Source organism: Rhizobium sp. 01N48, from assembly GCF_056399145.1.
The window spans coordinates 165202-221137 of record NZ_JBFTQT010000004.1; the positions used below are offsets into that span (position 1 = coordinate 165202).

Below are 55936 nucleotides of genomic sequence, written 5' to 3' on the forward strand. Positions count from 1 at the left end.
CGGTCAGGCCCTGGGTCTCGGGGCCGACGGGCGTGGTCGGATAAAGCTCGGCGGTGTCGAAGAAGTTGACGCCCTTTTCGAAGGCGTAGTCCATCTGCGCGTGCGCTTCCGCCTCGGTGTTCTGCGTGCCCCAGGTCATGGTGCCAAGGCAGATTTCGGACACCGAAATATCGGTGCGGCCAAGTTTCTTATGCTTCATTGGGGAGCCTTAATCGTGATCTTAAAAGAAAGAGGTCTTGGAAGGACGGCGCGAATTTAGGCCGGAATTGAGCAAGCGCAAGAGCAAAAGTGCTGCTTTGTTGCAGTCGCGAAAGCCTTGGAACGCAGGCCTTCGGCACTTGACTCTCGGGGAAAGAATGTCAATTGGAGGCGAAATGACCGCGGGTCCATATAAAAAGGACATAGGATGACCATCGCTTTCACGTTCCCTGGCCAGGGCAGTCAGGCCGTCGGCATGGGCAAGGATCTTGCCGACAATTTCGCCGAAGCGCGCGCCGTTTTTGCAGAGGTCGATGACGCTCTCGGCGAGAAGCTGTCCGAGACCATCTTCAACGGTCCGGAAGAGACGCTGACGCTGACCGCCAATGCGCAGCCGGCGCTGATGGCCGTGTCGATGGCCGTCATCCGCGTGCTTGAAGCCAAGGGCGTCGATCTCAAGGCCAAGGTCTCCTACGTCGCCGGCCACTCGCTCGGCGAATACTCCGCCCTCTGTGCCGCCGGCATGTTCTCGATCGCCGATACGGCGCGCCTCCTGCGCATTCGCGGCAACGCGATGCAGGCTGCCGTTCCCGTCGGCGTCGGCGCCATGGCCGCCATCATCGGCCTTGAACATGCTGACGTGATCGCCGTCTGCGAGGAAGCCTCGGCTCTTGGCGCTTGCCAGATCGCCAACGACAATGGCGGCGGCCAGATCGTGATTTCGGGTGAGAAGGCGCCGGTCGAGAAGGCTGCTGCCATCGCCACCGAAAAGGGCGCAAAGCGCGCTATCCTGCTGCCGGTCTCCGCACCTTTCCATTCCGCGCTGATGGCGCCGGCAGCCGACGCGATGCGCGAAGCGCTGGCAGGTGTGGCGAAGTCGAACCCGGTCGTGCCCGTCATCGCCAACGTGCGCGCCGCGCCCGTTACCGACGCCGAGGAAATCGCCAAGCTGCTGGTCGAGCAGGTCACCGGCCAGGTTCGCTGGCGCGAAACGGTCGAGTGGTTCGCGGCAAACGGCGTGACCACGCTTTACGAACTCGGCGCCGGCAAGGTGCTGACCGGCCTCGCGCGCCGCATCGACAAGAACGTGACCGGCATCTCGGTCAATTCGCCGGCTGATATCGACGCGGCCGTTGCCGCTCTTCTGGCCTGATTGATTTAACGATTACAAGGAATTCTTCCATGCTCGATCTCTCCGGCCGCAAGGCTCTGGTAACTGGTGCCTCTGGCGGCATCGGCGAAGAAATCGCCCGCATCCTGCACAAGCAGGGCGCCATCGTCGGCCTGCACGGCACCCGCGTCGAAAAGCTCGAGGCGCTGGCGAATGAACTCGGCGACCGCGTCAAGATCTTCCCGGCGAACCTTGCCGATCGCGACGAAGTCAAGGCGCTCGGCGTCAAGGCGGAAGCCGAACTCGACGGCGTCGACATTCTCGTCAACAACGCCGGCATCACCAAGGACGGCCTCTTCGTGCGCATGTCGGACGAGGACTGGGACAGCGTCATCGAAGTCAACCTGACCTCGATGTTCCGCCTGACACGCGAGCTGACGCATCCGATGATGCGCCGCCGCTATGGCCGCATCATCAACATCACTTCGATCGTCGGCGTCACCGGCAATCCCGGCCAGGCCAACTACTGCGCCTCCAAGGCCGGCATGATCGGCTTCACCAAGTCGCTGGCGCAGGAGATCGCGACCCGCAACGTGACGGTCAATTGCGTGGCTCCGGGCTTCATCGAAAGCGCGATGACCGGCAAGCTGAACGACAAGCAGAAGGACGCGATCATGGGCGCGATCCCGATGAAGCGCATGGGCACCGGTGCCGAAGTGGCCTCCGCCGTTGCTTACCTGGCTTCGTCGGAAGCGGCCTACATGACGGGCCAGACTTTGCATGTAAATGGCGGCATGGCCATGATCTGAAACGGAAAACTGGCTTTCGGGCCGTTTTTCCCCGCAATAGCCTGTTCACCAACGCTATGGGGTTGATTTTCTGGCTTTGCGACAGACATAAACCGTGTTAATCGGGCCATGACTGTGAACAGTCTCCCGAGAAAGAAGACGGACCGGCGGGCTTTCCAAGCAAGCCTGGGACATCTCTGGTAGCCGGGTACAACGAGTTTGCCGAAGGTGGCTTTAGGGCGCCGCAGGCTGAAACAGGGTAGGGTGCCATAAAGGCTCTCTGATCAGGATTATAAGGTCGAGGAAACCGACATGAGCGATATCGCAGAACGCGTAAAGAAAATTGTTATTGATCATCTTGGCGTCGACGCCGACAAGGTTGTCGAAGGCGCAAGCTTCATCGACGATCTGGGCGCTGACTCGCTCGACACCGTCGAACTGGTCATGGCGTTCGAAGAAGAATTCGGCGTTGAAATTCCTGACGACGCTGCGGACTCGATCCTGACGGTCGGCGACGCCGTTAAGTTTATCGAAAAGGCCCAGGCTTAATCCTGAGCACTTTAGAAAGGGCGGACCCGGAGTCCGCCCTTTTTATTTCTGGCATGGTCTCCATAGAACACAAAAGGCGGGGGAATGCAGTCGATGAGACGGGTGGTTATTACGGGCACTGGCATGGTGTCTCCCTTGGGATGCGGCACGGAAGTGACCTGGGCTCGCCTGCTGGCGGGTGAAAACGGCGCACGCCTCGTGACCGAGTTCGAAGTCGATGACCTTCCGGCCAAGATCGCATGCCGTATCCCTGTCGGCGATGGCACCGGCGGCACCTTCAATCAGGATGATTGGATGGAGCCCAAGGAACAGCGCAAGGTCGATCCCTTCATCATCTATGGCATGGCCGCGGCCGACATGGCGCTCAACGATGCCAACTGGCATCCCGAGAGCGACGAAGACCAGATTGCCACCGGCGTCCTCATCGGCTCCGGCATTGGCGGCATCGAAGGCATCGTCGAGGCGGGCTATACGCTGCGCGACAAGGGCCCGCGCCGCATTTCTCCATTCTTCATTCCCGGCCGTCTGATCAACCTCGTATCCGGCCAGGTCTCGATCCGTCACAAGCTGCGCGGGCCGAACCATTCCGTCGTCACCGCCTGCTCGACCGGTGCGCACGCCATTGGCGATGCTGCCCGCCTGATCGCTTTCGGCGATGCTGATGTCATGGTCGCCGGCGGCACCGAATCGCCGGTCAGCCGCATCTCGCTCGCCGGTTTCGCGGCCTGCAAGGCGCTCTCCACGCAGCACAACGACGATCCCACCAAAGCCTCGCGCCCCTACGACAAGGACCGTGACGGCTTCGTCATGGGCGAAGGCGCCGGCATCGTCGTTCTCGAAGAGCTCGAGCATGCCCTGGCGCGCGGCGCGCGGATCTATGCCGAAGTCGTCGGCTATGGCCTGTCGGGCGACGCCTACCACATCACCGCGCCGTCGGAAGACGGCGAGGGCGCCGGCCGCTGCATGGCAATGGCGCTGAAGCGCGCTGGTCTGACGCCTGCCGATATCGACTACATCAACGCGCACGGCACATCGACCATGGCCGATACGATCGAACTCGGCGCCGTCGAGCGTCTGGTCGGCGACGCCGCGTCGAAGATCTCCATGTCCTCGACCAAGTCCGCCACCGGCCACCTCCTGGGCGCTGCCGGTGCGATCGAGGCGATCTTCGCGACGCTGTCGATCCGCGACAACGTCGTGCCGCCGACGCTCAATCTCGACAACCCCGAGCGTGAGACGATGATCGATCTCGTCCCGCACAAGGCGCGTCAACGGGAAGTGAACGTGGCGCTGTCGAATTCCTTCGGATTCGGCGGTACAAACGCATCGCTGGTGCTGCGCCGCTACGTCGCCTGAGACTGACCGTCGACGTCCGCAACGGGCAGGGCAGTCCAATCCGATGGCTGCCCACCCGCATTTCGCCGCATTGCTTCGCAAGAAGCAGCTTTTGGGGCCAAATTTAGAGGATTGCCGGTGAGCGATACGAACCAGAGCAACGACACGACCGGCCAGCAGGGCCAGCAGTCGCAGAGTGGCCCGATCATTCCGAAATCGCCAACCGAAGCGCTGCGCCCTGAGCGCGTGCCGGAGCCGCCGAAGCGCTCCAAGAAGGCCAGAAGCCAGGTCGTCATTTTCCTGAACTTCCTGATGACGCTGGTCGTGCTCGGCTGCGCCGCCGCCGTCGTCGTCTTCTACTATGCGATTTCCACCTACCAGAGCCCCGGTCCGCTGGAGGCCAACACCAATTTCATCGTGCGCAACGGCGCAGGGATCACCGAGATCGCGTTCAATCTGGAGCGCAACAACATCATCTCCGATGGCCGCGTCTTCCGCTATCTCACCGCCACCCATCTGAACGATGGCGAAAGCCTCAAGGCCGGTGAGTACGAGATCAAGGCGCATGCCTCGATGAACGAGATCATGGAACTGCTGAAATCCGGCAAGTCCATCCTCTATTCGATCTCCTTCCCCGAGGGCCTGAGCGTCCGCCAGATGTTCAACCGCATGAACGAGGATCAGGTGCTTGAGGGCGACCTCCCGACGGTCCTGCCGGCGGAGGGCAGCCTGCGCCCGGACACCTATAAGTTCTCGCGCGGCACCAAGCGCGCCGAGATCATCGAGCAGATGGCCGCCGCACAGCAGAAGCTCGTGGACCAGATCTGGGACAAGCGCGATCCGTCGCTGCCTTTCAAGTCGAAGGACGAGATGATCGTTCTCGCCTCCATTGTCGAAAAGGAAACCGGCGTTCCAGACGAGCGCGCCCATGTGGCCTCGGTCTTCCTGAACCGCCTGGGTAAGGGCATGCGCCTGCAGTCGGACCCGACGATCATCTATGGATTGTTCGGTGGCGACGGCAAGCCGGCGGATCGGCCGATCTACCAGTCGGACCTGAAGAAAGAGACGCCCTTCAACACCTATGTGATCAAGGGTCTCCCGCCGACGCCGATCGCCAATCCCGGCCGCGATGCGCTGGAAGCTGTCGCCAATCCGTGGAAGACGCAGGACCTCTACTTCGTGGCCGATGGCACGGGTGGCCATGTCTTCGCCGCCACGCTTGAGGACCACAATGCCAATGTCCGGCGCTGGCGCAAGCTGGAAGCAGACAAGGGCGCCGATCCGAATATCGCCGTCGATGGGCAGCCCGATGCGGCAACGCCCGCCGATGCGCCGGCAGCGCCTGCTCCGGCTCCGAAGAAAAAGAGAAACTAACACCATCGGAGGCTTCCATGGCTTTGCAGTCCATGACGGGTTTTGCGCGGCGCGAAGGCACGATTGATCGCTGGCGCTGGGCCTGGGAGCTGCGCTCGGTAAACGGCAAGGGCCTTGATATCCGCCTGCGCCTGCCGCCGGGCCTCGAGCGGCTGGAAAACGATGTCAAGCGACTGGCCGGCGAGCAGTTCAGCCGCGGCAATATGCAGGTGTCGCTGTCCGTCTCGTCGCCCGAAAGCCGCGTCGAAACCGTCCTCAACCAGGAAGCGCTTGCCGCCGTCCTGTCGCTGCGCGATCAGCTCGCTGATATCATCGATCCGGCACCGTTGAAGCTCGATACGCTTCTCGGCATTCGCGGCATCGTCGATTTCCGCGAGACCGAGGATAGCCCGGAAGCCATCGCCGTGCGCGATGCCGAGATCATGAATGGCCTTGCGCTGGCACTGACCGACCTCAGGCATATGCGCGAGCAGGAGGGGGCGGCGCTCTCCCGCGTGCTCCTAGACCAAGTAGCGATCATCGAGCGGCTGACCCAGGTCGTGGAAAGCGACCCGTCACGCTCGCCGCGCGAGATCGCGGCACGGCTCGCGGCCCAGGTCGCGATGCTCATGGATGCATCCGGCAAGTTCGATCAGGACAGGCTCCATGCCGAGGCGGCGATCCTGGCGACCAAGGCGGACCTACGCGAAGAGATCGACCGCCTGAAGGCACATGTCGCCGCCGCGCGCGACCTGCTCGCGAAGGGCGGCCCTATCGGCCGCAAGCTCGATTTCCTTGCACAGGAATTTAACCGGGAATCGAATACAATATGCTCGAAGTCCAATGCGGCTGCCGTGACAGCGGCCGGTATTGAGTTGAAAGTGGTCATCGACCAGTTCCGCGAGCAAGTTCAGAATTTGGAGTGAGCCATGAGCCCGACCCCGTCGAGCCCCCAGACGTCAGGCAGCACGACGTCGAGCACCCCCACCGTGATCCCCCGTCGCGGGCTGATGCTTGTCCTGTCTTCGCCCTCGGGCGCCGGCAAGTCGACCATCGCGCGCAATCTCCTGGAGCGCGATCGCAGCCTTGAAATCTCGGTGAGCGTCACGACGCGCCAGCGTCGCCCGAGCGAGATTGCCGGCACACACTATCATTTCATCACCATCCCCCAGTTCGAGCGCATGCGCGACAGCGGCGAGCTGCTCGAATGGGCGGAAGTGCATGGCAATTTCTACGGCACGCCGCGTGAGCCGGTGGAGGCCGCCATGGCTGATGGTCGCGACATGCTGTTCGATATCGACTGGCAGGGCGCGCTGCAGCTGCAGGAAAAGATGAAGGCCGATATCGTATCGATCTTCGTGCTGCCGCCGACCATGACCGAGCTCCAGTCGCGACTGCACCGCCGTGCGGAGGACTCCGAAGAGGTGATCGCCACGCGTCTCGCCAATTCCCGCGCCGAGATCGCCCACTGGCGCGAATATGATTATGTCATCGTCAACGACGACCTGAACACAGCCTTCGAGGCCGTGCAGTCGATCGTGCGCGCCGAACGCCTGCGCCGCGATCGCCGCCACGGCATGTTCGACTTCGTGACCGGCCTGATCGAAGAGACACCGGTGCTCTGATCCATCCGCCGGCGCCTACGCGCCGGCGTCATTCTCTCAAATGATCAGCCGTAGCGACCGGTGATGTAGTCCTCGGTCCGCTTGTTCTTCGGCGCCTCGAATATCTGCGATGTCGGGCCATGCTCGACAAGCTCGCCCAGATACATGAAGGCGGTATTGTCCGAGATGCGGCCCGCCTGCTGCATGTTGTGCGTCACGATCACGATCGTGAAGTTCGCCTTCAGCTGCGCGATCAGTTCCTCGACCTTGGCGGTCGAGATCGGATCGAGCGCCGATGTCGGCTCGTCAAGCAGCAGAACCTCTGGCCTGAGCGCCACGCCGCGCGCGATGCACAGACGCTGCTGCTGGCCGCCGGAGAGGCCGAGACCGCTCTGCTTGAGCTTGTCCTTGACCTCGTCCCACAGAGCCGCCTGCCGAAGCGCTTCCTCGACACGCCCATCCATCTCCGCCTTCGACAGCCGCTCATGATGGCGGATGCCGTAGGCGACGTTGTCGTAGATCGACATGGGGAACGGGACCGGCTTTTGGAACACCATGCCGACGCGGGCGCGCAGTTCGTTCATTGGATAGCGGGGGTCGAGAATGTTGTCGCCATCGAGCTTCACGGTACCCGTCGCCCGCATGCCGGGATAGAGCGCGTAGATGCGGTTGARRATGCGCAGCAGCGTGGACTTGCCGCAGCCGGACGGGCCGATCAGGGCCGAGACCTGCCGCTCCGGAAAGCTGATGCTGACATCGCGGATCGCCTGCGTCTTCCCGTAGAAGAAGTTGACGTTTTCGAGCGTGATCTTGTCGGTCTTCATTGTGGGTGCGGTCCTGCCGGTGTCGAGTGCGCTGGATGATTGCAGCATTATTTCCCCCGTCTGCTCAGGATGATTCGTGATCCGACACTGAGCAGCAGCACGATGGCGGTCATGACGAAGGCGCCTGCCCAGGCGAGCGTATGCCACTCGTCATAGGGGCTCATCGCGTACTGGAAGATGACGACCGGAATGTTGGCCATGGGCCCGGACATATCCGTGCTCCAGTACTGGTTGTTGAGGGCGGTGAAGAGCAGCGGCGCGGTCTCGCCCGAGATACGGGCGACAGCAAGCAGCACACCGGTCAGGATACCCGCCGACGCTGCGCGATAAAGCACATGCACCGTCACTTTCCACCGCGGAATGCCGAGCGACAGTGCGGCCTCGCGCATGACGTCGGGCACCAGCCGCAGCATCTCGTCCGTGGTGCGCACCACGACTGGAAGGAAGATGAAGCCAAGCGCAATACCGCCGGCATAGCCGGAGAAGCGCCCGGTCTGGCGCACCACCAGTTCGTAGATGAACAGGCCGATGATGATCGACGGCGCGCTGAGCAGGATGTCGTTCACAAAACGAACGAGATCGCCGATCTTCTTGCCGCGGCTGTATTCCGAAAGATATGTGCCGGCGAGGATTCCGATCGGCGTGCCGAGAACGACAGCCATCAGGACGATCAGAAGGCTGCCCATGAAGGCATTCGCCAGACCGCCGTCTTCGCCGGGTGGCGGGGTCATTTCAGTGAGCAGGCGAGGGCTTAGTGCCTCGATACCGTTGATCAACGTCGTCCACAGGATCCAGACGAGGAAGATGAGGCCGATGACCGTGGCGACGGTCGCGAGGGACAAGGCGATGGCGCTCTTGATCTGCCGATAGCGGTAAAGGGAGTTGGATGTCGTCATGATTATTCTCCCTTCTGTCTGGCGATCCGGAGCAGCATCAGCTTGGCGGCGGCCAGAACGATGAAGGTGACCACGAAGAGGATGAAGCCGAGACCGATCAGCGACGACAGATAGAGATCCGTGTCGGCCTCGGTGAACTCGTTGGCGATGGCCGCGGCGATTGAGTTGCCGGGCTCCATCAGCGAGATCGCGATATTGTGCGTATTCCCGAGCACGAAGGTGACGGCCATGGTCTCGCCGAGCGCGCGGCCAAGGCCGAGGAAGATGCCGCCGACGACGGCCGTGCGTGTGTGGGGAATGACGATATCGCGCACGACCTCCCATTTGGTCGAGCCGAGCGCGTAGGCAGATTCCTTCAACTGTGCCGGGACGACGAGGAAGACGTCGCGCATGACCGAAGCGATATAGGGAATGATCATGATGGCGAGCACGATGCCCGACGTCAGCATGCCGATCCCCATGGGGGCGCCAGAAAACAGCGCGCCGATAACAGGCAGCGGACCGAGCCAGTCGATCAGGACGGGCTGGACATAATCGGACATGAACGGCGCGAAGGTGAAGAGACCCCACATGCCGTAGATGATGCTTGGAATGCCGGCGAGCAGCTCGATGGCGCCGCCGATCGGTCCGCGCGCCCAGCGTGGCGCCACCTCGGTGACGAACACCGCGATACCGAGGCTGACTGGAACGCCGATGATCATCGCGAGCGCTGAGGTGACCAGCGTTCCGTAGATCGGCACGAGGCCGGCGAATTTCTGGGCGACGGGGTCCCATTCGGTGCCGTAGATGAACTCCAGGCCGAAGGTGCGGAAAGCCAGCAAGCCGCCCCAACCCATGGAGAAAGTCGCGGCCAGAAGTGCAATCAGTACGAACATGCCGCAGCACAGCACGATCGCGGAAAATACCATGTCGCCGGTCGCGCCATGGCGACGCTTCACGCCGACACTATCGGCGCGCTGCGATGCCAAAACTTGGCTCATTGTCTGTTCTCTAATCTTTGAGGGGCAATCAAAGTTAAGCCGGCCGGAAAGCAGAGCTCTCCGGCCGTTTCGACAGTGTGGGGATCAACCCTTGAACTGGGCGGTCCAGTAGGCTTCGATCTGCTTCACGAGGCTATCAGGAAGCGGAACGTAGTCGAGCGAGGAAGCCTGCTTCTGACCGTTCTCGAGCGCCCACTTGAAGAACTCGAAGGCAGCCTTGGAGCGAGCCTCGTCCTTGGCCTGCTTGTACATAATCGCCCAGGTCGTAGCCGTGACCGGCCAGGCCTTCTCACCAGGTGCGTTCGTCAGGATCAGGTTGAAGTCCTGGGCCTTGTCCCACTCGGCGCTTGCTGCGGCAGCTGCGAAGCTTTCCGCATTCGGCTTCGGATACTTGCCGGCGGCGTTCTCCATGAGCACGTAGGGCAGCTTGTTCTGAAGCGCGTAGGCGTATTCGACGTAACCGATCGAGTCCTTCACGCGCGTTACGTAGGCGGCGACGCCTTCGTTGCCCTTGCCACCGATGCCGACAGGCCAGTTGACGGCGGTGCCTTCACCAACCTTGGACTTCCAATCAGGATTGACCTTCGAGAAGTAGTTGGTCCAGTTGAAGCTGGTGCCCGAACCGTCCGAGCGGTGAACGACGGCGATCTGCGAATCCGGCAGTTTTACGCCCGGGTTCAGGTCAGCGATGGCCTTGTCGTTCCACTTGGTGACGTTGCCGAGGTAGATGTCGGCCAGAACCTTGCCGGTCAGCTTCAGTTCACCCGACTTGATGCCCTTGACGTTGATAACCGGAACGATGCCGCCGACAACCAGCGGAAACTGGCCGAAGCCTGCATCCGTCAATTCCTTGGATTCGAGCGGCTTGTCGGATGCGCCGAAATCGACCGTTGCGGCCTTGATCTGGGCGATACCGCCGCCGGAGCCGATCGACTGATAGTTCAGCTTGTCGCCGGTCTTCTTGTTGTAGTCAGCCGACCACTTGGAGAGAACCGGGTAAACGAAGGTGGAGCCGGCGCCGGTGATATCGGCGGCGGAAGCGGAGGTGGCCATGACGGCAGCAAGGCCGATGCCGAAACAGGTCGTCAAAAATCTGTTGGTACGCATAAGGGTTCGCTTTCCTGAAAGCTGAAAAGATGACGACGAGCCGTATGGGGGATACGGTTTTGCAGGTGCAAAGAAACCTCGTCGCGGAACGGGCTATTCCCCCTGGATAACAGTTTCATGACAGTTGCCAGCCGAATCGCCGCCGAGCGGCTCCGAGCCACAAAGGTGTCGGACTTCATGTCGGAGGAGCGCGAGAAAGAACGAAGATTTTCGCGCAGGCGGATGTCTCCACGCGCGGCGCGATAAGCAACACGGTAGTCGTTTGAGAAAAGCGCGTTGTTTGCCCGAAAGCAGGGCGTCAGAGGCTGTTTGCCAGACGGCAGAACTCTTCGACGGAAAGCGTCTCGGCGCGTCTCTGCGGATCGATGCCGGCCTTTTCGAGCAGCTTCTCGCCGCCGATCGGCTTCAGGCTCTGGCGCAGCATCTTGCGGCGCTGTCCGAATGCCGCCTGGGTCACTTTTTCGAGATTGGCGACGGAGCAGGGGATCGGGTTCTCGTTCGGCGTCAGATGCACCACCGTCGAGGTGACCTTCGGCGGAGGCGTGAAGGCCTGCGGCGGGATGTCGAACGCCATGTGCGCGTTCGTACGCCAACCGCAGAGCACACCGAGGCGCCCATAGTGATCGTCTTCCTGATCGGCGACGATACGCAAGCCCACTTCCTTCTGGAACATCAGCGTCAGCGATTGCCAGAACGGCGGCCACTGCTTCGGCAGCAACCAGTTCACCAGAAGCTGGGTTCCGACATTATAGGGAAGGTTGGCGATGATCTTCACCGGCCCCTCAGGCGCCAGCGCCTCGAAGTCAGTGGTCAAGGCGTCGCCTTCGATCACCTCGAGCCTGCCGGGATAGTGCGCGGCCACTTCGGCAAGCGCCGGTAGACAACGCGGATCGCGCTCGACGGCGATGACCTTCTTGGCCCCGAGCGCCAGGATCGCCCGCGTCAGGCCGCCGGGACCAGGGCCAACCTCGAACACCGTCGCGTCTTCGAGAGGGCCTGCGTTGCGTGCCACCTTCTGCGTGAGGTTGAGGTCGAGAATGAAGTTCTGCCCGAGCGCCTTGCGCGCATCGAGACCATACCGCCTGATCACGTCGCTCAGCGGCGGCAATCCGTCGAGTGCGGCCATCAGGAATTGCTCTTGGAGACGCGACCGAGATGCCCGGCGAGCTTCAAGGCGGCAACCAGGCTACTCTCGCGCGCCAGCCCCTTGCCGGCGATGCCGAAGGCGGTGCCATGGTCGGGCGATGTGCGGATGAAGGGCAGGCCGAGCGTCACGTTGACGGCATCGTCGAAGCCTAGCGCCTTGGCCGGGATCAAAGCCTGGTCATGATACATGCAGATCGCCACGTCGTAACGCGCACGCGCTTCGTCATGGAACATGGTGTCTGCGGGCAGGGGGCCGATCGCATCGATGCCTTCGGCGCGAAGGAACTGGATCGCGGGGTGGATGACGCTGGCGTCTTCCTTGCCGATGGCGCCATCTTCGCCGGCGTGCGGATTGAGCCCCGCAACGGCAAGGCGCGGGTTGGCGATGCCAAAACGCTCTACGAGATCGGCATGCGCGATCCGGCAGGTCTCAACGATGAGCTCCGCCGTCAGCGCCTGCGGCACATCCTTGATCGGAATGTGGATTGTAACGGGGATCGCCCGAAGCTTCGGTCCCGCGAGCATCATTACTGGCGTCACAGGCGTGCCAGTTGCACGTTTCGCAAGCTCGGCCAGAAACTCGGTATGGCCAGGAAAACGGAAACCGCTTTCGTAGAGAACGGACTTGGCGATCGGGTTGGTGACGACGCCGAGCGCTTCGCCGCTGATCGTCAGCGACACCGCCTGCTCGATCGCTGCAATCGTCCCTCGGGCAGTCGCGACATGGGCTTCGCCGGCGGTGACCTCGACGCCTGCGGGGATCGGCAGAACGGGAAGGGCATCGGCGAAGACGTCGATTGCGCCGGCGCAATCCGTCTCGCGGATGGCAACGATCAGATCCAGCATCCGTGCGCGGGTAGCAAGGACATCAGGATCACCGACGAAAATAAACGGCGGGAGGCCAAGTTCGCGACGGCGCAGCCAGGCCATCAATGTGACGTCAGGGCCGATCCCTGCAGGATCGCCCTGGCTCAGTGCAAGCGGGCGGGAGAATGCGAGCGTCATCGACATCAGCGGCGAACGATCTGCGCTTTCTTGCGCAGTTCGTCGAGATACTTGGTAGCGTTGGCGTTTTCCGGCGGAGCGTTCTTGTCCTTGGCCTTGTTCAGGTCTTCTTCGCGGAAGACCATTTCGGCGGCCTGGTCATCGGAAACCTGACGCTGGCTGCAGATCGCCAGATACTCGACGCCCTTTTCGGTGACGCGCGTCGCGGTCGTGTTGCCCTTGGCCTGTTCGACAAGCGGCTTCCACTCAGGCGGCAGTTCCGGCGCCAGCATGCGGCCGAGGTCGCGAACGGAAACGTCACGCATCGTGGCGGCGAAAACCTTGGCCTGCTCGCAGCCCGGATACTTCGAGCGCGAGGCTTCCGCTTCGCTCTTGCGCTTGCCGACGATACCCTTCTTGCTGGCGGGCACGACGAAGATCATCTGCTGCAGAATATACTCCGTGGTCTCCGGCTTCTGCTTGTTGTTTTCCATCATGCGCGCAACGAGGTCGGCGTTCGACATCTTGTTGCTGTTGCCATAACGGGCGTTCACGAGGCGCGGCCAGCTCATCTGCACGGCAATGAATGCCTTGAAGTGATCGACGCCGACGCCGGCCTGATTGAGGATCTGCGTCATCTGCGCAGGCGTCAGCTTGTTGCCGGTGGCGAAGCGCGCGAAGGAAGCGTCGACGTCGTCCTTGGACACCGACATGCGAACGCGCGAGATTTCCTGTTCCTTCAACGTCTGCTCGATAAGCTGGTCTTCAGCAGCCTTGGCATCCGCCTTTTGGTGCTGCAGGCGCAGGAAGGCCTGGCGCTTGGCCACGTCACCGCTGGTCAGAGCCGTACCGTTGACGACCACTCGGACTTCGCTCGCGGCATAGGCCGTGTTGGCCTTCGGCAGTGCCAAGCCAGCGACAGTGGCGAACGCCAAGCCTGCGATCATCGTTCTTACGGTGTTCTTCGCGCCAATCATCTGTCGACCCTTCCCATTAACGCCGCGCTTCGCGTCGCGGCGCGCCTATCTTACCGAGATAACGTCAGCGTTGCTGCCTTCGAGACGCAGCAGCATATGCCGCATATATCCAATGGCCACAATGTCCTGCATAGCGTTACGGCGAAAGAAAGGCCCCTTTCTTTCGCCGTGCTACAAAATCGATCAGTTGTTGTAGATGTTACCGTATCCGAGATCGCTGGCATCACCGAGATTGATGTCGCCAAGCGTACGGAATGTCAGCCTCGCGCCGATCGTCCAATCGCTTGCCGACTGGTCGCTGGTGTCGCGCTTGTCGGAGTAGGCGATCGTGAAGATCGTGCACTCGTCTTCGTAAGTCAGGCCGATGGTCTGACGCGTGAACGTGTTGTTGTTCAGATCGTATGCGATACCGCCGAAGATCGACCAGTAGTCCTTGAACTTGATCTGAGCGCGCGTCTGGAGTTCGTCATTATCCGTGTCGTAGCCATATTCCGGCTGCGCGGAGAGATGTGTGTAGAGAAGCTGGCTCTGGAACGTGTCGGTCTGGAAGCCGGCCGTCAGGTCGCCGCGGCGAAGCTCGAGGCTTTTCTCGTCGAGACGGTACGAAGCGGCAAAGGAAAAGCCCTGCGGCGTTTCGATGCCACCGAGACCGACATAGTCGGACCGCGTGTTTTCAAGGCCGGAATCGGCGCCGACGTTCACGAGATCGGCCGTGTCGAACGAATTCTGGCCGGCCAGCTGGAAGGACTGTCCGAAGATGCCATGCAGCTTGTAGCCGTTGTCGAACGTGCCGGTGTACTGGAAGCCGATATTGGCGCGCGTGCCGCCTTCGATACGGTCGTAACCGGAGAACTTGTCGCGTTCGAACAGATTGGTCGCGTCGAAGACCATGCTCTGCGCGTCTTCGTTCGGCAGTCTGCCGGCCAGCGATTCATTCGGACGGGCGTAGATCTGCATGATCGGCTCGAACACGTGCGTGCTGTTGTCGGTCGTTGCCAGGATCGGATAGCGCATTTCGAGGCCAGCCGTCACCATGCCGCGTGTTGCAGCGTCGCTCGTGTCGTAGTTGCCGCCGTAGCCGGCCGGGTCGTCCATGTTGAGCGACAGCGCGTCGCCGCGGGCCGAAAGCAGCGGCGTGATCAGAACGCCGGCAGGCGTCACGAACGTACGCTTCCACGTCAGTTCACCCGTCAGGCGCGACGTCTGGCCGCTAAGGCCACGATAGCGATCAAAGCCGGCGACGTCGTAGAAGTCTTCATGGCCGCGCGAGAGGTTGGTCAAGTTTACGTCAGCCGAGACTTCGCCGCCAGCAAGCGGCTGCGGCGCCACGTAGTGATAGTCCATCACCGGGTAGACGATGGCCTGTTTCTTCTCGGCGGTGTTCGAAGGATCGGCGTCCTGCACATCGAAATAGAAGGAACGCAGGTCGAAGTAGTTTCGCTTCCCCAGGCCGGTCAAATAGATCTGGTTGGCGCGCGTCGAATCATCGTAGCCCTTGAGTTTGTAGGTACGCGCAAAGTTGTTGTCGCTCTGCACCATCACATCCCAGCCGAAAGACCAGCGAGGATTGATTTTGAAGGCGCCGGTCGATGCGACCATGCCACGAGCATCGTTCTGCGCGTCGCTGGTTCCTTCAGTGAACGTGCTGGAACTCATCTGGCTGATGCCAGCCATGCGCAGGATGTGCGAGCCGTTTTCGAAGCGCTGGCGGAATTCGGCGTCCGCCAGGAAGCCCTGCGTCGTGTAGCCCGTACCCGTCACCGTCGCGTCCATGCTGGGCGAGATCACGTAGTAGTAGGGAACAGACAGGCCGAAGCCGAGATTCTGCGCGCTCACGAAGCTCGGGAACAGGAAGCCCGATTTGCGCTTGACGGTATTGTCGGGAACGACGAGCCACGGCACATAGGCGATGGGATGGCCGAGCAGCTCCATGCGGGCGTGCTCAAGGCGGATAGTGTGCTTCTCGCCGTTCTGGATGACGCGTTCAGCCTTAACCTGCCAGAAAGGCGGCTTCTCGGGCTTTTCCGCGCAGGGCAGACAGGCGGTGTAGACGCCCTTGTTGAGAATCATCTCCGTCCCACCGACCCGCTCGCCGGTTTCGGCGACGATGCGCGTGTTGTCGGGTGTCTCGATTCGGAGCGAATTGATGAAACCGTTCGCGAAGTCATCGGTGACGTCGAGCTTGTCGGAATACATGCGCGTGCCGTCGGGGCTGACGAGCTCGACATTGCCGAGCGCCATCATCCGGCCGGTCTTCTGATTGTACTCGACTCGCTGCGAGACCATCTTGTAGCCGGCGTAATTGATCTGCACGCCACCTACGGCCGAAACGACCTCAGCGTCTTTGTTATAGACGAGCTCATTGGCCGAAAGAAGCATCTTGGCTTCCTTCGAAACATTGGGCTTCATGTTTTGCAAAGCGTCTTGAGCGATGGCAACGGGAATGTTGCCGGTATAGCTGCACAGGGCTACGCCTGCGAACAGGGCAACCAACTGCTTACGAACACTTTTGCGGTTGCCTGCCGCCACTAGCCATCCTCCTGATGAAGCAGAATTGTTGCACCCAAAGCCAAGGCGACGATGACCGGAATCCACGTCGCCACGAAAGGCGGGACAACCCCACTGCTTCCGAATGCTTTCACAAGCACGGTGACCACATAAAGCACGAAGCCTGCCAGGATGCCACCCAGAATCACGGACCTCGATTGGTTGAACCGGCTAAATTTTAGGGACACTGTTGCAGCAATGAGAGTCATCGCCACGAGCAACAATGGTTGGGACAACAAAGAGTGGAATTGAGTCTCGAGAGCCTTGGTCGGAATCCCGAAGGATTTGGCAATGTTGATTCGGTTCGAGAGATCAAAAAATGCAATGGTTTCAGGGGCGGTAAGCCTCTGTTCCACGAAATCCCGTTTCAAATTGGTACGGACCTGTACCTCATCCTTACGCTGAGCGATTTCGCCGGGACGACGCTCGATAACGTTCTTAAGAAGCCAGTAACCATCTTCCAATTTTGCGGACGCCGCGTCCTGTCTGAGCGCGATGTGATTGCTCGAATCGAAGTGCACCAGCACCGCGTCGACGAGCAGCGTTCCGTCCTCGAGAACGCTTCGCGCACCGATGATGACATCGTCCTGGCCGCTGATCTGGCGGATCCACGGCACCTGAGGGCCGCCCTTCGAGGCGCCAGCATCGCCGCGCCAATTGCTTTCGACGCTGGCTGCCTGCCGCTGACCCCATGCCGCAAGCGGATTGAGGATCGTCATCACGCCGATGCCGAGCAGAAACGCACCAGCGATGAAAGGCGACATGAACTGCCAGGCCGAAATGCCGGCCGCGCGCGTCACGACCAGCTCGTATTTGCGATTAAGGCCGATCAGCACGGTCATGCCGACGAAAAGCGCGATGAAGGGAACCGTCTGCTGCAGGATGAGCGGCAGACGCACGGCCGTCATCAGCAATCCGCCCGTGACTGTATAGCCGGGCAGGCCGGACATGCGGCTCGCGGTTTCACTGAAATCGACGAGGTAGACGATGCCGATGACACCGAGGAAGAACCACATCGCCGTCGTTGCATAGCGGCGGAAGAAGTAGCGGCCAAGCGTACCGAAAATCATGCGTCACCTCCGGCCGAGCGGGGGAAGCGCTGCTGCAGCTTACGCCAACCGATGGCGATCCAGTTGCCGATGAAGCCAAGCAGCGAGATTCGTTTATGCGAAACCAGCGAAACGATCGCCAACGCACTGATTCCGAGCGGCAGGGCGTAGAGGATGCCGATGAATATCGGTTTCGTTTCGATCTGGTTGGCGGCGTAGAATGTCGCCCATCGAACCGCAAACGCGAGCACCAGTGCCGATACCATCGGGTGCAGCCGTGCCTCGCGATGCGAGCGCGCATCGCCGGCAATCGCAAGCGAAATCAACGAAAAGACAAGAGGAAGCATCCAGTCCGTCAGGCGCCTGTGAAGCTCTGCAGTGTAGCTGCCGGGTTTGGCGATATAATCCTTGTCCGCGGGATCGGGATTGAGCAGGAACGGCAGTTCGCGGTCTGACGCGCGCAGCGTCGACTGGCCGCGGTTCTGCGTGAGGTCTGAGAGGTCGAACGAATAGGAATCGAAGCGGATGATGGACACGTCACCGGTCGTGGTTTTCCGGTGCACCTCGCCATCATGCATGATCAGTGATGTGCCCTTTTCGTCCACAGCGCCTTCGCGAGCATAGTAGATCAGCTGAAAAGCCGGGTCGCGTTCGTCCACGACGAACAGGCCCTTTAGCACGCGTCCGGCGAGGCGCTCGGAGATCTGCACATAGAGGCCGGTATCGATCTGGCGGAAGTTCTTCTCTTCAATCACGGTTGAGAGCAGATCGGCGTAAGCCGCTGCAATCATTTGCCTTGCGCCGGTCTTCGCCTTCGGCTCGACGACGTTGTCGACCAGAAAGGAAAAGGCGCTGATGACGGCCGCGAGGATGATGATCGGGCGCCAGATGATGCTGCGGCGCGCGCCGGCGGCATCGATAACGGCAAGCTCCGAATCGTTGTTCATCGTCGTCAGCGTCTGGGTGACGCCGATAACCAGCGCGAAGGGCAGGACGACGGGAATGATCGAGGGCAGGATAAGCGTGGCGAGCTTGGCGAACGAGCCGACCGACTGGCCGCTATCCGTCACCAGATTGATGCGCTGAAGCACCTGCGTCGTCCAGATGATCGCGAGCACGGGCAACAGGGCGACGAGAAACATCTGGCCCACGCGCCGCAATATGTATGTTTCAAGCAGTTTCATGCATGCCCTTGAACGCTCTTCGCGAATTCTTGCCGCCACGCAGCGAAAACCATCTACGCTTTTTGGTTTGCTTTTGCGACAAGCTACCGTCGAAAATTCATTCAATTTTCAGTTTTTTTTCCCGCTGTGGCGAATCGGTCAGCGCCAGGATGCCGGCAAAAACAACGAAGGATGACAACCATCCAAGAATGACGTCGGACAGATAGTGCGCGCCGAAGGCCAGACGCAATGCCGGTGCCAGTAACGAAATCGTGGCCAGCGGCAGGAAGAGCGCGCGTCGCGACGCGCGCGGCATGATGAAGAGAAGACAGAGCAGCCAGCCGGCTCCAGCCGCTTCGCCTGACACGAAAGAACAGTTGGACAGGCATTTACCCGCCGTCGACCCCGCCGGAACGAAGTCGAGCGCGCCGCCGAAATCGGTTGTGGAAAATGGACGAGGGCGCCCCCAATGATCCTTCAGGATGAAGTTGACGAGAACGATCGGGCCAGCGATCAACGAGCCGAGGGCGATCTTCAGCCTGCGCGCACGCTCGGCGTCGAAGGTGGCGCCGAAATGGCCATAGCAATCGATGAGCTTCCAGAGCAGCACAAACGCGGCGATGTAGGGAAGACGCAGGAAAAGCGTGCGCAGGATTTGCAGGGTAAATTCCTGGCGGTAGGGAAAGTGCCCGCAGACCTCGCGAAGCGAAACGCCGACATTGCAGGCTTCACGGGTGAAGAAATGCGCTGAGATTTCTTGGTCGATCTGCGGAAACAGATTGAAAATGACCAGCAGCGCGAACCAGGCGATAAGCAGGAATTTGAAAATGTCGACGCTGCTGTAACCGGCTTGGCGTATGGCAATCGGATTGAAAGCCTTCAATATGGAGTTCAAGACCGATCCTCGACGCATCAACTTGTTCGGATGAATAGTCGTCATCCATGACGCTTTGTTGACGCAACTCCCGCGATCCTGAACGTGATGGCCGCGACAAAGACTTGTCTTCAGTGGTGAAAACCTGAATGATCGGGCAAGAGGATTTAAAACGATCCCACTGGAGAAGACATGTCAGCCAAATTCGATATCTCGTTTGAAAAATCTGCCGAAATTGCCGGTGGATACGCCATTCTGTTGCAGGCCAAGGGGCAGGATCTCGCCGCCGGTGCAAGTGTCGCCGACCCATCGGATGTGGTGGCCAAGGCCGCCAAGATCGCTGGCTTCTCGGCCAAGCTTGCCGGCGCGCTCGATATCGTGGCGCCCGAGGGATCGAAGGCTGAGCGCATCTTCGTCATCGGTCTCGGGAAGGCGGACGCTCTGGTTTCGTTCGATTGGCTGAAGGCGGGTGGTGCTGCCGCCTCGAAGATCAAGAACACGACGGATGTGACCATCTTTGTGGACGCGCCGGGCGTGGATGTCACCGCCACGCAGGCCGCTGATTTCGCGCTCGGCATGATGTTGCGCGCCTATGGCTTCGATACCTACAAGACGAAGAAGTCGGACGACGAGAACAGCGCCAAGGACGGCAGCGCGTCGGTCAAGGTGCGCATCGTCACGGCGAAGGCATCTGAGGCCGCCAAGGCCTTCGAGGTCTCGCAGGCCGTCGCTAACGGCGTCAATCTGGCGCGCGATCTCGTCAACGAGCCGGCCAACGTGCTCGGCCCGGTCGAATTCGCCGCCAAGGCCAGGGAGCTCGAGAAGCTCGGCGTCGAGGTCGAAATCCTGACGGAAAAGGAAATGGGCAAGCTCGGCATGGGCGCGCTTCTCGGCGTTGCTCAGGGCTCCGTGCGTCCGCCGCGCCTGGCTGTCATGCAGTGGAAGGGCGGCAAGAGCGGTGACGCGCCGCTCGCCTTCATCGGCAAGGGCGTTGTCTTCGATACCGGCGGCATCTCCATCAAGCCTGCCGGTGGCATGGAAGACATGAAGGGCGACATGGGCGGTGCTGCCGCCGTCACCGGCCTCATGCATGTGCTGGCCGCCCGCAAGGCCAAGGCGAACGTCGTCGGCATCATCGGCCTGGTCGAGAACATGCCCGATGGCAACGCGCAGCGGCCCGGCGATATCGTCACCTCCATGTCCGGCCAGACCATCGAGGTCATCAACACCGATGCCGAAGGCCGCCTCGTGCTCTGCGACGCCGTCTGGTATTGCAACGATCGCTTCAAGCCCAAGTTCATGATCGATCTCGCGACGCTCACGGGTGCGATTCTCGTGGCGCTGGGCAATATCCAGGCCGGCTTGTTTTCCAACGACGACAAGCTGTCGGAGCAGTTGATCGCGGCCGGAACCGAGACCCACGAGCGCCTCTGGCGCATGCCGCTGGGCAAGGAATACGACAAGATGATCGACAGCAAGTTTGCCGACATGAAAAACACCGGCGGTCGCCACGCCGGTTCGATCACGGCCGCCCACTTCATCGGCCGCTTCGTTGGCGACACGCCCTGGGCGCATCTCGATATCGCCGGCACAGCCATGGGCTCGCCGCTTGACGAGATCAACCAGTCCTGGGGTTCGGGCTACGGCGTGCGGCTGCTCGACCAGCTGGTGCGCGCCAACTACGAATCATGACCGAGGTCCTGTTCTACCATCTGACCGAATCCAAGCTGGAAGACGCGCTTCCGCCGTTGCTCGACAAAAGCGTCGAGCGCGGCTGGCGCGTCGCGGTTCAGATGAAGGAAGCGACTCACAGGGATGCGCTCGATGCGCATCTCTGGACCTTCCGCGAAGACAGCTTCCTGCCACATGGCACGGATGAGGGGGAACTCGCCGGCAATCAGCCTGTTCTCCTGACCGTCGCCGACGACAACATCAACGGCGCCACCGTTCGCTTTATCGTCGCCGGCGCCGAGCCGCCGCCGCTCGATCCCTACGAGCGGGTCGTTTTCATGTTCGATGGCTACGACCAAGAACAACTCGAAGGTGCGCGCGCGCAGTGGAAGAAGCTGAAAGGTGAGGGACACAGCCTCACATATTGGCAGCAGACACCCGAGGGGCGCTGGGAAAAGAAGGCCTAGCCCACGCAGAGCTGCTGGCGGGATCAAACGATCCCGGCATCCTTGACTACCTTTTCGATAAAATCGTGCTTGGCTCGGGTATACTCCGCCCGGCTTGCTGCATGCGTGCCGGCAAGGTCGATTTTCAGCTGTTCATAGGCGCGGGCGAGATCGGGATCGGCGCGGAGCGCATCGCGAAACGTCAGCATGCGGTTCCAGTTCTCGCCGCGATATTCCACGACATGCACCAGATGCGTCCTAGTCTCGCCCTTGATGCCGCGCCCGAAGATGTGATCGTCGGGCACGAGATCGGTGCCGGCATAGTCGTAGCCGATGCTCTCCATCGCGCCGACGCAGGCCGGGCCGTCGGCGAAGTATCGGATCCCGACCATGATGTCGATGATCGGCTTGGCCTTGATTGATGGGATCGATGTGCTGCCGACATGCTGGATGTCGATGACGGTGTCGCCGAGCGCCTGGCGGATCGCCTCGGCCTCTTCTTCATAGGCCTCATGCCATAAGGCATTTGCGTCGGAAAGCGATACCGTCAGGTTTTTCAGGCCTAGACCGAAAGCTTCATCGTCGCGCATGCCGAACCTCTGAGATACCGAAGATGACCTTACTGTATCACGAGGTTCGGCAATTTCGAATCAATCGTGGAAGGCTTCGACGAACTTGCGGCGGCCGAGCATGAAGGCATCGGCGACGTGGCGCAGCGGCGCGAGGTCGACGTCCGACTTGCCGGCTTTGACGATCTCCGCGAAGCGGCGATAGAGCGAAGGATATTCCTCTTCCGGTGCTTCGAATTTCAGCTCGCCGTTGATGGAAAGCTTCGAGCCGCCTTCGGCCAGAACCATCTTGCCAGCCGCCGTCTCGGCGAAGATATCCCAGCTCTGCTTGCCGGTCTGGCGCCAGTCGAATTCGACATGCGCGGGCACGTTATCGGCGTTCTTGAAGTGCAGGTCGGCCGCGATCGGCGCGTCGCGGTTCTCCGGGAATTCCAGCGTTGCGCTGGTCAGGAAGATCGCCTTCGGCAGGATGTGCGTGACGATCGACAGCGCGTTGATGCCGGGATCGAACACGCCAAGGCCGCCGGCCTGCCAGATCCAATCCTGATTCGGATGCCACTGGCGCACGTCTTCCTTCCAGACGACGTGAACGCTTTCGATGGTCGTGGACGCGAGGAAGGACTTGGCAGCCTCTACGGCCGCCGCATAGCGCGAATGCCAGCTGGCGAACAGCGACACGCCCTTGGAGGCTGCGAGCGCCTCGAGATCGGCTACTTCGCTCAGCGTCGCGCCCGGAGGCTTTTCGAGAAACACGTGCTTGCCGGCCGAAAGGGCTTTGTGGGCGGCCTCATAGCGATACTGCGGCGGCATGCACAGCGACACCGCGTCGATCTCGGGCACGGCGTCGAGCATGGCGTCGATCGCGGTGAAGCTCTGGACGCCATCGACGGTGCCGTGACGGCTCGCCGTGGCGATCAGGTTGAAATCCGGGTTCTTGGCGATGGAGGGAAGGTGCTGGTCGCGGACGATCTTGCCGACGCCGACGATGGCGAGGTTGATGGGTGACATGCTGTTGGCTCGCTTCGGTGTTTCGCTCAAAAGTATGATTATTGGGCGCCTGTTTTAACAGAAAGACGCCGGCGGGCAAGCGCCGGCGTCTGCCGTGAACCTCGAATTCCGCAGTCGAATTAGAGCGACGCCATGACAGTAGGCGCGGCAGGCTTCTTGAACTTCAGGGTCACTACCTTGTAGCCCTCGGCCTCCAGCTTGGAGAGCAGGGTGGGGAGCATGGTCGCCGTGCGATTGTGGATGTCGTGCATCAGGATGATGCCGCGTCCGCGCTTGTGGAGAAGGTCGAGCGTGCGTTTGGTCACTGCGACGGGCGTCGTGTTGAAATAGTCCTTGCTGTCGACATCGACGTCCATCACGACCATATCCCGCATGGCGATCGCGGCGCGCAGCTTGTGGCTGTCGGCGAGGTAGGGGAAGCGGAAGAAATTGACCTCGACACCCGTGGCCTTCGTCACCGCCGCTTCGCCGCGCATGACTTCCGCCATCGCCATATCGAAGGTCAGCGAGGCCAAGTTGTCGTGCTTGTATGTGTGGCTGCCGATCGCATTGCCGTCCATGGCAACCTTGCGGGCGAGTTCGGGATGCAGCGCCGCCATTTCACCGACCATCATGAAGGCGCCCTTGACGCCGAACTCGTCCAGCGTCGCCAGCACGCGGTCGGTGCGGCCCGGGATCGGGCCGTCGTCGAAGCTGAGAATGACTTCCTTGTCCTGCAGCCGGATATCGTGGATCGACGAAACGGTCATGGTGCGGCCGGCGAGGTGATGCTGCTTGCCGAAGCCACGTGCGCGGGGCTGCCCGGCCGCATCGCCGCCGATCGTGTCCTGCTTGCCTTCGGGCGCCACGATCGACGAGGTCTTGATCGTCTTGTCGGGCGCGGGCTGCTTTGTAGTCTGGCAGCCGGCGAGGGCGGCGGCGCACAGAAGAAGACCGGAGTAAAAAGCGAAACGATGCATGAAGAGTGTCTCAACAAATCAGTAATGAATGTTGAGACAACCTTGATGATTATGGTTAACGATCGGTTTCTTTCGACCGTTTGCGCGCTAACAAATGTTAATTTCGAAGCGCTCGCACGACGACTGTGGCTATCCCGCCATAGCCTCTTCGTATTCGGATGAAAGCTCCAGCCATTGTTCCTCGGCCGCGGCCAGCTTGGCGGCTGCTTCTCCACGCTGCTTTGCCTTCTCGGCTGCCTTCGCCGGCGCCTTCTCGTAGAGCACGGGATCCGCAAGTTCCGCATCAAGGCCCTGAATCAGTTTCTCCAGCTTCCCCGTCAAGGATTCGATTTCGTTGATCTTTTTCTTGAGAGGGGCAAGCGAGGCGCGACGTTCGGCGTTCAGCTTGCGCTGGTCCGCCTTGGTTGCCGCATCCTCAGTCACTTGCGGCTTTTCGTCTTTTTTTTTGCCCGAGGCGACGATCAGGTCGCGATATTCGTCCATATCGCCTTCGAACGCGGCGACCGTGCCGTTATTGACCAGCCAAAGCCGGTCGACCGTCGCTTCGATCAGGTAGCGATCGTGCGAGATCAGGATGACGGCGCCTTCGTAATCGTTCAGCGCCTCGATCAGCGCCCGGCGGCTGTCGATGTCGAGGTGGTTGGTCGGCTCGTCGAGAATGAGCAGGTTCGGCGCATGGAAGGCGGCAAGACCCATCAGCAGACGCGCCTTTTCGCCACCCGACAGATCCTTGGCGGCCGTCGACATCTTTTCCGTCGCCAGACCCATCTGCGCGACGCGGGCGCGCACCTTTGCCTCGGGCGCTTCCGGCATCAGCCGGCGCACGTGCTCGACCGGCGATTGGTCGGGGATAAGGTCGTCGAGTTGGTGCTGTGCGAAGAAGCCGATCTTCAGGCTCGGTGCCAGCTTCACTTCGCCGCTTTCGGCCGAAAGCCTGCCGGAAATGAACTTCGCGAAGGTCGACTTGCCGTTGCCGTTCGAGCCGAGAAGCGCGATGCGGTCGTCATTGTCGATGCGAAGGTTGAGCCCCTTGAGGATCGGCTTGCCCGGCTCGTAGCCCACAGCGCCGCCCGAGATGGCAACGATCGGGGAGGCGGGTTGCTTTTCCGGTTCGGGGAATGTGATCGGCTGCACGTGATCCTCGATGACCGAGGCCACCGTGCCCATGCGCTCCAGTGCCTTGACACGGCTCTGCGCCTGCCGGGCCTTGGAGGCCTTCGCCTTGAAGCGGTCGATAAAGCTCTGCAGATGCTTGCGCGCCGCGTCGTTCTTCGCCTTCGCCTTGGTCTGCAATTCGTCGGCTTCCGCCTTCTGCCGCTCGAACTGATCGTAGCCGCCGCGATAGAAGGTCAGCTTCTTCTGGTCGAGATGCACGATCGAGTTGACGGCATTGTTCAGGAGGTCGCGATCGTGGCTGATGATCAGGACGGTATGCGGATAGCGGCGGACATAATCCTCGAGCCAGAGCGTGCCTTCGAGATCGAGATAGTTGGTCGGCTCGTCGAGCAGGAGCAGATCGGGTTCGGTAAAGAGCACCGACGCCAGCGCCACGCGCATGCGCCATCCACCGGAGAAGGACGATGCCGGCCGCGCCTGCGCCTCCTGGCTGAAGCCGAGGCCGGACAGGATGCTGGCGGCGCGTGCTTCGGCCGAATGTGCGTCGATGTCGACCAGGCGCATCTGGATCTCGGCAATGCGGTGCGGATCGTTGGCCGTCTCCGCCTCCGCCATCAACGCGGCGCGCTCCTTGTCAGCGGAGAGCACGATCTCGATCAGCGAATCTTCCGTGCCCGGCGCCTCCTGGGCCACCTGGCCGATACGGGCGTTCTTGGGGATGGTGATCGAGCCGGTCTCAGCCCCGAGATCGCCGGTGATGATGCGAAAGAGGGTGGACTTGCCGGCGCCGTTGCGGCCAACGAGGCCAGCCTTCGTGCCCGCGGGCAGCGAAACGCTGGCATGGTCGAGGAGAAGGCGGCCGGCAATGCGGGCGGAGATATCGCTAATCGTGATCATGCCCGGCGTTTTGGCCGAAAGCCGCGATCAGCGCAAGAGCTTGAAGCGGCCTCTCAGCGCCCGAATGCCTGTACCGGCAGGCGCCGGTTCGATTGGGCGGCGTGAAGCGCGATGCGGGCATTGGCCTGCAGCTGCGAGGCGGTCGCGGCATCGGCACTCAGGGCAACGCCGAGCGACACCGTCAGCTTGGCGTTCTGTCCGGCATCCGAGGTCGCGAAGACCACGTTCTCTTCCACGGAATTGCGCAGGCGTTCGGCGATCGCCATCGCCTCCTGCATGCCGACATTGGCAAACAGGAAGGTAAACTCGTCGCCATCAGTGCGGGCCACGAAGTCGTGCTTCTTGATCGACTTGCGGAACAGGTCGGCAAGCTTCTTCAAAAGGCGGCTGCCGGTCTGCGTGCCGTAGCGGCTGTTCAGCGCCTTGAAGTCATCGATATCCATCATGATCAGCGCGCTTCCGGCCGAGCCTTCCTCGCGCTCATAGAGATCGAGTACGGTCTTGTTAAGCGCGGTGCGGTTGGGAAGGCCGGTGAGCCGGTCGGTCGAGGATGCCGTTTGAGCAGCGGCGACCCCCCGCTCGAGCGCTTCCATCCGATCAACGTCGTGGCGCAGCTTGGTCTCGAGATCGGTCTCGGCGGTCAGGAGACCGGCCAGAGAGGTCGACAGGAATTCCATCTCACTCATGAAGGAGGAGAGGCTCTGGTCCGGGCTGCCGGTGATCGATTTCAGCGCGGTTTCCGCCGCGCGCATGAAGCTCTGCTTCTGCTTTACGCCTGATGTCAGGCGTTCGACGGCATCGCGCATCATCTTGCTCATCTCGGCCTGCGAGGTCTCTCCGACCAGTCCGCAATGGCTGACGAGGCGATATTTGAGGCCGAGTTCGTCAAGCGATGGCTGGCGCGGTGCTGCGCCAAGCGAGGCGATATCCTGGGCAAGGGCAGCGTTCTGGCCGACGATCGCCTCATGAAACAGCTCGTAATTGCGCGGCAGGCCGGAAACGCCAAGGCGCGTCATATGCTGGCTGATCCGCTGAATATCCGTGACCGGTGCCGGACGAGATGTCTCGCGTTGCGCCTGCGGGCTTGATGCTGCATTTGCCATGTTGCACTCCTCGCTCGTCGGCCCTGTCCGGCCTCGTTCTCTCCCCTATGCACCGGACTATTTAAGATGGGCTGAATTTGCACCTTTGCCGAGTAAATCCCTTTCCGGGATTTCGCCAACGCGGTTAATGCCGCGTTTCCGTCATGCGCTCAGCCAGCGCTTGCCGTCGCTGTGCAGGAAATAGCTGAGATCGAGCGACAGGCTGGGCTTGCCGAGCGAGGTCAAGGTCATGTGGCACTGGCCGCGATGATGCGTCTGGTGGTTGAACAGATGCGACAGCGCCGGCCACAGCGGCTGGGTGATCGCGCCGGGGCGGGTGACCGGCGTGTAGGTGAACGTACCCGCAAGCGCATCTGCATCAAGCGTATCGACCCATTCGGCGATCCTGCTGTCCTCTCGCTCACGCGCGGCACCCAGGCCAGCGAGGTCTTCATAGAGGATGCTGTCGAGCGTCGTCGGTGCGTCGCCCGATCCGGTGAAGCGCTTCATCCAGATCCGATCGGCCGACAGGATGTGGTTGAGCGTTGCGTTGAGCGAGCCGAAGAAGGCGCCACGGTTTTCGCGGTATTCGGCATCCGTCAGTTCCGAGGCTGCCGCATAGACCTTCCCATTGGCCCAGCGGTTGTAATCCGCAAACATCGCATATTGCTTCTGCATTTTGCCCTCCATCTCTTGATCCGTTCTATCCTATGGAGCTTTGCCAGCAATGGCGCTGATGGCTTCATGAAATTCCGTCATCGCCTCGCACCAAACTGTCCCGCTCTGTGACGGACGCGTGAAATTCGCGCAGCCCCCTTGTTTTCAGCCTATCGGACGGGTAAACACCGCCCACTTTTCCCCGATGAATGAGGATTATTACAATGGCGATTGAACGCACCTTCTCGATGATCAAGCCGGACGCAACGAAGCGCAACCTGACCGGCGCCATCACCAAGGTATTCGAAGACAACGGCCTGCGCATCATCGCCTCCAAGCGCGTATGGATGTCCAAGCGCGAAGCTGAAGGCTTCTACGCCGTTCACAAGGAGCGCCCCTTCTTCGGCGAACTGGTTGAAGGCATGACCTCTGGCCCGACCATCGTTCAGGTCCTGGAAGGCGAGAACGCCATCCTGAAGAACCGCGAAATCATGGGCGCGACCAACCCTGCCAACGCTGACGAAGGCACGATCCGCAAGCAGTTCGCGCTGTCGATCGGCGAAAACTCGGTTCACGGTTCGGACGCTCCTGAGACCGCTGTCCAGGAAATCGCCTACTGGTTCGCAGAAACCGAAATCGTCGGCTGAATCAAAAGCTCAGCCCCAGGGCTGAACCTTTTGAAATGACTCGGAAAGCCCGGCCACCGCGCCGGGCTTTTTCACGTCTTGGGGCAGGTATCGGCGCTGTCGTAATCGACGGTCCCATCCGCTTTGAAGACCTCGGGATTCTTGGTGTAGAGCGGCCCGACAACGAGCGGCTTGCCCGGCATGATCGACTGATCGACATCCGATGTGACCGTCGTCTTCAGGCTCTGCAGCTCTTTTCCGGTGGCATCGACCAATCGGATGCTGACGGCGTAGGGCCTATCTTTCTTCACGCAATGGATAGGCGGGCTTTGCAGGCTGATCTTCTCCCAGGCCGGAAAGATCTTCTCGTTGATCACAAGCGGCGCTCCGCCGGCGGGGTTCTCGAACTCGGCGATCGCCACTGCGCCATCAGGCAACGGCGCCTTCTTGCTCAGCGTCACCAGATAGGTCGCGATCGCGACGCGGTAGTTGAACACGAAGATATGGCCGCTGACCTGCACCAGCGTGTCGCTCTCGCGCTGGCAACCGCTAAGCACCAGCATCGCCGACATCACGGCCGCTCCAAGCGCTTTCATGACCCGTTCTCCTCTTTCCGGCGCCGATAGTGCTTGATCGCCTTGGCGCGATTGCCGCAGACCGCCATGTCGCACCAGGTCCGGCTCCTGTTCTTGCTGCGATCGAGAAACAGCCAGCCGCAATTGCCGCAGATCTTCATCCGCTCCGGCTCCGGCGAGGCGATCAGCTTCAGCACCGAATGCGCCGTGGCGCGATCGATGCTGGCGGCATCTGAGCGGCCGCGCAGCACGACCGCGACTGCTTCCAACAGTTCCGCCAACAGTCCATCACTGCCGCGTGAAAGCACGCGCTCGCGGAAATAGCGATCGGTGGCCTCGCGCAAGGCGATGAACGCAGGCCTGCCATCAGGCTGAACCGGCGCGACGTCCCCGAAGATCGCCCGCTCGGCGCAGAAATTCGCAGCCGCCTGCGGGAAGGCCTGCAACTGCGCATCGACGGCAAAGCGATCGATACGGCGCGCCTTGTCATGCCGCAGCACGACGCTGTTGGCGACATCGAATGCGAGCGCGCCGCCGGAGAAGCGGTGAGGGGTCCACGAGAACGTCATTCCTAAAATATAACTGGTAAAAGCAATTTTGCCAGTTATGATTTCGACGAAATAGGATATGTCGATGGCCTATCTCTTGCAGCAATTGGCGAATGCGGCGCCGCTGGCGGCGCTATATGCGGCGCTGGCTTTCGGCTATGCGGTCGCCTTCGGCGTCACCAAGCGTCCCGACATCACCTATGGTGCGCTTTTCGCCTTCTCCGGCCAGATCTTGCTGCTCTTCACCGATTTCGGCTACAACAAGCTTTGGCTGGTCTTGCCCGCGGCACTCACGCTCGGCGCGGTGGCCTCGTTGGTTTATGCGATGGGGGCGGGGGTGTGGATCGGCCGCGCGGTCATGCTGCCGCTGGTGCGCCAATCCTCGAACACGGTCATCGTCGCCGCGCTCGGAGTCACCATCGTCCTGATGGAGACCGCGCGCCTGGCATCCGACACCCGCAGCTTGTGGCTGTCGCCGTTTTTGAACGATCATGTGGTCTTCTGGCAGAGCGCCGGCTTCGAGGTGGTCTTGACCGAGATACAGATGATCAACACGGCGCTGATGTGCAGCTTCGTGGCGATCGGCGCCGTTATCCTGAAGCGAACATCCTGGGGTCGCGCCTGGCGCGCCGTCACCGATGATCCGAAGGCCGCCGAACTCTGCGGCGTCAGCGCCACCAGCGTCTTTCTCACGGCCTACGCCGCCGCCATCCTGATGGCGGCGCTGTGCGGCATCCTGTCCACCGCTTATTACGGCACGATGGATTTCGGAGCCGGACTGATGTTCGGGCTGAAGGTTCTGATGGTGGCGGCTGTCGGCGGCTACTCGGACCCGCTGAAATCGGCGGGTGGTGCTGCCGGTCTCGGTCTGGTCGAGACGTTGTGGACCGCTTACGGTCCGTTCCTGTGGCGCGACTTCGTGGTCTTTTCGCTGCTCGTGCTGTTGCTGGTGCTCAGCCGGCGTGAACGGGTGATCCCGTAATCACTTCCATTTGTCGCGCGCGGCGTCGTCGTGGCCCTTGGCCTTGACCCATTGTCGCTCGACGCCGTCCTTGCCATGCTCCTTCTTCCAGAAGGGCGCCGACGTCTTCAGGAAATCCATCACGAAGTTCGCGCCATCGAAGGCGGCCTGGCGGTGGGGAGCGGCCGCGATGACGAGCACGATGTTCTCGCCCGCAGCGATCTTTCCGTAGCGATGAATGGCGGTCAGGCCGTTGAGCTTGAAGCGCTCGATCGCCATCTCCGCGATCCGCGTCATCTCCGCCTCGGCCATCCCGGGATAGTGCTCGAGCTCCAGCGCATCAAGCGTCCCGCCTTCATCGCGGCACAGGCCGGAGAAGGTGACCAAGGCGCCAATACCCGGCTTTCCCTTGCTCAACAGATCGACTTCGGCCTGCAGGTCGAAATCCTCGCGCTGGACGCGGATGGTGGGGGTAGAGCTCATAAGAAGGTGCCTTGCTTCGCAGGCAGGGTGTGTCGCGCCGGCCCCCCTCTGCCCTGCCGGGCATCTCCCCCACAGGTGGGGAGATCACAAGCCGCTTGCTCCTCCCGCCGCTCTATCCGTCCGTTTCGCAGAAGTGTTCTTTGTGTGCACGATCGGGCGAGCCCAGCCGATCTCCCCACCTGTGGGGGAGATGCCCGGCAGGGCAGAGGGGGGCTGACTGGCACGGCAGTCACGAATTTAGCCCCCCGTCATCGGTGGGAAGATACCGATCTCCCGGGCATCGCCGATCGGCTCGTCGTGCTCGACATGTTCCTGATCGAGCGCAACGCGGATCACGTCGGGAAACTGCAAGGCGGTCTCGTATTCCTCGCCAAGCGTCTTCAGGTGATCGAGAAGATCGGTGACGGTGATGACGGAAGCGGGGAGCGTGATGTCTTCCTCGGCCTTGCCGATCCGCTCGCGTACCCAGGCGAAATAGATGAGCTTGGTCATTCGTCGTTTTCCACGATGTGCTTGATGCCGGCGCGGAAGTAATCGTAGCCGGTATATATCGTCAGGATGGCGGCGAGCCAGAGAAGCCCGATGCCGGTCATCGTGGTGTAGGGGAAGATCTCGTCGCCGGCCGGGCCCGCCAGCAGGAAGGCGATAGCCACCAGCTGCACCGTGGTCTTCCACTTGGCAATGCGCGTCACGGGAACGCTGACCTTCAGCGCCGCGAGATATTCGCGCAGACCCGAGACCAGGATCTCGCGGCAAAGAATGGTGATGGCAGCCCAGATCGACCAGCCGGCAATGGTCTGGTCCGCGGCCACGAGCAGAAGGATCGAGGCGACCAGCAGCTTGTCGGCGATCGGGTCGAGCATGCGGCCGATATTCGACGTCTGGTTCCAGATACGGGCGAGATAACCGTCAAGAAAGTCGGTGATCGACGCGATGACGAAGATCCACAGCGCAACCCAGCGGGCCGTATTGCTAATCGATAGTTTTCCTTCGACGAAGAAGCACAGGACGATGAGCGGAACCGCGAGAATGCGGCCGTAGGTCAGCAGGTTGGGGATATTGTATGCGCGCGATGCCATGAAATCTGTCTCTGGTTTGATACGTCCGTAGATGACGGCTTTGACCGCAAAGCGTCAACATTGTTTCTGTTTTTTCGCTGCCTTTGCGTGGAATTTGCGACCGACGCCACCTATTTCGCGGCGTCGTCGTGAAAATGATTGTAAACCTGCTTGGCGACCGTCTCCGAAATGCCTTCGACGGCCATCAGATCCGACAATGCCGCCCGCGAAACCGCCTTAGCCGTCCCGAAATGCTGAAGCAGCGCACGTTTGCGTGATGGGCCGATGCCGCCGATCTCGTCGAGCGGGTTCTTGACCATCTCCTTCTTGCGCCGCGCCCGGTGCGAGCCGATGGCAAACCGGTGCGCCTCGTCGCGCATGCGCTGGGTGAAGTAGAGCACCGGATCGCGCGGCGGCAGCGTGAAGCTCTCGCCGCCGGGCAGGAAGAAGCGCTCGCGACCGGCATCGCGGTCGACACCCTTGGCGACGCCGATGGCGGTGACGCTGTCGGTGATCCCGAGTTCTTCCAGGATCGCGCGCACTGCCGTCATCTGCCCCTGGCCGCCGTCGATCAGGATCACGTCGGGCCAGGCAGGGAAGGGCATGTCGGCGGCATCCACTGCCGCGACCGGCTGGCTCCTGTCGGGGATGCCTTCTTCCTTGAGCAGTCGCGTAAAGCGCCGCGTCATCACCTCGCGCATCATGCCGAAGTCGTCGCCGGGCGTGATGTCGGTCGATTTGATGTTGAACTTGCGATACTGGTTCTTCACGAAGCCTTCCGGCCCCGCGACCACCATGCCGCCGACGGCATTCGTTCCCATGATATGCGAGTTGTCATAGATCTCGACGCGCTGCGGCACGTAGGAAAGCTTGAACGTATCCTTGAAGCCTTCCAGCAGCCGCGATTGCGACGCGGTCTCCGCGAGCTTGCGCCCATGCGCCTCGCGCGCATTGCCCATGACATGATCGACCAGATCGCGCTTTTCGCCGCGCTGCGGCACCAACACGGAAATCTTGTGGCCCGCCTTCTCGGCGAAGGCGGCGGCCAAAAGCTCCATCTCCTCCACCGTCTCCGAAAGCAGGATCTGCTTCGGCACCGGCTTGTCGTCGTAGAACTGCGCCAGAAAGGCGCTCAGCACCTCGGCGCCTGTCAGCTGCGGGTCCGCCTTCGGGAAATAGGCGCGGTTGCCCCAGTTCTGCCCGGTGCGGAAGAAGAACACCTGGATGCAGGAAATCCCGCCCTCGTGATAGATCGCAAAAACATCGGCTTCCTCGACACCTGCAGGGTTGATCCCCTGGTGGCTGGACACATGCGACAGCGAGGCAAGGCGGTCGCGATAGACGGCAGCCTGTTCGAAATCGAGATCCTCGGCCGCCTGGTTCATCGCGTCCGCCATATGCGCCTTCACCTTCTGGCTCTTGCCGGAAAGGAAGTCCTTCGCCTCCTGCACCAGCTCACCATACCCCGCATCGCTGATCTCATGCGTGCAGGGCGCCGAACAGCGCTTGATCTGGTAGAGCAGGCAGGGGCGGGTGCGCGTTTCGAACACGCTGTCCGTACAGGTGCGGATCAGGAAGGCGCGTTGCAGCGAGTTGATCGTGCGGCCAACAGCGCCCGCCGAAGCGAAGGGGCCGAAATAATCACCCTTGCGAGCGCGGGCGCCGCGATGTTTCAGGATTGCAGGCGCGCGGTGGTCGCCGCTGATGAGGATATAGGGGAACGACTTGTCGTCGCGCAGAAGCACGTTAAAGCGCGGCCGCAACCGCTTGATCAGATTCGCTTCGAGCAGAAGCGCCTCGATCTCGGTTCGGGTCGTCACGAACTCCATATGCGCGGTCTGGCGCACCATCTGAGCGATGCGGTTGGAGTGCACGCGACCGAGCGCATAGTTGCTCACGCGCTTCTTCAGGCTGCGCGCCTTGCCCACATAAAGGACGTCGCCGGCCTCGTTGAACATGCGGTAGACGCCGGGGCTGTTCGGCAGCCGCTTGACGAATTCCGCGATCAGGTCGGCACCGACAAGCCCCGTCTCGTTGCTGCCGCCTTCGTTCCAGTCGATGGCAGAGGCAACCGGCGCGCCAACGGGCGAGGCAGAGCTTTCGCTTTCCACCTCGATATCGTCGTCGGTCTCGTCATTTTCGTCGTAAAGAACGCCGCCATCCGGCAGCTTCCTTGAATTCATTCCGTAATCTCCGCCACATCGGGCGTCTGCCAGGCAAGATGCTGGCCGCCGTCGAGGGCAATCATTTGGCCGGTGATGGAGGGCGTATCATAGAGGAAGCGGATCGTCCGTCCGAACTCGCCGAATCCCGGCCCCGCCTTCATGATAAGGCCGTCGACCTGCTGCTGGAAGTCCTCTTCGCTCTGTCGCGCACTTCGAACGGTCGGCCCCGGGCCGAGCGCATTGACGCGAATGCGTGGCGCGAAGCTCTGCGCCATCGTCTGCGTCGCCGTCCACAGCGCCGCCTTTGAGAGCGTATAGGAATAGAAGCCCGGATTGAGCGCCCAGACCCGCTGGTCGATGATATTGACGATCAGCCCCACGGCACTCTTTGGCAGTTGTTCGGCAAAGGCGGCGGACAATATGGACGGCGCACGCACGTGCAGCGCGAAATGATCGTCCCAGGCCGCCGCGTCAAAGTGGTGCGCCGAATCATTGTGGAAGGCCGACGCGTTGTTGACGAGCAAATCGAGCGGTCCGAGCGCCTCAAACGCCTTTTTTATCAGTCCGTTGGTGTCCTCGACGTCCTTCAAATCGGCGTGAAGCGCAATCGCGGTTTTGCCGTTTCGCCGCAATTCCGCCGCAAAATTTTCCGCCTCGGCGATGGAACCATTCGCGTGGATCGCAACCGAGAAGCCGCTCGCTGCAAGATCTTCGACTATCGCACGGCCTATTCTCTTTGCCGACCCTGTCACCAACGCTGTTCGAAGTCTTGTCTCGCTCAAAATCCTGCCTCTTCATCCCGCAAATCTCTGCGGTGCTTATATAGGCGGCGGATCAGATCTTATAAATAGGCGTCTTGATTGCGCACAGAACTTGGATATTGTACGTATTATTTAAGAATATAATTCGATAAAATAAGTATTCATGATTTAACGCTTGGTTAGGGTTAATGAAGTCTTTGTTGCGATAAAGCAACATCGAATTTCAGCCACCCCTAAGCCACAATCAAATCACATTTTGGCTCTTCCAAATCCTCATTTGCGCATCAATTTCCCTCTCGATCCGAAAGGGACATGCGTAATTGCTCGCGAATGCTTCACGTTAACACAGTTGATGAAGGGCGCGGGTTCGATAAGGAGATGAGTATGCGTACGTTTATTGCTAGCCTGTTGGTTTCGACCGTTGCCCTCGGTGGCTTTTCCGCTGCTTACGCGGCCGATGCGATCGATCAGATCCCGGAAGCTCCGGTTGCCCAGAACGATGTAGCGCCTACCGGCAACTGGCAGGGCTTCTACCTCGGTGGCGCCGGCACCTACAACATGGGCGGCTTCGCTCACGACTATAACGCTCGCGCTTTCGGCGGCCAGATCTACAGCGGTTACAACTGGCAGCAGGGCCAGATCGTATACGGTGTCGAAGGTGACATCGGTTACTCCGGCGCTGACGGCGCTGTCGACGGCGGCACTGCCAAGAACGAAGTCAACGGCTCGATCCGCGGCCGTATCGGTTACGACCTGAACCCCTTCCTGCTCTATGGTACGGCTGGTCTGGCCGCCACCAAGAACAAGTTCAGCAACGCTGCTGGCTCTGACAGTGACAGCGCTCTGGGCTACACGGTCGGCGCCGGTGCCGAAGCCATGGTGACCAACAACATCACGGCTCGTATCGAATACCGCTACACCGACTACCAGAAGAACGACTTCAACGTCGGCGGCGCGAACATCTCGCGCGGCTATGACGAGCACAGCGTCAAGGTCGGTATCGGCATGAAGTTCTGATCAGCCGATCAGGGAAATGAAAAAAAGCCGGGGCATCGCTCCGGCTTTTTTGTTGCGTTTCGTTCGGTGGGGGGGCGGCGTCATTCCCCCTTGGGGAAGTCCGTCGACACCGCGAGTTCCCGCCATGCGGCCAGTTCCTCGGCAACGCTTGCGTTCTTCTTCTCGATCGCAGCCACCGTGTCGCTGCCGAAGGGCATGCGCAGCGGCGGATTGTCGGAATGCGCCAGCGTGATCATCGCCTTGGCGAAGCGGGCAGGGTCGCCTGGCTGCTGGTGGTTATGGCTGGCGGCAAAGTCGCGCATCGCTCCCACAGGTGTCTCGGCGTAATCGGCGATCGAGCTTGGGCTGACTGACAGCGAGGTTTCGTCGAGGAAGTCGGTGCGGAAGAAGCCGGGCTCGACGACCGTCGCCTTGATGCCGAGCGGCGCGACCTCTGCGGCAAGCGCTTCCGTCAGTCCTTCGACGGCGAACTTGGTCGAGCAATAGACGCCCCAGCCGGCATGTGAGACATAACCGCCGATCGACGAGATGTTGAGGATATGGCCGGAACGCTGGCGGCGCATATGCGGCAGCACCGCGCGCGTCACCTTCAGCAGGCCGAAGACATTGGCCGCGTAGAGCTTCTCGATCTCGTCGTTGGTCGCCTCTTCAACGGCACCCAGCAGGCCGAAGCCGGCATTGTTGAGCAGGATGTCGATCCGGCCGAAGCGCTTGACGGCCTGCTCGGCGGCGGCGTGCGCCGAGGCTTCATCCGTCACATCAAGCGCGACCGTCAACAGATTCGAATGATTCTGGAATTTTTCCTGCAGACCTTTCGGATTGCGCGCCGTGGCGACGACGGCATCGCCGGCATTGAGAGCTTCCTGGGTGATAAGGGCGCCGAAACCGCGCGACGCACCAGTGATGAACCAAACACGCATGACCTTTTCCTTTCGGGTTGTGATTTGCTGACACCCCGAAACTAGCCTATGCACATAGGTGAGAGAATTTACCTTCTTCTCCATGAGCTAGTGAGAAATACTCATCAATGAAGCGTGTACGCTCGACCGATCTCGCCATTTTTCTCGCCATCGCCAACCACCGAAGCTTTCGCAAGGCCGCCGTCGAACTCGCCGTCACGCCTTCGGCGCTGAGCCGCGCGCTGAGAGCGATCGAGGAGCGGCTGGAAGTCCGCCTCGTCAACCGCACCACTCGTGGCGTGGCGCTGACGGAGGCAGGCGAGCGCCTTTTCGATCGCATCCGCCCGGCCTTCCTCGATATCGATGCCGCACTTGATGATCTCGATACCTTCCGCGGCCAGCCCTACGGCAAGCTGCGCATTAACGCACCACGCGCCGCCGCCAAGCTCGTACTGCTGCCGATCGTCTCGCGTTTCCTGAAAGCTCATCCGTCCGTCGAGGTCGATATCGTCATCGACGATGCACTTATCGATATGGTCTCGTCAGGCTTCGATGCCGGCATACGCTTCGGCGAAAGCATCGCGGCGGATATGATCGCGATCCCGATCGGTCCGCGCCATAGCTTCGCCGTCGTCGGCACGCCGGGCTATTTCGAGGGCAGGGGCAGGCCGCAGACGCCGCATGATCTGAAAGACCACGTCTGCATCCGGTTCCGCTTTGCCGGCGGCGCCTTCTATCATTGGGAATTCGAGCGCGGCGGCATCGAGTTGGAGATCGAGGTGCGGGGCCCGCTGACGCTAGGCGATCAGGACATCATGCGCGACGCGGTGTTGCAGGGCGACGGGCTGGGCTATCTGTTCGAGGATCAGGTGCGTGACGAGATCGAGACCGGCAAATTGGTGCGGGTGCTTGAGGATTGGTGCCCCTATTATCCGGGCTTCTTCCTCTACTATCCGAGCCGCCGGCAACTGCCGACGGCGTTACGCGCCTTCATCGATTTCGTGAAAGCGGAGCGCGATCGTGCTCAGCCCTGAGGCTTGAGCTCCGCATAGGCAGGGAATTTCTTCTCGAAGGTCCGGAGCCAGCCGATCAGCTCCGAGTGCTCGGCCTCCCACTGGCCGTGGAAACGCAAATCGAGATAGCCGAGCGTTGCCGCCAGCGCGAAGTGGCCGCCATGCAGCTTCTTGCCGATCTTCGGCAGGTGGACACTCAGGTGATTGAGGCCGCTCACGACCTTCTTCCACTGCCGGTCGATCCAGGGCTGGTGGATCTTTTCCTCGTCGCGGAAGCGGCGCTCGTAGACGATGGCGAGCAGGCAGTCGCAGATGCCGTCGCAAAGCGCTTCCAACACTTCGGCTTCCGTCCGCTTGCCGTTCTTCGACGGATAGAGCTGCTTGCCCTTCAGTCGGCCGAAATAGTGCATGATCGCGACGCTGTCGAAGATGGAAACGCCGTCATCCGTGAGCACGGTCGGGATCTTTCCGAGCGGGTTGTTGTCGACGAGGATCGCCGGTCCGGCATTGGTATCGACGCGGATCTCGGTCGCATCCAGTTCGAGATAGCGCGCGGCCATCCGGACCTTGCTGGAATAGGGGGAGGCGGGCGCGCAAAGGATCTTCATCGTCGGTCTCTTTCAAAATGCCTGGCAACGGACTTGGAATGTGGCCAGACTATTTCGCGCCGGAAAGAGTCGGTCAATCCTCTTTCACGGCCTTGTTCTCGCCGCGCAGCCAGAACGCCCGGTGCGAGGCATAACGGTCCTGCGCCATGTGATCCCTGAGCGCCGGCAGCAGCTGGTGCAGCTCGTCCTTCAGCGTAAAGGGCGGGTTGACGATGATGAGCCCCGAGCCGGTCAGCCCGGTCACCATCCCGCGGTCGCTGCGCACGGTGAGCTCGGCGCAGAGCGTCTTCGGAATATCGAGCGCCTGCAGCGCCTCGTGAAATTCCTTGATCGGCGCACCCTTCTTGATCGGATACCAGAGGCAGTAGGTGCCGCCGGGAAAGCGGCGATAGGCCTTGGCGAGACCATCGACCAACCGCTCATACTCGCCGCCTTCCTCGAAGGGTGGATCGACAAGCACGATGCCGCGCTTTTCCTTCGGCGGCAGATGCGCGCCGAGCGACAGCCAGCCATCGAGCTCGGTGATGCGCGCGTGATGGTCGCCCTCGAACAGGCGATGCAGCCGCTGGAAATCCTCGGGATGCAGCTCCATCGCCGATAGCCGGTCTTGCGGACGGAACAGCATGCGCGAGAGCTTCGGCGAGCCGGGATAGTAGCGCATGCCGCCATCTGGATTGAGTTCGCGGATCGCGCTCAGATAGGGCTCGAGCAGTTCTGCCACCTGCGGCGAAAGCTCGGCCTCCATGATCTTGCCGATCCCTTCGCGCCATTCGCCGGTTTTCTGCGCCTCTTCCGAGGAGAGATCGTAGAGCCCGATGCCGGCATGCGTGTCGAGCACGCGGAAGCCCGCATCCTTCTTCTGCATGTAGCGGACGAGACGCGCGAGAACCGCGTGCTTCAGGACATCGGCAAAGTTGCCCGCATGGTAGATATGGCGGTAGTTCATTTTCGCTGATGCCTACATGAATTCGCGTGGGGGACGTCGTTTCCGGCTTTTGGCCGGTTTCCGGTTGGAATATAGAAACTCCATGAACATTGCGACCCCCATCGAAGCCAAATCCCCGAAGTCCTCAGTCCGGATCGGCCACACTGCCTGTCCGCATGACTGTCCCTCCACCTGCGCGCTGGAAGTGGAGGTCACGGACGATGGCAGGATCGGCCGCGTGCGCGGGGCAAACGACCACAGCTACACCTCGGGCGTCATCTGCGCCAAGGTCGCCCGATACGCCGAGCGTCTCTACCACCCCGACCGCCTGATGCACCCGCTGCGCCGCAAGGGCGCCAAGGGGGCAGGGCAGTGGCAGCAGATTTCCTGGGACGACGCGCTGGATGAAATCGCCGAAGCCTTCGTCAAAGCCGAGGCCAAGGATGGCAGCGAGGCGATCTGGCCCTATTACTACGCAGGCACCATGGGCTGGGTACAGCGCGACAGCATCGACCGCCTGCGTCACGCCAAGCGCTACTCCGGCTTCTTCTCATCGATCTGCACCAATCCGGCCTGGACCGGCTTCACCATGGCGACCGGCGTCCTCAGAGGCCCGGATCCACGCGAAATGGCGCGCACCGATTGCGTCGTCATCTGGGGCACCAATGCGGTCGCCACCCAGGTCAACGTCATGACCCACGCGATCAAGGCGCGCAAGGAACGCGGTGCCAAGATCGTCGTCATCGATATCTATGACAGCCCGACGATGAAGCAGGCCGATCTGGCGCTTATCCTCAAGCCGGGCACCGATGCGGCACTCGCCTGCGCCGCCATGCATATCGCCTTCCGCGACGGCTACGCCGATCGCCGCTATATGGCGAAATACGCAGACGATCCCACCGGCCTCGAAGCGCATCTGAAGACGAAGACGCCCGAGTGGGCTGCGGCCATCACCGGCCTTTCGGTCGATGAGATCGAAGCCTTCGGCAAGCTCGTCGGCACGACGAAAAAGACCTTCTTCCGCCTTGGCTACGGCTTCACGCGCCAGCGCAATGGCGCGGTCGCCATGCATGCGGCAGCCTCGGTCGCGACCGTTCTCGGCTCCTGGCAATATGAAGGCGGCGGCGCTTTCCATTCGAACAGCGACATCTTCCGCATGAACAACGCGGAACTGACCGGCAAGTCGATGAAGGATGCCGATATCCGCATGATCGACCAGTCCCAAATCGGTCGCGCGCTCACGGGCGATGCCGTGGCGCTCCGCCATCGCGGCCCCGTCACCGCCATGCTGATCCAGAACACCAACCCGGTGAACATTGCGCCCGAACAACGTTTGGTGAAGCGCGGTTTCGCCCGCGACGATCTCTTCGTCGCCGTCCACGAGCAGTTCATGACCGATACCGCCGAGATGGCCGATATCGTCATCCCCGCCACCATGTTCGTCGAGCATGACGATATCTATCGTGCCGGCGGCCAGAACCACATCCTGCTCGGCCCGAAGCTCGTCGAGCCGCCGGAGACGGTTCGCACCAATCTCTTCGTCATCGAGGAACTCGCCAAGCGCCTCGGCGTCGCCGATCGCCCGGGCTTCGGCTTCACGGCGCGCGAGATGATCGACCGCGTTCTCCAGTCGAGCGAGTTGCCGGGCTACGATCATTTCCTCGAGCACAAATGGTTCGATCGCCAGCCGGAATTCGACGACGCGCATTTCATCAACGGCTTCGCCCACCCCGACGGGCGTTTCCACTTCCGCCCCGACTGGCGCAACCAGCCGGCGCCGAACCGCCCGCCGGAAGCTGTCGGCCTGCTCGGCCCCTATCCGGAGCTGCCGCCGTTCCCGGATCAGGTCGACGTGATCGAAGTGGCCGATGCCGAGCACCCGTTCCGCCTCGCCACATCGCCCGCCCGCAACTTCCTCAATTCCAGCTTCGCCGAGACCAAGACCTCGCGGCAGAAGGAAGGGCGGCCGGAGCTGATGATCAATCCCGCCGATGCGGAAGCGCAGGATATCGCCCACGGCGATCTCGTCCAGGTCGGCAACGGCAGAGGCGAGGTGCGCCTGCACGCCAAGCTGACGACCGAGGTCAAGCCGGGCGTGCTGATTGCCGAGGGCCTGTGGCCGAACAAGGCGCATGTGGATGGCGAGGGCATCAACGTTTTGACCGGCGCCGACCCCGTCGCGCCTTATGGCGGCGCTGCCGTCCACGACAACAAGGTTTGGCTTCGCAAGGATGCAGCATGACGAAATTTGAAAAGGCGAAGGCTGAGATCATCCAGGAAAGGATGCTCTCGGATGGCTGGACGCGGCTCAGCACCTACGAGGTTGATTACACCAACTCCGACGGCGAAACGCACCGCATCCATCGCGAGATCTACCACCGCACCCCCGCCGCCACGATCCTGCTGCACGACCCCAAGCGCGACACCGTCGTCCTCGTCCGCCAGTTCCGTCTGCCCGTCTATCTCCACGGCGAGCCGGCCTGGATGCTGGAAACGCCGGCCGGCCTGCTCGACGGCGACGAGCCGGAAGCCGCCATCCGCCGCGAAGCCATCGAGGAAACCGGCTTCCGCGTCCGCGATGTCCGCTTCCTCTTCAAGGCCTACAGCTCCCCCGGCGCCAACGCCGAACTCGTCCACTTCTTCGCGGCCTCGATCGACACGGAAGATCGCGTCTCCGAAGGCGGTGGCTTGGCCGAGGAGCACGAGGATATCGAAGTCGTCGAAATCCCGCTCGACGAGGCGGTGCAGATGATCGCCAGCGGCGAGATCATCGACTTCAAGACGATCATTCTGCTGCAATGGGCGGCCCTGAACAGAGCTGCCTTGAATAAGCCCTGAGACGTTCATTCGCATGTCATGAATCGGGGCTATCGGCTCCGGCTTGTCATAATTGCCTGATATGAGGAGAAAGCCGATGTGGCTCAGCAATTTCACGATCGTTCTGCCGGATGAGGTCGTGAACAACGGCTCGGTTCGCATCGAGGATGGCGTCATCGCCGAGATCCGCCCTGAGACGGTCGCCAATGCCGCAATCGATGGCGAAGGCCGCCTGCTGATGCCAGGGTTCGTCGATCTCCACGGCGACATGATCGAGCGCGAGATCGCGCCGCGCCCCAACGCGATGATGCCGATCGGCTTTTCCATCCACGAACTCGACAAGAAGCTCGCCGCCCACGGCGTGACGACTGCTTACGCCGCCGTCTCCTTCGCGACCGAAAGCGTCTACGGCCATGTCCGCTCGCTGGAAACCACCTGCGCCGTCATCGAGGGTGTCAGCCGCTTCAAGGATAGCCTCCTGATCGACCACCGCGTCCACGCGCGCTATGAGATCACCAATGTCGGTGCGGCCCCTGCGCTCGAAAAGCTGCTGGATGCCGGCCATGTCGACATGGTCTCCCTGACTGACCATACGCCGGGGCAGGGCCAGTACAACGACATCCAGAGCTATATTCTGAGCATGGCCGAGCGCCGCGCCATCTCCGAGGAAATGGCTGCCGAGATGGTCGCCAAGCGCATCGCCATGCGCGACAATCCCGAGATCGAGACCAGGCTTCGCCACATCGTCGACCTGTCGCTGCGCCACAAGCTGTCGCTTGCCTCGCATGACGACGACAGCGCCGAGAAGGTGGCTGAAATGCATGCGATGGGCGTCACGATCAGCGAATTCCCGGTCACGCTGCCGGCCGCCGAGGAAGCGCGCCGTCGCGGCCTCTGGACGCTGATGGGCGCGCCGAATGCGCTGCGCGGCCAGTCGATGTCGGGCAATCTGAGCGCGCTCGATGCCGCCCGCGCCGGCGTCCTCTCCGTCATCGCCGCCGATTATCATCCGGCAGCCTTCGTCCCCGGCATCTTCAAGATCGCCGAGGCCACGAACCTGCCGACCGCTGTCGCCATGGCAACAAAGAACGCCGCCCGCTCCGCCGGCCTCACCGACCGCGGCGAAATCGCCATCGGCCAGCGCGCTGATTTGGTTGTCGTCGAAGCCGGCGACATCCACCGCATCCGCGCCACCTTCCGCGGCGGCCGCTTCGTCTACAGCGACGGCACGCTGCATCAGCCACGGGCGATTGCGGCGTAAGGGGTGGCTGAAAAGATTTGGGCCCGATAACGGGCCCAATTTCATATGCGAATTTGCTTCTCTAGTTAGGCTTTGGTGCCGATGAGCGAGATAACCTTGCCGTCTGCGGCCGACGCTGCACTGTCACCAATGCTAACAGCCTTGCCACCTTCCATCCGCACCTTGCCCTCAGCAAACAGCCTCAGCGCTTGCGGATAAATCTTGTGCTCGACCGTCAATACACGCCCCGCCAGCGTGTCGGCCGTGTCGTCGGAGAGTACCGGCACAGCCGCCTGGCCGATGACCGGGCCCTCATCCATGCCCTCGGTCACGAAATGCACCGTGCAGCCGGCGATCCGCATGCCGGCGTCGATGGCGCGCTGGTGCGTGTGCAGGCCGGGGAACAGCGGCAGCAGGGAAGGGTGGATGTTGATCATCTTCCCCTCGTAGCGCTGGATGAATGTGCCGCTCAGGAGTCGCATATAGCCCGCGAGGCAGAGAATGTCGGGCGACAGAGCGTCGAGGGCGGCGAAGATCGCTTCCTCATGCGCTTCCTTGCTGGCGTAGTCCTTGCGCGGAAAGGCGAAGGTCGCAATGCTCTCGGCGGCCGCCTTGGCAAGGCCACCGGCATCCGGCTTGTCGGAGATCACGCCGACGATTTCGGCCGGGAAGTCCGGAGCCTTCGCGGCGGCGACGAGCGCCATCATGTTGGAGCCGCCGCCGGAGATGAAGACGACGACGCGTTTGCGCGGAGACGTCATATGGCGAGCGTGCCCTTGTAGAGCGTGCCGTGCGCACCCTCGGCGCGGGCAATCATCCGGCCGAGCCGCACGACGCTTTCGCCTTGCGCTTCCAGAGCCGAAATCACGGTGTCGGCATTCTCGGCGGAGACGACGGCGATCATGCCGATGCCGCAGTTGAAGGTGCGCAGCATTTCGTTTGCTTCGACGCCGCCGGTCTTCGACAGCCAGGAAAACACGGCCGGAACCTTGACGGCGGCAAGATCGATCTCGGCAGCGAGGTGCTTGGGCAGAACGCGCGGAATATTCTCGGGGAAACCGCCGCCGGTGATGTGCGCCAGCGCTTTGATTGCGCCGGTCTCGCGGATGACGCTGAGGAGCTGCTTCACATAGATGCGGGTCGGGGTCAGCAAGGCTTCGCCGAGCGTCTTGCCATCAGCAAACGGTGCCGGCGCGTCCCAGGCGAGGCCGGAAATGCCGACGATCTTGCGCACCAGCGAGAAGCCGTTGGAGTGAACGCCCGAGGAAGCGAGGCCGAGGATGACGTCGCCTTCGCCGATATCGCCCGAAGGCAGCAGCTTGCCGCGCTCGGCAGCACCGACGGCAAAGCCGGCCAGATCGTAGTCGCCGGAGGAATACATGCCCGGCATCTCGGCGGTCTCGCCGCCGATCAGCGCACAGCCCGCGTCGCGGCAGCCGGCGGCGATGCCTTCGACGATCGCCGCGCCCTGGTCAGGATCGAGCTTGCCGGTTGCGAAGTAGTCGAGGAAGAACAGCGGCTCGGCGCCCTGGACCACGAGATCGTTGACGCACATGGCAACGAGGTCGATGCCGACGGTGTCATGATAGTCGGCGTCGATCGCGATCTTCAGCTTGGTGCCGACGCCATCATTGGCGGCAACCAGAACCGGATCGGTGAAGCCCGCTGCCTTGAGGTCGAATAGGCCACCGAAGCCGCCGATTTCGCCATCGGCGCCGGGGCGGCGGGTCGAGCGTACGGCGGGCTTGATCTTTTCGACGAGAAGGTTGCCAGCGTCGATATCCACGCCTGCATCGCTATAGGTGAGACCGTTTTTTCCGGACTGGCTCATACTGCTCTCCGATGGCTGTCGTCGGGCGGGAAATATCCCCGCGTCACATGCGGGTCGCAATTGCATGACAGGGGGCTTTATGCAAGGCGTTGCGTGGCAAAAGCCCCAATTTCCCGCTCTTTTGAACGGAGCTTCTGGGAAATTGGACGCTGGGGTTGACCATTCTCGCGGGTGCATCCTATGTGGCTCGCAGGCCGTATCGCTGCGATGCGGCAAGTACCGACGTTCGATCAGCGGAGAACATGATGCCACACCAGGTTAGCGGCGCCGGTCTGAAGCGCCAGGTTATCTTCTGGCTGTTCGTGCTTGCCGCCTTCATCGCCTTCCTCCTGGTGTTCAGCTCCATCCTGCTGCCGTTCCTGGCCGGCATGGCGATCGCCTATTTCCTCGACCCGGTCGCCGATCGGCTGGAGAGGCTCGGCCTCAGCCGCCTGATGGCGACCATCGTCATCCTGATCGCCTTCGTCGTGCYGATCGTGCTCGCGCTGATGATCCTGATCCCGATCCTCGCAAGCCAGTTCGCCGATTTCGCCGGCCGCCTGCCTGGTTATATCGATCAGCTGCAGACCTTCATCGCCAAGCAGCAGAACTCGATGCTGCCGGATTGGATCAAGAACCAGCTCGGCACCATCAAGAACAATTTCTCCGAAATCCTGTCTCAGGGCTTCGGCCTGCTCACCGGGCTGTTCAGCCAGGTCTGGAGCTCCGGCCTTGCTGTCGTCAATGTCATCTCGCTGATGGTCGTGACACCCGTTGTCTCCTTCTACATGCTGCTCGATTGGGACCGCATGGTCGCCAATATCGACAAGTATGTCCCCCGTGATTATGTCGCCAACGTTCATCAGATCATGAGCGAGATCGATGATGCGATCGCCGGCTTCATTCGCGGGCAAGGGTCTCTCTGCCTGATCCTCGGCATCTGGTATGCGGTCGGCCTCTCGCTGGTCGGGCTGAATTTCGGCCTGCTGATCGGTCTCTTCGCCGGCATGATCAGCTTCATCCCCTATGTCGGCTCCATGGTCGGTCTGATCCTGGCGGTGGGTGTCGCGATCGTGCAGTTCTGGCCTGACTATATCTGGGTCGGCGCGGTCCTTGCGGTCTTCTTCAGCGGCCAGTTCATGGAAGGCAACATCCTGCAGCCGAAGCTCGTCGGCCACAGCGTTGGCCTGCATCCGGTCTGGCTGATGTTCGCGCTTTTTGCTTTCGGCGCGCTGTTCGGCTTCGTCGGACTGCTCGTTGCAGTGCCGGCCGCTGCTGCCGTCGGTGTCCTTGTTCGCTTTGCGCTTTCACGGTATCTTGAGAGCGACCTGTATGCGGGCGAGGCGAAGGCCACCCCGGTACGGAAGACAAAAGCTGGCCCGAAATGACTGACGTGAAAAACGCTGACTCAAGGCGCAAGCCCGTGGAGCAGCTCCCCTTGGCCTTTTCTCATGATGCCGCGACCGGTCGTGACGATCTCCTGATCTCCGAGCGGCTGGCGGCGGCTGTCGAGATCGTCGATGCCTGGCCGAACTGGCCGTCGCCCGTCGTTATCCTTGCCGGCCCCGTCGGATCGGGCAAGTCGCACCTCGCCAATATCTGGAAGGATCACAGCGGCGCCACGCTGATCCATCCGAAGGTCGGCGCCAATGCCGCCGTCGATGCTGCCAACGGCCCCGTCTTGTTTGAGGATGTCGATCGTCTCGGCTTTGACGACACCGAACTGTTTCACGTCATCAACAGCGTGCGCGAAAACGGCCACAGCCTGCTGATGACCAGCCGTCTCTGGCCGATGTCCTGGCCGGTCGAGCTGGCCGATCTGCGCTCTCGCCTGAAGGCCGCGACCGTCGTCGAGATCGGCGAGCCGGACGAGGAACTGCTGTCGCAGGTCATCGTCAAGCTGTTTGCCGATCGCCAGCTTTATATAGATGACAAACTGGTGCTCTATATTGTCGTCAGGATGGAGCGATCGCTGAACGCAGCGCAGACGATCGTCGAGCGGCTTGACCGATTGGCGCTCTCAAGAGGCACCAAGATCACGCGCGCGCTCGCCGCTGAAGTGTTGAATGAATTGGGCAATTCCGATCCGGCTGATTGACTGTCACAGTTCCGTCGTGAAACTGATATATTCGGCTTGGCGCAATAATGAGGGGACAATCGAACGATGGATAGTGCAGTCGCGGGAAACCAGGAAACGGCTCCCGAAACCAAGGCGAACGTTCCGCCGCTTGAAGAACTGCTTTCCAGCCCCGAGCGCTTCATCAACCGCGAATTTTCCTGGCTGCAGTTCAATCGCCGCGTTCTCGAGGAGACGCTGAACACCGAGCACCCGCTGCTTGAGCGCGTTCGCTTCCTGTCGATCTCAGCTGCTAACCTCGATGAATTCTTCATGGTCCGCGTTGCAGGTCTTGAAGCGCAGGTGCGCCAGAACATCGTTGTGCGTACGCCTGACGGTAAAACGCCGGCCGAACAGCTCGAATCCATCCTGCAGGAAATCGACAATCTGCAGATGGAGCAGCAGGCCTCGCTGGCCGTGCTGCAGCAGTATCTCGCCAAGGAAGACATCCTGATTGTGCGCCCCGGCGCGCTCAGCGAAACCGATCGCAACTGGCTCGCCACCGAATTCGAGCAGGCGATCTTCCCGGTTCTGACGCCGCTCTCGATCGACCCGGCACATCCGTTCCCCTTCATCCCCAATCTCGGCTTTTCGATCGGTCTGCAGCTGGTCAGCAAGAATGGCCGCGAGCCGATGACGGCGTTGCTCCGCCTGCCGCCGGCGCTCGATCGTTTCGTGCGCCTGCCCGATGATGGCAACACGATCCGCTACATCACGCTTGAGGACGTCGCCAATATCTTCATCTACCGGCTCTACCCGGGCTATGAGGTGCAGGGTTCCGGTACGTTCCGCATCATCCGCGACAGCGATATCGAAGTTGAAGAAGAAGCCGAAGATCTCGTCCGCTTCTTCGAAACCGCCCTGAAGCGCCGCCGCCGCGGTTCGGTGATCCGCCTCGAAACCGATTCCGAAATGCCGGCGTCGCTCCGTCAGTTCGTGGTCCAGGCGACCAACGTGCCCGATAATCGCGTGGCCGTTCTGCCGGGCCTGCTGGCGCTGAATACGCTGTCCGAGATCACCAAGGCGCCGCGCGACGACCTGCGCTTCCCCTCCTACAACGCGCGATTTCCCGAACGCGTCCGCGAACACGCCGGCGATTGCTTCGCCGCCATCCGCGAAAAGGACATGGTGGTTCACCACCCCTACGAGTCCTTCGACGTGGTGGTCCAGTTTCTGCTCCAGGCTGCGCGCGATCCTGACGTCCTGGCGATAAAGCAGACGCTCTACCGCACCTCCAACGACAGCCCGATCGTCCGCGCGCTGATTGATGCGGCCGAATCCGGCAAGTCGGTCACGGCGCTGGTCGAGCTTAAGGCGCGTTTCGACGAGGAAGCCAACATCCGCTGGGCGCGCGACCTCGAACGCGCCGGCGTGCAGGTGGTCTTCGGCTTCATCGAATTGAAGACCCACTCGAAGATGTCGCTGGTCGTCCGCCGCGAAGAGGGCAAGCTGCGCAGCTACTGCCATCTCGGCACCGGAAACTATCACCCGATCACCGCGAAGATTTATACCGACCTGTCGTTCTTCACCTGCAATCCGGTGATCGCCCACGACATGGCCAACATCTTCAACTTCATCACTGGCTATGGCGAGCCGGAGGAGAGCATGAAGCTCGCCGTCTCGCCCTATACGCTGCGCTCGCGCATCCTTCGCCACATCAACGAAGAGATCAAGCACGCCAAGAACGGCGCGCCGGCGGCCATCTGGATGAAGATGAACTCGCTCGTCGATCCCGAAATCATCGACGCGCTCTATACGGCGAGCCACGCCGGCGTCGAGATCGATCTCGTCATTCGCGGCATCTGCTGCCTGCGCCCGCAGGTGCCCGGCCTGTCGGAAAACATCCGCGTCAAGTCGATCGTCGGCCGCTTCCTCGAGCACAGCCGCATCTTCTGCTTCGGTAACGGCCACGGCCTGCCGTCGGATAAGGCGCTGGTCTATATCGGCTCCGCCGACATGATGCCGAGAAACCTCGATCGCCGCGTGGAAACGCTGGTTCCGCTGATCAATCCGACCGTGCACGAGCAGGTTTTGTCACAGATCATGCTGGGCAACCTCATTGACAATCAACAAAGCTACGAGATATTGGCCGACGGGACGTCAAGGCGCATGGAGGTGCGCAAGGGCGAGGAGCCGTTCAACGCGCAACAGTATTTCATGACCAATCCCAGCCTTTCGGGCCGTGGTGAAGCGTTGAAATCCAGTGCGCCAAAGCTGATCGCCGGCCTTCTTTCCGGCCGCACGAAACGATAAAACTGGACCTGCATGGTTGAATCAGAAGCCCAGGGGCGCCTTCCAGGGATTGCCCCGGTCTCCGTTGTCGATATCGGGTCGAACTCGATCCGTGTGGTCATCTATGAAGGCTTGTCGAGATCGCCCACGATCCTTTTCAACGAAAAGGTTCTCTGCGGTCTCGGTAAGGGCATAGCGCTCACAGGCAAGATGGACGAGGCCAGCGTCGAACGTGCGCTTTCCGCTCTGCATCGCTTCAAGGCGCTGTCCGATCAGGCGCGTGCGGCCACCATGTACGTGCTGGCGACGGCTGCGGCCCGCGAGGCCTCGAATGGCCCGGATTTCATCCATCGCGCCGAAACCATCCTGCAGCGCAAGGTGCGCGTTCTGTCTGGTGAAGAGGAAGCCAAGTTCTCCGCGCTCGGCATCGTCAGCGGCTTCTACACGCCGGATGGTATCGCCGGTGACCTCGGCGGCGGCTCTCTCGAGCTGATCGACATCAAGGGCAAGGAACTCGGGCAGGGCGTGACGCTGCCGCTCGGCGGCCTGCGCCTGTCGGAATATGCCGGCGGCTCGATGGAGAAAGCCCGCACCTTCGCCCGCAAGCACGTGAAGACCATCTCCAAGCTTCTGGCCCAGGGCGAGGGGCGCACGTTCTACGCTGTCGGCGGCACCTGGCGAAACATCGCCAAGCTGCACATGGAGATGACCAACTATCCGCTGCACATGATGCAGGGCTACGAAATTTCGCTCGAGCAGATGATGCAGTTTCTCGATCAGGTCGATGCCGCGAGAGACTCCAAGGATCCCGCCTGGATGGCGGTTTCGAAGTATCGCCGCGCATTGCTGCCCTTCGGCGCCATTGCGATGAAGGAAGTGCTGAGTGTCATGAAGCCCTCGGTGATTTCCTTCTCCGGTCAGGGCGTGCGTGAGGGTTATCTGTACTCGCTCCTCTCCGAAAGCGAACGTCGCGCCGACCCGCTGCTGGAAGCGGCTCGCGAACTGGCGATCCTGCGTGCCCGCTCGCCGGAGCACGCCCGCGAGCTCTCGGAATGGACCGGCCGGATGATGCCGTTCTTCGATATCTTGGAGACGCCGGAGGAAGCCCGCTATCGCCAGGCCGCCTGCCTGCTCGCCGACATCAGCTGGCGCGCCCATCCCGATTATCGCGGCCTGCAGGCGCTTAATATCATCGCTCACACGTCCTTCGTCGGCATCAGCCATCCCGGCCGCGCCTTCATCGCGCTTGCAAATTACTACCGCTTCGAGGGCCTGCACGACGACGGCGCGACCAGCCCGCTGGCAACGATCGCGACGCCGCAATATGTCGAGCGCGCCAAGCTGCTCGGCGGCATGCTGCGCGTCGTCTACCTGTTCTCGGCCTCGATGCCCGGCATCGTCCGCAATCTGACCTTCCGCAAGTCCAACGATCCCGATCTCGACCTCGAATTCGTCGTGCCCTCGGAATATCGCGATTTCGCCGGCGAGCGCCTCGATGGCCGCCTGCAGCAGCTTGCAAAGCTCACCAACAAGCGCCTGGCCTTCCGCTTCGAATAGCGCTCCGCCGCTCAATCCCATACCAAACAAAACGGCCCCCGCTATTTCGAACGGGGGCCGTCTTGATTTCTAACGCTGCTTACTTGGCGTTCAGCAGTTCGCCGACTTCAAGCAGGCTGAACTCGTTGTCGTCAGCCTTGTCGACGGCGCGGCCGGCCGAGAAGGGCAGGTTGTTGTCGTTGCCGACCACGATGTGGGTGGCATCGACGCGGTCGACGTTTTCGATCGTCACGAACGGCATGTCGTAGACGCCATCCTTGGTGCCGGCCTTCTTCTTGTTCTCAGGGTCCTTGATGTCGAGAAGGTCGATATAGCCGATCTTGCGTACGGCGCCGTTTACGTTGGCGTCGTTGAACTCGATCTTGTAGATGCGCTTCAACTCGGCGGGAGCCTCGAAGCAATCGGCCTTCGGCTGCTTGGGATCGGCGCAGGCCTTGTCCTTGCTGCCGGCGCCGTTGTCACGCTCGATCACCAGCGCGGTGGTGTCGTCGAGCATGTTGAAGTCGCCGATCGCAATGCCCTTTTCTTCCAGCGGGTAGAGCCAGCTGCGGCCGGTCCAGTTCTTGGCCGCCGTGTCGAACTCAACGATGCGCAGGCCCGTGCGGCCATCGACCGCCTCGACCTTGCCGTCGTCCTGGAAGAGCGGGCCTTCGAGCAGGCCGTAGAGCTTGCTGCCATCCTTGGACATCGCAAGGCCTTCGAAGCCGCCGGAACGCTTCACGGTGAATGCGGGCATCTTGGCAACCGGGTTTGCCGGAACCGACAGCGTCGGGTGGTCGGGCGACAGCACCGGCTTGCCGTTGACGACGGTAGAAACGACGTCGGTCAGCTTGCCCTCGGTGTCGAACTTCAGGATGTAAGGCCCGAACTCTTCGCCGATCCAGAAACCGTCGGCGACGGGCTGGATGGACTCGATGTCGAAATCAGCGCCTGTGAGGTAGCGCTTCTCGGCACCTTCAAGCACGATCGGGAAGGGCGCCTTCTTGTCGGGATCGGACAGGAACAGGTTCTTGACGACCTCGACCTTGCCGGTGGCCCAATCGAACTTGACCTGATGCAGGAAAAGCATGGCGTCGCTGGAGTTGGCCTTCGAACCGAAGCCGTTGTCGGACAGCGTCCAGAACGTACCGTCTTCCATGGTCTTGATGCCGGAGAAGCCCTGGATCGGCTGTCCATCGAAGGGAAGCTTGAGGTCGGTCACGCGCGCGCCGTCCTTGCCCGGAACGGTGCCGAGCGCCTCGGTGCGCTTGCGATCCGGCGTCGTGAACTTGCCGGAGTGCTTGAGGAACTCAGGTGCATCGGCAGGAGCCGGCACCATGGTGTTCGCCGGCAGGATAGCCTGGCCGGCGAGCTTTGCGGGAAACTGCTGCTGGTCGGCCATGGCCGAACCGGCGATCAAAAGAACAAATGAAACAGAAGCAAGAAGAGCATTTTTCATCGAAACCCCCATGTACTAGAATGCGGGCTTCGATTAGCAGGCCTCTTATGTCGGCGCTTTGACACCCGCGTGAAGCTTTGGTGACGCTATGCGGTCGTCCGCCTTGACGAGCGAGATCACGCCGAGGCTCTGTCCGCGTCCCTTGACCGCATGCTGGCCGAGATCCTCCGCCACCACCTTGGCCGGCAGTTGGATCCGCTGGGCGAGGTCGGTCGAGATCAGTACCGAGCGGTTCAGTGTCTTGCAGAGCGATTCAAGCCGCGACGCGGTGTTGATCGTATCGCCGAAATAGGTGATCTTGTGATGGTCGACGCCGATTTCCGCGGTGATGATGCTGCCGCCATGCAGCGCCGCGCGCAACCTCGGCACCTGCCCATAGGTCGTCAGCCAGCTCTCGGCATCCGCCTCGATCGCATTGATGATGTCGAAGATGCAGTTGACGCATCGCGCGAATTTGACGCCGCGGTCCAGCGGCCAGGTAATGATGGCGGCATCGCCGACATAATCGACGATCGTTCCCTTGTACTTGCGCACCGGCTCGGCAAAGGCGGCAAACAGCGAGCTCAGCATCTGCTGGGCGCGCAAATCGCCATGCTTCTCCGCGAAGGTCGTCGAATCGACGAGGTCGATGAAGAGAAATACCCGCTCTTCGCTGACCGGCTTGCGGTAGCGGCTTATGAGCATGCTGGTGAACACCTCACGGCCAAGCAACTCGCGAACTCTGAGAACGAAGATCATCAGCGAGCAAACGGCAAGCGCATAGAGAAAAGCGTTGAACGGCAGCACCACCATGTCGACCCAGGAATGGGGGATGACAATGCCGGTTCCCCACAAAGAGAGGCCTGCGGCTGCGAAGCCGATGCTCATCAGCACTTCGTAGATGAAAAGCTCGGCGAGGAAGAAGGTGAGCGTTGGCAGCGCCTCGACCCGGTTGCGCAGTCCGCGAAAAATCACTTTTCGCTCAAACGCGATGATCGGCATGCCCATGCAAAGCGCGAAGACGGCGCCGACGAGCGGCCGGCTGTCCTGGAAGAACATGACGCTGTAGAGCACGCCGCTTCCCGCCATGACGAGCATGATCAGAAGCCAGTTCTGGACTGGAGATACTTCTCTCATAAGGGTCTTTTCGTTCAGCCTTGGCCAGCGTGCGTCTGAAGCAATGTAGGCGCGCGAAAGCCCTTTCGGAAGGGGACAGGAAGTCCCTACCGAAAAGATTTAGCTGAATGATTGGGCGCAGTTATGGCCTGAATCGAGGCAACGCAAAATTTGCGTCGCGACTTACAAAGCGACCGTCTCGACCTTCTTGCCGACGAAGCGCAACGCGACGTCGCCCTTGATCAGCTGCAGGGCGGGATCACCGAACAGCTCCCGACGCCAGCCGCGCAGCGCGCCCACATCGGCGTTCTCACCTTCGGCGGCGATCTTGTCCAGATCCTCGCTATTGGCGATCACCTTGGGCGCAACGCCGTGCTTTTCCGAGATCAGCTTCAATAGCACCTTCAGGAGCTCGGCTGCGGCCGCGGCTCCCTCCGGCGCCTGGGTCTGTCTCGGCGCATGCGGCATGTCGGCCTTCGGTAGCGCCAGCGCCGTATTCACCGCCTCGACGACGGCGGCACCGGCCGACGACCGTTCCCAACCCTTCGGGATGGTGCGCAGGCGACCGAGCGCTTCGGCGTCCTTTGGTTGCTGCTGGGCGATCTCGTAGATCGCGTCGTCCTTGATGACGCGAGAACGCGGCACGTTGCGGCTGCGTGCTTCACGCTCGCGCCACGCGGCCACGTATTTCAGCACGGCAAGCTCCTGCGGCTTGCGCAGGCGCATCTTCAGGCGCTGCCAGGCGTCGTCCGGATGAATGTCGTAGGTCTCTTTCGCCTCGAGCACATCCATCTCCTCGGAGAGCCACAAGGAGCGACCTTCGCGCTCGAGTTCTGCCTTGAGATAGAGGTAGACGTCGCGCAGATGCGTCACGTCGGCCAGCGCGTAGTCGAGCTGCTTGTCGGAAAGCGGACGGCGGCTCCAGTCGGTGAAGCGCGACGACTTGTCGATCTGCACGCCCTTGGTCCGGCTGACCAACTGGTCGTAGGAGACGGAATCGCCGAAGCCGCAAACCATCGCCGCGACCTGCGTGTCGAAGATCGGATGCGGGATGAGGCCGCCACGGTTGTAGATGATTTCGATATCCTGGCGCGCGGCGTGGAACACCTTCAGCACGCTGGAATTGGCCATCAGCTCGAAGAAGGGTTTCATGTCGAGACCCTTGGCCAGCGGATCGACAAGCACTTCCGTCGTCGGGCTCGCCATCTGGATCAAGCAAAGCTCCGGCCAGAACGTCGTCTCTCGCAGAAACTCGGTGTCGATAGTAATGAATTCTGACTTGGCCAGCTCGATGCAGGCCGCCTCCAAATCGGCGGTTGTTTCAATCATCTCAATTCATTCGCAGGATAGACATAGTTGAACCTTTCCTTCTCCTTTCGGCCCAATATGTCAACCGCTACCGGCAAAGAGTGGTCAAACAACCCTGACATAACTCGTCATGCCGGTCTTCTGATGCTCGATGATGTGGCAATGCAACAGCCAATCGCCGAGATTGTCGGCCACGAAGGCAAGCTGCACCTTCTCGTCCGGCTGCACCAGATAGGTGTCTGTGACGAGCGGCATGACCTCGCGCGTGGACGATGAGAGCACCGTGAAGCTCATCCCGTGCAGGTGGATCGGATGCGTATGCGGCGTCACGTTTTCCAGCTGCAGGATATAGCTCTTGCCGAGCTTCAGTTCCGAAAGCGGTGCAGTCGGGTCGCTCGTGTCGCCCGGCCACGGCACCTTGTTGATGGCCCAGAAGCTGTAGCCCAGCGTCCCGCAGATGCTGTCGACCGGCGCATTCTCGGCGGTGGCGCTGAGAACGACCGAGATTTTCTCCGCCGAAGACAGGTCGGCCTTGGCGACGGGGTTCTCCGCGAGTGCCGCGAGGTCGCCGACATTGCGCTTGAGCGAGGTGCCCACCGAACGCAGCTTGGCGATCGTTTTCGGCGTGGTGCCGCGAATGTCCTCCAGCGTCGCAACCGCGCCTTCGGAATCTGGCATGCGAACGGCAAGATCGAGCCGCTGGCCCGGGCCGATGAACAGCAGGTCGAGCGGGAAGCGCTTGGGCACCGGATTGCCGTCGATCGCGATCACGGTCGCCTCCGCGCCTTCCATCT

General features: G+C 61.4%; 54 protein-coding genes (2 of these 54 running past the window's edge). 20 read left to right on the plus strand and 34 right to left on the minus strand.

The window, feature by feature from the left end; genetic code table 11:
- Positions 1 to 199, minus strand: partial view of an aldo/keto reductase gene (locus AC1DOG_RS10025; RefSeq protein WP_113200639.1) — the start only. Its footprint begins 845 nt before the window's first position; the window shows 199 of its 1044 coding nt (coding positions 1-199); the start codon lies at positions 197 to 199; its stop codon lies off the left edge, out of view.
- Positions 200 to 406: 207 nt separating this feature from the next.
- Between AC1DOG_RS10025 and fabD the strand changes: the two genes are divergently transcribed.
- The 7 genes from fabD (at position 407) to gmk (ending at position 6959) form a co-directional block, all read left to right on the plus strand.
- Positions 407 to 1351, plus strand: coding sequence for an ACP S-malonyltransferase (gene fabD, locus AC1DOG_RS10030; RefSeq protein WP_477927705.1), 945 nt, complete (start codon positions 407 to 409; stop codon positions 1349 to 1351).
- A 29-nt stretch (positions 1352 to 1380) separates the two neighbouring features.
- Positions 1381 to 2118 (plus strand): 3-oxoacyl-[acyl-carrier-protein] reductase, encoded by a 738-nt coding sequence (gene fabG / locus AC1DOG_RS10035; RefSeq protein WP_018898755.1) that lies wholly within the window; start codon positions 1381 to 1383, stop codon positions 2116 to 2118.
- Positions 2119 to 2409: 291 nt separating this feature from the next.
- Complete coding sequence (locus AC1DOG_RS10040) at positions 2410 to 2646, plus strand: acyl carrier protein (protein WP_003502080.1); 237 nt, start codon at positions 2410 to 2412, stop codon at positions 2644 to 2646.
- A 93-nt stretch (positions 2647 to 2739) separates the two neighbouring features.
- The gene (gene fabF / locus AC1DOG_RS10045; RefSeq protein WP_477927708.1) at positions 2740 to 4002 is read left to right on the plus strand and encodes a beta-ketoacyl-ACP synthase II; all 1263 of its coding nucleotides are present in this window, start codon (positions 2740 to 2742) and stop codon (positions 4000 to 4002) included.
- Positions 4003 to 4119: 117 nt separating this feature from the next.
- Positions 4120 to 5355, plus strand: a complete 1236-nt coding sequence (gene mltG / locus AC1DOG_RS10050) for an endolytic transglycosylase MltG (RefSeq protein ID WP_047513340.1) — start codon at positions 4120 to 4122, stop codon at positions 5353 to 5355.
- 17 nt (positions 5356 to 5372) lie between these two features.
- A complete protein-coding gene (locus tag AC1DOG_RS10055; RefSeq protein ID WP_477927710.1) occupies positions 5373 to 6260 on the plus strand; it encodes a YicC/YloC family endoribonuclease in 888 nt (295 codons plus the stop codon).
- Between the two features lie 3 nt (positions 6261 to 6263).
- A complete protein-coding gene (gene gmk, locus AC1DOG_RS10060; protein WP_477927712.1) occupies positions 6264 to 6959 on the plus strand; it encodes a guanylate kinase in 696 nt (231 codons plus the stop codon).
- Positions 6960 to 7003: 44 nt separating this feature from the next.
- Here gmk and pstB read toward each other — a convergent pair whose 3' ends face one another.
- From pstB to AC1DOG_RS10115, 11 genes are all read right to left on the minus strand, one after another.
- The gene (gene pstB, locus AC1DOG_RS10065) at positions 7004 to 7810 is read right to left on the minus strand and encodes a phosphate ABC transporter ATP-binding protein PstB (protein ID WP_477927714.1); all 807 of its coding nucleotides are present in this window, start codon (positions 7808 to 7810) and stop codon (positions 7004 to 7006) included.
- Positions 7810 to 8658, minus strand: coding sequence for a phosphate ABC transporter permease PstA (gene pstA / locus AC1DOG_RS10070; protein ID WP_113200634.1), 849 nt, complete (start codon positions 8656 to 8658; stop codon positions 7810 to 7812). The genes pstB and pstA overlap by 1 nt, the downstream gene beginning before the upstream one ends.
- A 2-nt stretch (positions 8659 to 8660) precedes the next feature.
- Positions 8661 to 9638: a phosphate ABC transporter permease subunit PstC gene (gene pstC, locus AC1DOG_RS10075; RefSeq protein WP_477927716.1), complete on the minus strand. Its 978-nt coding sequence runs from the start codon at positions 9636 to 9638 to the stop codon at positions 8661 to 8663.
- An 84-nt stretch (positions 9639 to 9722) separates the two neighbouring features.
- Entirely contained in the window at positions 9723 to 10745 is a 1023-nt protein-coding gene (gene pstS, locus AC1DOG_RS10080; protein ID WP_477927718.1) for a phosphate ABC transporter substrate-binding protein PstS, read from the minus strand.
- Positions 10746 to 11043: 298 nt separating this feature from the next.
- On the minus strand, positions 11044 to 11871 hold the full coding sequence (gene rsmA / locus AC1DOG_RS10085) for a 16S rRNA (adenine(1518)-N(6)/adenine(1519)-N(6))-dimethyltransferase RsmA (RefSeq protein ID WP_477927720.1): 828 nt from the start codon (positions 11869 to 11871) through the stop codon (positions 11044 to 11046).
- Entirely contained in the window at positions 11871 to 12896 is a 1026-nt protein-coding gene (gene pdxA / locus AC1DOG_RS10090; protein ID WP_477927722.1) for a 4-hydroxythreonine-4-phosphate dehydrogenase PdxA, read from the minus strand. The genes rsmA and pdxA overlap by 1 nt, the downstream gene beginning before the upstream one ends.
- Before the next feature lie 5 nt (positions 12897 to 12901).
- Positions 12902 to 13852 carry a SurA N-terminal domain-containing protein gene (locus tag AC1DOG_RS10095; RefSeq protein ID WP_477927724.1) on the minus strand — a complete coding sequence of 317 codons (951 nt, stop codon included), beginning with the start codon at positions 13850 to 13852 and terminating at the stop codon, positions 12902 to 12904.
- 183 nt (positions 13853 to 14035) lie between these two features.
- Positions 14036 to 16381: an LPS-assembly protein LptD gene (locus AC1DOG_RS10100; protein ID WP_477927726.1), complete on the minus strand. Its 2346-nt coding sequence runs from the start codon at positions 16379 to 16381 to the stop codon at positions 14036 to 14038.
- Complete coding sequence (gene lptG / locus AC1DOG_RS10105) at positions 16381 to 17469, minus strand: LPS export ABC transporter permease LptG (protein WP_112973534.1); 1089 nt, start codon at positions 17467 to 17469, stop codon at positions 16381 to 16383. Before lptG ends, AC1DOG_RS10100 begins: the two co-directional genes overlap by 1 nt.
- Positions 17466 to 18632, minus strand: a complete 1167-nt coding sequence (locus AC1DOG_RS10110) for an LptF/LptG family permease (RefSeq protein ID WP_289729443.1) — start codon at positions 18630 to 18632, stop codon at positions 17466 to 17468. Before AC1DOG_RS10110 ends, lptG begins: the two co-directional genes overlap by 4 nt.
- Before the next feature lie 97 nt (positions 18633 to 18729).
- Entirely contained in the window at positions 18730 to 19506 is a 777-nt protein-coding gene (locus AC1DOG_RS10115) for a phosphatase PAP2 family protein (protein WP_477927729.1), read from the minus strand.
- Between the two features lie 171 nt (positions 19507 to 19677).
- On the opposite strand from AC1DOG_RS10115, the gene AC1DOG_RS10120 reads away from it, so the two are divergent.
- Both AC1DOG_RS10120 and AC1DOG_RS10125 read left to right on the plus strand, forming a co-directional pair.
- Positions 19678 to 21177, plus strand: coding sequence for a leucyl aminopeptidase (locus AC1DOG_RS10120; protein ID WP_477927731.1), 1500 nt, complete (start codon positions 19678 to 19680; stop codon positions 21175 to 21177).
- Entirely contained in the window at positions 21174 to 21623 is a 450-nt protein-coding gene (locus AC1DOG_RS10125) for a DNA polymerase III subunit chi (protein ID WP_047513301.1), read from the plus strand. The genes AC1DOG_RS10120 and AC1DOG_RS10125 overlap by 4 nt, the downstream gene beginning before the upstream one ends.
- A gap of 23 nt (positions 21624 to 21646) precedes the next feature.
- On the opposite strand, the gene AC1DOG_RS10130 is transcribed toward AC1DOG_RS10125, so the two are convergent.
- From AC1DOG_RS10130 to AC1DOG_RS10155, 6 genes are all read right to left on the minus strand, one after another.
- Complete coding sequence (locus AC1DOG_RS10130) at positions 21647 to 22192, minus strand: GrpB family protein (protein WP_477927733.1); 546 nt, start codon at positions 22190 to 22192, stop codon at positions 21647 to 21649.
- 60 nt (positions 22193 to 22252) lie between these two features.
- On the minus strand, positions 22253 to 23179 hold the full coding sequence (locus AC1DOG_RS10135; protein WP_477927735.1) for a Gfo/Idh/MocA family protein: 927 nt from the start codon (positions 23177 to 23179) through the stop codon (positions 22253 to 22255).
- Between the two features lie 119 nt (positions 23180 to 23298).
- Positions 23299 to 24138 carry a polysaccharide deacetylase family protein gene (locus AC1DOG_RS10140; protein ID WP_113200622.1) on the minus strand — a complete coding sequence of 280 codons (840 nt, stop codon included), beginning with the start codon at positions 24136 to 24138 and terminating at the stop codon, positions 23299 to 23301.
- Positions 24139 to 24267: 129 nt separating this feature from the next.
- On the minus strand, positions 24268 to 26151 hold the full coding sequence (locus AC1DOG_RS10145; protein ID WP_477927738.1) for an ABC-F family ATP-binding cassette domain-containing protein: 1884 nt from the start codon (positions 26149 to 26151) through the stop codon (positions 24268 to 24270).
- 53 nt (positions 26152 to 26204) lie between these two features.
- Positions 26205 to 27254 (minus strand): GGDEF domain-containing protein, encoded by a 1050-nt coding sequence (locus AC1DOG_RS10150; RefSeq protein WP_477927740.1) that lies wholly within the window; start codon positions 27252 to 27254, stop codon positions 26205 to 26207.
- Positions 27255 to 27395: 141 nt separating this feature from the next.
- The gene (locus AC1DOG_RS10155; protein WP_477927742.1) at positions 27396 to 27911 is read right to left on the minus strand and encodes a DinB family protein; all 516 of its coding nucleotides are present in this window, start codon (positions 27909 to 27911) and stop codon (positions 27396 to 27398) included.
- A gap of 203 nt (positions 27912 to 28114) precedes the next feature.
- On the opposite strand from AC1DOG_RS10155, the gene ndk reads away from it, so the two are divergent.
- Complete coding sequence (ndk, locus tag AC1DOG_RS10160) at positions 28115 to 28537, plus strand: nucleoside-diphosphate kinase (RefSeq protein WP_018898730.1); 423 nt, start codon at positions 28115 to 28117, stop codon at positions 28535 to 28537.
- A 71-nt stretch (positions 28538 to 28608) separates the two neighbouring features.
- On the opposite strand, the gene AC1DOG_RS10165 is transcribed toward ndk, so the two are convergent.
- A complete protein-coding gene (locus tag AC1DOG_RS10165) occupies positions 28609 to 29112 on the minus strand; it encodes a hypothetical protein (RefSeq protein WP_477927744.1) in 504 nt (167 codons plus the stop codon).
- Positions 29109 to 29660: a CGNR zinc finger domain-containing protein gene (locus AC1DOG_RS10170; RefSeq protein ID WP_477927746.1), complete on the minus strand. Its 552-nt coding sequence runs from the start codon at positions 29658 to 29660 to the stop codon at positions 29109 to 29111. Before AC1DOG_RS10170 ends, AC1DOG_RS10165 begins: the two co-directional genes overlap by 4 nt.
- 64 nt (positions 29661 to 29724) lie before the next feature.
- On the opposite strand from AC1DOG_RS10170, the gene AC1DOG_RS10175 reads away from it, so the two are divergent.
- A complete protein-coding gene (locus AC1DOG_RS10175; RefSeq protein WP_477927748.1) occupies positions 29725 to 30621 on the plus strand; it encodes a branched-chain amino acid ABC transporter permease in 897 nt (298 codons plus the stop codon).
- Here AC1DOG_RS10175 and AC1DOG_RS10180 read toward each other — a convergent pair whose 3' ends face one another.
- The 5 genes from AC1DOG_RS10180 to AC1DOG_RS10200 all read right to left on the minus strand — a co-directional run bounded on the left by AC1DOG_RS10180 (position 30622) and on the right by AC1DOG_RS10200 (position 35088).
- Positions 30622 to 31083 (minus strand): molybdenum cofactor biosynthesis protein MoaE, encoded by a 462-nt coding sequence (locus tag AC1DOG_RS10180; protein ID WP_477927750.1) that lies wholly within the window; start codon positions 31081 to 31083, stop codon positions 30622 to 30624.
- A gap of 237 nt (positions 31084 to 31320) precedes the next feature.
- Positions 31321 to 31575, minus strand: coding sequence for a molybdopterin converting factor subunit 1 (gene moaD, locus AC1DOG_RS10185; RefSeq protein WP_477927752.1), 255 nt, complete (start codon positions 31573 to 31575; stop codon positions 31321 to 31323).
- The gene (gene pgsA / locus AC1DOG_RS10190) at positions 31572 to 32162 is read right to left on the minus strand and encodes a CDP-diacylglycerol--glycerol-3-phosphate 3-phosphatidyltransferase (protein ID WP_018898724.1); all 591 of its coding nucleotides are present in this window, start codon (positions 32160 to 32162) and stop codon (positions 31572 to 31574) included. Before pgsA ends, moaD begins: the two co-directional genes overlap by 4 nt.
- Before the next feature lie 110 nt (positions 32163 to 32272).
- Positions 32273 to 34324 carry an excinuclease ABC subunit UvrC gene (gene uvrC, locus AC1DOG_RS10195; protein WP_477927754.1) on the minus strand — a complete coding sequence of 684 codons (2052 nt, stop codon included), beginning with the start codon at positions 34322 to 34324 and terminating at the stop codon, positions 32273 to 32275.
- Positions 34321 to 35088, minus strand: a complete 768-nt coding sequence (locus AC1DOG_RS10200) for an SDR family oxidoreductase (RefSeq protein WP_477927756.1) — start codon at positions 35086 to 35088, stop codon at positions 34321 to 34323. The genes uvrC and AC1DOG_RS10200 overlap by 4 nt, the downstream gene beginning before the upstream one ends.
- A 363-nt stretch (positions 35089 to 35451) precedes the next feature.
- Here AC1DOG_RS10200 and AC1DOG_RS10205 point away from each other — a divergent pair, with 363 nt between their 5' ends.
- Entirely contained in the window at positions 35452 to 36084 is a 633-nt protein-coding gene (locus tag AC1DOG_RS10205; protein WP_113008486.1) for an outer membrane protein, read from the plus strand.
- An 80-nt stretch (positions 36085 to 36164) separates the two neighbouring features.
- Here AC1DOG_RS10205 and AC1DOG_RS10210 read toward each other — a convergent pair whose 3' ends face one another.
- Entirely contained in the window at positions 36165 to 37004 is an 840-nt protein-coding gene (locus tag AC1DOG_RS10210) for an oxidoreductase (protein ID WP_289729458.1), read from the minus strand.
- A gap of 107 nt (positions 37005 to 37111) precedes the next feature.
- On the opposite strand from AC1DOG_RS10210, the gene AC1DOG_RS10215 reads away from it, so the two are divergent.
- Positions 37112 to 38017 carry a LysR family transcriptional regulator gene (locus tag AC1DOG_RS10215; RefSeq protein WP_477927759.1) on the plus strand — a complete coding sequence of 302 codons (906 nt, stop codon included), beginning with the start codon at positions 37112 to 37114 and terminating at the stop codon, positions 38015 to 38017.
- Here AC1DOG_RS10215 and AC1DOG_RS10220 read toward each other — a convergent pair.
- Together AC1DOG_RS10220 and AC1DOG_RS10225 are read right to left on the minus strand one after the other, a co-directional pair.
- On the minus strand, positions 38008 to 38604 hold the full coding sequence (locus AC1DOG_RS10220; RefSeq protein ID WP_477927761.1) for a glutathione S-transferase family protein: 597 nt from the start codon (positions 38602 to 38604) through the stop codon (positions 38008 to 38010). The genes AC1DOG_RS10215 and AC1DOG_RS10220 overlap by 10 nt on opposite strands.
- 73 nt (positions 38605 to 38677) lie before the next feature.
- Complete coding sequence (locus AC1DOG_RS10225; RefSeq protein ID WP_477927763.1) at positions 38678 to 39550, minus strand: 23S rRNA (adenine(2030)-N(6))-methyltransferase RlmJ; 873 nt, start codon at positions 39548 to 39550, stop codon at positions 38678 to 38680.
- A gap of 16 nt (positions 39551 to 39566) precedes the next feature.
- Here AC1DOG_RS10225 and AC1DOG_RS10230 point away from each other — a divergent pair, with 16 nt between their 5' ends.
- The 3 genes from AC1DOG_RS10230 to AC1DOG_RS10240 all read left to right on the plus strand — a co-directional run bounded on the left by AC1DOG_RS10230 (position 39567) and on the right by AC1DOG_RS10240 (position 43607).
- On the plus strand, positions 39567 to 41771 hold the full coding sequence (locus AC1DOG_RS10230) for a molybdopterin-containing oxidoreductase family protein (protein ID WP_477927765.1): 2205 nt from the start codon (positions 39567 to 39569) through the stop codon (positions 41769 to 41771).
- On the plus strand, positions 41768 to 42367 hold the full coding sequence (locus AC1DOG_RS10235) for an NUDIX domain-containing protein (protein WP_477927767.1): 600 nt from the start codon (positions 41768 to 41770) through the stop codon (positions 42365 to 42367). The genes AC1DOG_RS10230 and AC1DOG_RS10235 overlap by 4 nt, the downstream gene beginning before the upstream one ends.
- Before the next feature lie 76 nt (positions 42368 to 42443).
- Positions 42444 to 43607 carry an alpha-D-ribose 1-methylphosphonate 5-triphosphate diphosphatase gene (locus tag AC1DOG_RS10240; protein ID WP_477927769.1) on the plus strand — a complete coding sequence of 388 codons (1164 nt, stop codon included), beginning with the start codon at positions 42444 to 42446 and terminating at the stop codon, positions 43605 to 43607.
- 65 nt (positions 43608 to 43672) lie between these two features.
- Here AC1DOG_RS10240 and purN read toward each other — a convergent pair whose 3' ends face one another.
- Together purN and purM are read right to left on the minus strand one after the other, a co-directional pair.
- Entirely contained in the window at positions 43673 to 44347 is a 675-nt protein-coding gene (gene purN / locus AC1DOG_RS10245) for a phosphoribosylglycinamide formyltransferase (RefSeq protein ID WP_477927771.1), read from the minus strand.
- Positions 44344 to 45417 (minus strand): phosphoribosylformylglycinamidine cyclo-ligase, encoded by a 1074-nt coding sequence (purM, locus tag AC1DOG_RS10250; RefSeq protein WP_112941291.1) that lies wholly within the window; start codon positions 45415 to 45417, stop codon positions 44344 to 44346. Before purM ends, purN begins: the two co-directional genes overlap by 4 nt.
- Before the next feature lie 245 nt (positions 45418 to 45662).
- Here purM and AC1DOG_RS10255 point away from each other — a divergent pair, with 245 nt between their 5' ends.
- The 4 genes from AC1DOG_RS10255 to ppx all read left to right on the plus strand — a co-directional run bounded on the left by AC1DOG_RS10255 (position 45663) and on the right by ppx (position 51301).
- Entirely contained in the window at positions 45663 to 46784 is a 1122-nt protein-coding gene (locus tag AC1DOG_RS10255; protein ID WP_477927773.1) for an AI-2E family transporter, read from the plus strand.
- Entirely contained in the window at positions 46781 to 47494 is a 714-nt protein-coding gene (hdaA, locus tag AC1DOG_RS10260) for a DnaA regulatory inactivator HdaA (RefSeq protein ID WP_113196833.1), read from the plus strand. Before AC1DOG_RS10255 ends, hdaA begins: the two co-directional genes overlap by 4 nt.
- Before the next feature lie 66 nt (positions 47495 to 47560).
- Positions 47561 to 49765 carry an RNA degradosome polyphosphate kinase gene (locus AC1DOG_RS10265; RefSeq protein WP_018898708.1) on the plus strand — a complete coding sequence of 735 codons (2205 nt, stop codon included), beginning with the start codon at positions 47561 to 47563 and terminating at the stop codon, positions 49763 to 49765.
- A gap of 12 nt (positions 49766 to 49777) precedes the next feature.
- On the plus strand, positions 49778 to 51301 hold the full coding sequence (gene ppx / locus AC1DOG_RS10270; protein ID WP_477927776.1) for an exopolyphosphatase: 1524 nt from the start codon (positions 49778 to 49780) through the stop codon (positions 51299 to 51301).
- Between the two features lie 79 nt (positions 51302 to 51380).
- Here ppx and AC1DOG_RS10275 read toward each other — a convergent pair whose 3' ends face one another.
- From AC1DOG_RS10275 to AC1DOG_RS10290, 4 genes are all read right to left on the minus strand, one after another.
- Positions 51381 to 52739, minus strand: a complete 1359-nt coding sequence (locus tag AC1DOG_RS10275; RefSeq protein ID WP_477927778.1) for an esterase-like activity of phytase family protein — start codon at positions 52737 to 52739, stop codon at positions 51381 to 51383.
- A 45-nt stretch (positions 52740 to 52784) separates the two neighbouring features.
- Entirely contained in the window at positions 52785 to 53855 is a 1071-nt protein-coding gene (locus AC1DOG_RS10280; RefSeq protein ID WP_113008501.1) for an adenylate/guanylate cyclase domain-containing protein, read from the minus strand.
- A 162-nt stretch (positions 53856 to 54017) separates the two neighbouring features.
- A complete protein-coding gene (gene rnd, locus AC1DOG_RS10285; protein WP_477927780.1) occupies positions 54018 to 55163 on the minus strand; it encodes a ribonuclease D in 1146 nt (381 codons plus the stop codon).
- An 84-nt stretch (positions 55164 to 55247) separates the two neighbouring features.
- Positions 55248 to 55936: the 3' end of a multicopper oxidase family protein gene (locus AC1DOG_RS10290; RefSeq protein WP_477927782.1), read on the minus strand. It continues 727 nt past the right edge of the window; only the last 689 of its 1416 coding nucleotides appear in the window; the start codon falls outside the window, past its right edge — the gene reads right to left on this strand; its stop codon occupies positions 55248 to 55250.

What these genes read in the sequence shown, in the direction of transcription:
- fabD (WP_477927705.1), top strand. Translation starts at nt 407, where the DNA reads ATGACCATCGCTTTCACGTTCCCTGGCCAGGGCAGTCAGGCCGTCGGC.
- AC1DOG_RS10225 (WP_477927763.1), bottom strand. Translation starts at nt 39,550, where the DNA reads ATGAACTACCGCCATATCTACCATGCGGGCAACTTTGCCGATGTCCTG.
- AC1DOG_RS10280 (WP_113008501.1), bottom strand. Translation starts at nt 53,855, where the DNA reads ATGAGAGAAGTATCTCCAGTCCAGAACTGGCTTCTGATCATGCTCGTC.
- AC1DOG_RS10205 (WP_113008486.1), top strand. Translation starts at nt 35,452, where the DNA reads ATGCGTACGTTTATTGCTAGCCTGTTGGTTTCGACCGTTGCCCTCGGT.
- rnd (WP_477927780.1), bottom strand. Translation starts at nt 55,163, where the DNA reads ATGATTGAAACAACCGCCGATTTGGAGGCGGCCTGCATCGAGCTGGCC.
- AC1DOG_RS10175 (WP_477927748.1), top strand. Translation starts at nt 29,725, where the DNA reads ATGGCCTATCTCTTGCAGCAATTGGCGAATGCGGCGCCGCTGGCGGCG.
- moaD (WP_477927752.1), bottom strand. Translation starts at nt 31,575, where the DNA reads ATGACCAAGCTCATCTATTTCGCCTGGGTACGCGAGCGGATCGGCAAG.
- AC1DOG_RS10235 (WP_477927767.1), top strand. Translation starts at nt 41,768, where the DNA reads ATGACGAAATTTGAAAAGGCGAAGGCTGAGATCATCCAGGAAAGGATG.
- AC1DOG_RS10210 (WP_289729458.1), bottom strand. Translation starts at nt 37,004, where the DNA reads ATGCGTGTTTGGTTCATCACTGGTGCGTCGCGCGGTTTCGGCGCCCTT.
- AC1DOG_RS10120 (WP_477927731.1), top strand. Translation starts at nt 19,678, where the DNA reads ATGTCAGCCAAATTCGATATCTCGTTTGAAAAATCTGCCGAAATTGCC.
- AC1DOG_RS10095 (WP_477927724.1), bottom strand. Translation starts at nt 13,852, where the DNA reads ATGATTGGCGCGAAGAACACCGTAAGAACGATGATCGCAGGCTTGGCG.
- gmk (WP_477927712.1), top strand. Translation starts at nt 6,264, where the DNA reads ATGAGCCCGACCCCGTCGAGCCCCCAGACGTCAGGCAGCACGACGTCG.
- hdaA (WP_113196833.1), top strand. Translation starts at nt 46,781, where the DNA reads ATGACTGACGTGAAAAACGCTGACTCAAGGCGCAAGCCCGTGGAGCAG.
- AC1DOG_RS10165 (WP_477927744.1), bottom strand. Translation starts at nt 29,112, where the DNA reads ATGAAAGCGCTTGGAGCGGCCGTGATGTCGGCGATGCTGGTGCTTAGC.
- AC1DOG_RS10220 (WP_477927761.1), bottom strand. Translation starts at nt 38,604, where the DNA reads ATGAAGATCCTTTGCGCGCCCGCCTCCCCCTATTCCAGCAAGGTCCGG.
- fabG (WP_018898755.1), top strand. Translation starts at nt 1,381, where the DNA reads ATGCTCGATCTCTCCGGCCGCAAGGCTCTGGTAACTGGTGCCTCTGGC.
- AC1DOG_RS10215 (WP_477927759.1), top strand. Translation starts at nt 37,112, where the DNA reads ATGAAGCGTGTACGCTCGACCGATCTCGCCATTTTTCTCGCCATCGCC.
- fabF (WP_477927708.1), top strand. Translation starts at nt 2,740, where the DNA reads ATGAGACGGGTGGTTATTACGGGCACTGGCATGGTGTCTCCCTTGGGA.
- AC1DOG_RS10265 (WP_018898708.1), top strand. Translation starts at nt 47,561, where the DNA reads ATGGATAGTGCAGTCGCGGGAAACCAGGAAACGGCTCCCGAAACCAAG.
- pstC (WP_477927716.1), bottom strand. Translation starts at nt 9,638, where the DNA reads ATGAGCCAAGTTTTGGCATCGCAGCGCGCCGATAGTGTCGGCGTGAAG.
- AC1DOG_RS10275 (WP_477927778.1), bottom strand. Translation starts at nt 52,739, where the DNA reads ATGAAAAATGCTCTTCTTGCTTCTGTTTCATTTGTTCTTTTGATCGCC.
- AC1DOG_RS10125 (WP_047513301.1), top strand. Translation starts at nt 21,174, where the DNA reads ATGACCGAGGTCCTGTTCTACCATCTGACCGAATCCAAGCTGGAAGAC.
- uvrC (WP_477927754.1), bottom strand. Translation starts at nt 34,324, where the DNA reads ATGAATTCAAGGAAGCTGCCGGATGGCGGCGTTCTTTACGACGAAAAT.
- AC1DOG_RS10170 (WP_477927746.1), bottom strand. Translation starts at nt 29,660, where the DNA reads ATGACGTTCTCGTGGACCCCTCACCGCTTCTCCGGCGGCGCGCTCGCA.
- lptG (WP_112973534.1), bottom strand. Translation starts at nt 17,469, where the DNA reads ATGATTTTCGGTACGCTTGGCCGCTACTTCTTCCGCCGCTATGCAACG.
- pgsA (WP_018898724.1), bottom strand. Translation starts at nt 32,162, where the DNA reads ATGGCATCGCGCGCATACAATATCCCCAACCTGCTGACCTACGGCCGC.
- pstS (WP_477927718.1), bottom strand. Translation starts at nt 10,745, where the DNA reads ATGCGTACCAACAGATTTTTGACGACCTGTTTCGGCATCGGCCTTGCT.
- rsmA (WP_477927720.1), bottom strand. Translation starts at nt 11,871, where the DNA reads ATGGCCGCACTCGACGGATTGCCGCCGCTGAGCGACGTGATCAGGCGG.
- purN (WP_477927771.1), bottom strand. Translation starts at nt 44,347, where the DNA reads ATGACGTCTCCGCGCAAACGCGTCGTCGTCTTCATCTCCGGCGGCGGC.
- AC1DOG_RS10130 (WP_477927733.1), bottom strand. Translation starts at nt 22,192, where the DNA reads ATGCGCGACGATGAAGCTTTCGGTCTAGGCCTGAAAAACCTGACGGTA.
- purM (WP_112941291.1), bottom strand. Translation starts at nt 45,417, where the DNA reads ATGAGCCAGTCCGGAAAAAACGGTCTCACCTATAGCGATGCAGGCGTG.
- pstA (WP_113200634.1), bottom strand. Translation starts at nt 8,658, where the DNA reads ATGACGACATCCAACTCCCTTTACCGCTATCGGCAGATCAAGAGCGCC.
- AC1DOG_RS10140 (WP_113200622.1), bottom strand. Translation starts at nt 24,138, where the DNA reads ATGCATCGTTTCGCTTTTTACTCCGGTCTTCTTCTGTGCGCCGCCGCC.
- AC1DOG_RS10040 (WP_003502080.1), top strand. Translation starts at nt 2,410, where the DNA reads ATGAGCGATATCGCAGAACGCGTAAAGAAAATTGTTATTGATCATCTT.
- AC1DOG_RS10110 (WP_289729443.1), bottom strand. Translation starts at nt 18,632, where the DNA reads ATGAAACTGCTTGAAACATACATATTGCGGCGCGTGGGCCAGATGTTT.
- ppx (WP_477927776.1), top strand. Translation starts at nt 49,778, where the DNA reads ATGGTTGAATCAGAAGCCCAGGGGCGCCTTCCAGGGATTGCCCCGGTC.
- AC1DOG_RS10155 (WP_477927742.1), bottom strand. Translation starts at nt 27,911, where the DNA reads ATGCAGAAGCAATATGCGATGTTTGCGGATTACAACCGCTGGGCCAAT.
- AC1DOG_RS10180 (WP_477927750.1), bottom strand. Translation starts at nt 31,083, where the DNA reads ATGAGCTCTACCCCCACCATCCGCGTCCAGCGCGAGGATTTCGACCTG.
- ndk (WP_018898730.1), top strand. Translation starts at nt 28,115, where the DNA reads ATGGCGATTGAACGCACCTTCTCGATGATCAAGCCGGACGCAACGAAG.
- pdxA (WP_477927722.1), bottom strand. Translation starts at nt 12,896, where the DNA reads ATGACGCTCGCATTCTCCCGCCCGCTTGCACTGAGCCAGGGCGATCCT.
- AC1DOG_RS10240 (WP_477927769.1), top strand. Translation starts at nt 42,444, where the DNA reads ATGTGGCTCAGCAATTTCACGATCGTTCTGCCGGATGAGGTCGTGAAC.
- AC1DOG_RS10055 (WP_477927710.1), top strand. Translation starts at nt 5,373, where the DNA reads ATGGCTTTGCAGTCCATGACGGGTTTTGCGCGGCGCGAAGGCACGATT.
- AC1DOG_RS10145 (WP_477927738.1), bottom strand. Translation starts at nt 26,151, where the DNA reads ATGATCACGATTAGCGATATCTCCGCCCGCATTGCCGGCCGCCTTCTC.
- AC1DOG_RS10230 (WP_477927765.1), top strand. Translation starts at nt 39,567, where the DNA reads ATGAATTCGCGTGGGGGACGTCGTTTCCGGCTTTTGGCCGGTTTCCGG.
- AC1DOG_RS10135 (WP_477927735.1), bottom strand. Translation starts at nt 23,179, where the DNA reads ATGTCACCCATCAACCTCGCCATCGTCGGCGTCGGCAAGATCGTCCGC.
- AC1DOG_RS10150 (WP_477927740.1), bottom strand. Translation starts at nt 27,254, where the DNA reads ATGGCAAATGCAGCATCAAGCCCGCAGGCGCAACGCGAGACATCTCGT.